This is a genomic window from Xanthomonas sp. (genome assembly GCF_017163755.1).
GTDB lineage: Bacteria > Pseudomonadota > Gammaproteobacteria > Xanthomonadales > Xanthomonadaceae > Xanthomonas_A.
This window is the reverse complement of record NZ_JAFIWC010000008.1, coordinates 114,551-171,462: the sequence shown is the minus strand read 5'-3', so window position 1 is coordinate 171,462 and position 56,912 is coordinate 114,551. Positions and strand designations below refer to the sequence as shown.

At 64.5% G+C, this 56,912-nt stretch carries 50 protein-coding genes (2 of these 50 running past the window's edge); 30 read left to right on the top strand and 20 right to left on the bottom strand.

Annotated elements, in window-relative coordinates:
* The 3 genes in view from JR065_RS07620 to JR065_RS07610 are tightly spaced (at most 1 nt apart) and all read left to right on the top strand, a layout consistent with a single transcriptional unit that may run on beyond the window.
* Positions 1 to 839, top strand: partial view of an FAD binding domain-containing protein gene (locus tag JR065_RS07620; protein WP_206233427.1) — the 3' portion only. Its footprint begins 112 nt before the window's first position; only the last 839 of its 951 coding nucleotides appear in the window; its start codon lies beyond the left edge, outside the window; its stop codon occupies positions 837 to 839.
* A 1-nt stretch (position 840) separates the two neighbouring features.
* Positions 841 to 3,045: an aldehyde oxidoreductase molybdenum-binding subunit PaoC gene (paoC, locus tag JR065_RS07615; protein ID WP_206233426.1), complete on the top strand. Its 2,205-nt coding sequence runs from the start codon at positions 841 to 843 to the stop codon at positions 3,043 to 3,045.
* Complete coding sequence (locus tag JR065_RS07610) at positions 3,042 to 4,064, top strand: XdhC family protein (RefSeq protein ID WP_206233425.1); 1,023 nt, start codon at positions 3,042 to 3,044, stop codon at positions 4,062 to 4,064. The genes paoC and JR065_RS07610 overlap by 4 nt, the downstream gene beginning before the upstream one ends.
* Before the next feature lie 411 nt (positions 4,065 to 4,475).
* On the opposite strand, the gene JR065_RS07605 is transcribed toward JR065_RS07610, so the two are convergent.
* Together JR065_RS07605 and JR065_RS07600 are read right to left on the bottom strand one after the other, a co-directional pair.
* Entirely contained in the window at positions 4,476 to 5,048 is a 573-nt protein-coding gene (locus JR065_RS07605; RefSeq protein WP_206233424.1) for an isochorismatase family cysteine hydrolase, read from the bottom strand.
* Positions 5,038 to 5,481 carry a low affinity iron permease family protein gene (locus tag JR065_RS07600; protein WP_206233423.1) on the bottom strand — a complete coding sequence of 148 codons (444 nt, stop codon included), beginning with the start codon at positions 5,479 to 5,481 and terminating at the stop codon, positions 5,038 to 5,040. Before JR065_RS07600 ends, JR065_RS07605 begins: the two co-directional genes overlap by 11 nt.
* Positions 5,482 to 5,700: 219 nt before the next feature.
* Here JR065_RS07600 and JR065_RS07595 point away from each other — a divergent pair, with 219 nt between their 5' ends.
* The 4 genes from JR065_RS07595 to JR065_RS07580 all read left to right on the top strand — a co-directional run bounded on the left by JR065_RS07595 (position 5,701) and on the right by JR065_RS07580 (position 8,083).
* Positions 5,701 to 6,210 (top strand): ferritin-like domain-containing protein, encoded by a 510-nt coding sequence (locus JR065_RS07595; RefSeq protein ID WP_206233422.1) that lies wholly within the window; start codon positions 5,701 to 5,703, stop codon positions 6,208 to 6,210.
* Positions 6,211 to 6,346: 136 nt separating this feature from the next.
* Positions 6,347 to 6,985, top strand: coding sequence for a DUF6766 family protein (locus JR065_RS07590; protein WP_206233421.1), 639 nt, complete (start codon positions 6,347 to 6,349; stop codon positions 6,983 to 6,985).
* Between the two features lie 7 nt (positions 6,986 to 6,992).
* On the top strand, positions 6,993 to 7,394 hold the full coding sequence (locus JR065_RS07585) for a hypothetical protein (RefSeq protein ID WP_241093453.1): 402 nt from the start codon (positions 6,993 to 6,995) through the stop codon (positions 7,392 to 7,394).
* Between the two features lie 179 nt (positions 7,395 to 7,573).
* Positions 7,574 to 8,083, top strand: coding sequence for a ferritin-like domain-containing protein (locus tag JR065_RS07580; protein WP_206233420.1), 510 nt, complete (start codon positions 7,574 to 7,576; stop codon positions 8,081 to 8,083).
* Between the two features lie 105 nt (positions 8,084 to 8,188).
* On the opposite strand, the gene JR065_RS07575 is transcribed toward JR065_RS07580, so the two are convergent.
* The 3 genes from JR065_RS07575 to JR065_RS07565 form a co-directional block, all read right to left on the bottom strand.
* Positions 8,189 to 9,088 carry a manganese catalase family protein gene (locus JR065_RS07575; RefSeq protein ID WP_206233419.1) on the bottom strand — a complete coding sequence of 300 codons (900 nt, stop codon included), beginning with the start codon at positions 9,086 to 9,088 and terminating at the stop codon, positions 8,189 to 8,191.
* Positions 9,089 to 9,643: 555 nt separating this feature from the next.
* Entirely contained in the window at positions 9,644 to 10,210 is a 567-nt protein-coding gene (locus JR065_RS07570; RefSeq protein WP_206233418.1) for a mechanosensitive ion channel family protein, read from the bottom strand.
* Positions 10,211 to 10,422: 212 nt separating this feature from the next.
* Entirely contained in the window at positions 10,423 to 10,797 is a 375-nt protein-coding gene (locus JR065_RS07565; protein WP_206233417.1) for a sensory rhodopsin transducer, read from the bottom strand.
* 55 nt (positions 10,798 to 10,852) lie between these two features.
* Here JR065_RS07565 and JR065_RS07560 point away from each other — a divergent pair, with 55 nt between their 5' ends.
* Positions 10,853 to 11,818 carry a TIGR03885 family FMN-dependent LLM class oxidoreductase gene (locus JR065_RS07560; RefSeq protein ID WP_206233416.1) on the top strand — a complete coding sequence of 322 codons (966 nt, stop codon included), beginning with the start codon at positions 10,853 to 10,855 and terminating at the stop codon, positions 11,816 to 11,818.
* Here JR065_RS07560 and JR065_RS07555 read toward each other — a convergent pair.
* Together JR065_RS07555 and JR065_RS07550 are read right to left on the bottom strand one after the other, a co-directional pair.
* The gene (locus JR065_RS07555) at positions 11,815 to 13,395 is read right to left on the bottom strand and encodes an alpha-amylase family glycosyl hydrolase (protein WP_206233415.1); all 1,581 of its coding nucleotides are present in this window, start codon (positions 13,393 to 13,395) and stop codon (positions 11,815 to 11,817) included. The genes JR065_RS07560 and JR065_RS07555 overlap by 4 nt on opposite strands.
* A gap of 368 nt (positions 13,396 to 13,763) precedes the next feature.
* Entirely contained in the window at positions 13,764 to 13,982 is a 219-nt protein-coding gene (locus tag JR065_RS07550; protein ID WP_206233414.1) for a hypothetical protein, read from the bottom strand.
* Between the two features lie 67 nt (positions 13,983 to 14,049).
* Between JR065_RS07550 and JR065_RS07545 the strand changes: the two genes are divergently transcribed.
* The 3 genes from JR065_RS07545 to JR065_RS07535 all read left to right on the top strand — a co-directional run bounded on the left by JR065_RS07545 (position 14,050) and on the right by JR065_RS07535 (position 16,896).
* On the top strand, positions 14,050 to 15,267 hold the full coding sequence (locus JR065_RS07545) for a magnesium transporter CorA family protein (protein WP_206233413.1): 1,218 nt from the start codon (positions 14,050 to 14,052) through the stop codon (positions 15,265 to 15,267).
* Positions 15,268 to 15,356: 89 nt separating this feature from the next.
* Positions 15,357 to 16,526 (top strand): ATP-binding protein, encoded by a 1,170-nt coding sequence (locus tag JR065_RS07540; RefSeq protein WP_206233412.1) that lies wholly within the window; start codon positions 15,357 to 15,359, stop codon positions 16,524 to 16,526.
* Entirely contained in the window at positions 16,519 to 16,896 is a 378-nt protein-coding gene (locus JR065_RS07535) for a response regulator (protein WP_206233411.1), read from the top strand. Before JR065_RS07540 ends, JR065_RS07535 begins: the two co-directional genes overlap by 8 nt.
* A 135-nt stretch (positions 16,897 to 17,031) precedes the next feature.
* Here JR065_RS07535 and JR065_RS07530 read toward each other — a convergent pair whose 3' ends face one another.
* Complete coding sequence (locus tag JR065_RS07530) at positions 17,032 to 17,256, bottom strand: hypothetical protein (protein ID WP_206233410.1); 225 nt, start codon at positions 17,254 to 17,256, stop codon at positions 17,032 to 17,034.
* Positions 17,257 to 17,562: 306 nt separating this feature from the next.
* Here JR065_RS07530 and JR065_RS07525 point away from each other — a divergent pair, with 306 nt between their 5' ends.
* Positions 17,563 to 19,098: a serine hydrolase domain-containing protein gene (locus JR065_RS07525; RefSeq protein WP_206233409.1), complete on the top strand. Its 1,536-nt coding sequence runs from the start codon at positions 17,563 to 17,565 to the stop codon at positions 19,096 to 19,098.
* 212 nt (positions 19,099 to 19,310) lie between these two features.
* Here the strand turns inward: JR065_RS07525 and JR065_RS07520 are convergent, their stop codons facing one another.
* From JR065_RS07520 to JR065_RS07510, 3 genes are all read right to left on the bottom strand, one after another.
* On the bottom strand, positions 19,311 to 20,075 hold the full coding sequence (locus JR065_RS07520) for an isocitrate lyase/PEP mutase family protein (protein ID WP_206233408.1): 765 nt from the start codon (positions 20,073 to 20,075) through the stop codon (positions 19,311 to 19,313).
* Between the two features lie 232 nt (positions 20,076 to 20,307).
* Positions 20,308 to 21,132 carry a helix-turn-helix domain-containing protein gene (locus JR065_RS07515; RefSeq protein WP_206233407.1) on the bottom strand — a complete coding sequence of 275 codons (825 nt, stop codon included), beginning with the start codon at positions 21,130 to 21,132 and terminating at the stop codon, positions 20,308 to 20,310.
* A gap of 206 nt (positions 21,133 to 21,338) precedes the next feature.
* Positions 21,339 to 22,871, bottom strand: coding sequence for an FAD-dependent oxidoreductase (locus tag JR065_RS07510; RefSeq protein ID WP_206233406.1), 1,533 nt, complete (start codon positions 22,869 to 22,871; stop codon positions 21,339 to 21,341).
* A gap of 314 nt (positions 22,872 to 23,185) precedes the next feature.
* Between JR065_RS07510 and JR065_RS07505 the strand changes: the two genes are divergently transcribed.
* A complete protein-coding gene (locus JR065_RS07505; protein ID WP_206233405.1) occupies positions 23,186 to 23,728 on the top strand; it encodes a hypothetical protein in 543 nt (180 codons plus the stop codon).
* 341 nt (positions 23,729 to 24,069) lie between these two features.
* Here JR065_RS07505 and JR065_RS07500 read toward each other — a convergent pair whose 3' ends face one another.
* The 6 genes from JR065_RS07500 to JR065_RS07475 form a co-directional block, all read right to left on the bottom strand.
* Positions 24,070 to 26,016 carry a beta-N-acetylhexosaminidase family protein gene (locus JR065_RS07500; RefSeq protein WP_206233435.1) on the bottom strand — a complete coding sequence of 649 codons (1,947 nt, stop codon included), beginning with the start codon at positions 26,014 to 26,016 and terminating at the stop codon, positions 24,070 to 24,072.
* A gap of 410 nt (positions 26,017 to 26,426) precedes the next feature.
* A complete protein-coding gene (locus tag JR065_RS07495) occupies positions 26,427 to 26,678 on the bottom strand; it encodes a hypothetical protein (protein ID WP_206233404.1) in 252 nt (83 codons plus the stop codon).
* Positions 26,675 to 28,000 (bottom strand): TFIIB-type zinc ribbon-containing protein, encoded by a 1,326-nt coding sequence (locus tag JR065_RS07490; protein WP_206233403.1) that lies wholly within the window; start codon positions 27,998 to 28,000, stop codon positions 26,675 to 26,677. Before JR065_RS07490 ends, JR065_RS07495 begins: the two co-directional genes overlap by 4 nt.
* A 17-nt stretch (positions 28,001 to 28,017) precedes the next feature.
* On the bottom strand, positions 28,018 to 29,169 hold the full coding sequence (locus JR065_RS07485) for an SPFH domain-containing protein (RefSeq protein ID WP_206233402.1): 1,152 nt from the start codon (positions 29,167 to 29,169) through the stop codon (positions 28,018 to 28,020).
* Positions 29,170 to 29,403: 234 nt separating this feature from the next.
* Entirely contained in the window at positions 29,404 to 29,679 is a 276-nt protein-coding gene (locus JR065_RS07480) for a hypothetical protein (RefSeq protein ID WP_206233401.1), read from the bottom strand.
* A gap of 202 nt (positions 29,680 to 29,881) precedes the next feature.
* Positions 29,882 to 31,003, bottom strand: a complete 1,122-nt coding sequence (locus JR065_RS07475; RefSeq protein WP_206233400.1) for an alpha/beta fold hydrolase — start codon at positions 31,001 to 31,003, stop codon at positions 29,882 to 29,884.
* A gap of 159 nt (positions 31,004 to 31,162) precedes the next feature.
* Between JR065_RS07475 and JR065_RS07470 the strand changes: the two genes are divergently transcribed.
* The 5 genes from JR065_RS07470 (at position 31,163) to JR065_RS07450 (ending at position 36,717) form a co-directional block, all read left to right on the top strand.
* A complete protein-coding gene (locus JR065_RS07470) occupies positions 31,163 to 31,810 on the top strand; it encodes a glutathione S-transferase family protein (protein WP_206233399.1) in 648 nt (215 codons plus the stop codon).
* A gap of 299 nt (positions 31,811 to 32,109) precedes the next feature.
* Entirely contained in the window at positions 32,110 to 32,448 is a 339-nt protein-coding gene (locus JR065_RS07465; protein ID WP_206233398.1) for a YciI family protein, read from the top strand.
* A 663-nt stretch (positions 32,449 to 33,111) separates the two neighbouring features.
* The gene (locus JR065_RS07460; RefSeq protein ID WP_206233397.1) at positions 33,112 to 33,774 is read left to right on the top strand and encodes a hypothetical protein; all 663 of its coding nucleotides are present in this window, start codon (positions 33,112 to 33,114) and stop codon (positions 33,772 to 33,774) included.
* Positions 33,758 to 35,695 carry a Mu transposase C-terminal domain-containing protein gene (locus JR065_RS07455; protein ID WP_206233396.1) on the top strand — a complete coding sequence of 646 codons (1,938 nt, stop codon included), beginning with the start codon at positions 33,758 to 33,760 and terminating at the stop codon, positions 35,693 to 35,695. Before JR065_RS07460 ends, JR065_RS07455 begins: the two co-directional genes overlap by 17 nt.
* Entirely contained in the window at positions 35,692 to 36,717 is a 1,026-nt protein-coding gene (locus JR065_RS07450; protein ID WP_343237253.1) for an ATP-binding protein, read from the top strand. The genes JR065_RS07455 and JR065_RS07450 overlap by 4 nt, the downstream gene beginning before the upstream one ends.
* Positions 36,718 to 38,293: 1,576 nt before the next feature.
* On the opposite strand, the gene JR065_RS07445 is transcribed toward JR065_RS07450, so the two are convergent.
* Positions 38,294 to 39,187: a WYL domain-containing protein gene (locus JR065_RS07445; RefSeq protein WP_206233393.1), complete on the bottom strand. Its 894-nt coding sequence runs from the start codon at positions 39,185 to 39,187 to the stop codon at positions 38,294 to 38,296.
* A 179-nt stretch (positions 39,188 to 39,366) separates the two neighbouring features.
* Between JR065_RS07445 and JR065_RS07440 the strand changes: the two genes are divergently transcribed.
* The 6 genes from JR065_RS07440 (at position 39,367) to JR065_RS07415 (ending at position 47,127) form a co-directional block, all read left to right on the top strand.
* A complete protein-coding gene (locus JR065_RS07440) occupies positions 39,367 to 40,452 on the top strand; it encodes a patatin-like phospholipase family protein (protein ID WP_206233392.1) in 1,086 nt (361 codons plus the stop codon).
* Positions 40,449 to 41,492, top strand: a complete 1,044-nt coding sequence (locus tag JR065_RS07435) for a cyclic GMP-AMP synthase DncV-like nucleotidyltransferase (RefSeq protein WP_206233391.1) — start codon at positions 40,449 to 40,451, stop codon at positions 41,490 to 41,492. Before JR065_RS07440 ends, JR065_RS07435 begins: the two co-directional genes overlap by 4 nt.
* Before the next feature lie 10 nt (positions 41,493 to 41,502).
* Entirely contained in the window at positions 41,503 to 43,203 is a 1,701-nt protein-coding gene (locus JR065_RS07430; RefSeq protein WP_206233390.1) for a ThiF family adenylyltransferase, read from the top strand.
* A 3-nt stretch (positions 43,204 to 43,206) separates the two neighbouring features.
* Complete coding sequence (locus JR065_RS07425) at positions 43,207 to 43,740, top strand: Mov34/MPN/PAD-1 family protein (RefSeq protein ID WP_206233389.1); 534 nt, start codon at positions 43,207 to 43,209, stop codon at positions 43,738 to 43,740.
* Between the two features lie 1,164 nt (positions 43,741 to 44,904).
* On the top strand, positions 44,905 to 45,939 hold the full coding sequence (locus tag JR065_RS07420; protein WP_206233388.1) for a hypothetical protein: 1,035 nt from the start codon (positions 44,905 to 44,907) through the stop codon (positions 45,937 to 45,939).
* Between the two features lie 228 nt (positions 45,940 to 46,167).
* Entirely contained in the window at positions 46,168 to 47,127 is a 960-nt protein-coding gene (locus JR065_RS07415) for a phage exclusion protein Lit family protein (protein ID WP_206233387.1), read from the top strand.
* 218 nt (positions 47,128 to 47,345) lie between these two features.
* Here the strand turns inward: JR065_RS07415 and JR065_RS07410 are convergent, their stop codons facing one another.
* Positions 47,346 to 47,963 carry a hypothetical protein gene (locus JR065_RS07410; protein WP_343237254.1) on the bottom strand — a complete coding sequence of 206 codons (618 nt, stop codon included), beginning with the start codon at positions 47,961 to 47,963 and terminating at the stop codon, positions 47,346 to 47,348.
* 236 nt (positions 47,964 to 48,199) lie between these two features.
* On the opposite strand from JR065_RS07410, the gene JR065_RS07405 reads away from it, so the two are divergent.
* From JR065_RS07405 to JR065_RS07395, 3 genes are all read left to right on the top strand, one after another.
* Positions 48,200 to 48,550 (top strand): helix-turn-helix domain-containing protein, encoded by a 351-nt coding sequence (locus JR065_RS07405; RefSeq protein ID WP_206233384.1) that lies wholly within the window; start codon positions 48,200 to 48,202, stop codon positions 48,548 to 48,550.
* A gap of 380 nt (positions 48,551 to 48,930) precedes the next feature.
* The gene (locus JR065_RS21450; protein WP_241093450.1) at positions 48,931 to 49,263 is read left to right on the top strand and encodes a hypothetical protein; all 333 of its coding nucleotides are present in this window, start codon (positions 48,931 to 48,933) and stop codon (positions 49,261 to 49,263) included.
* Between the two features lie 219 nt (positions 49,264 to 49,482).
* Positions 49,483 to 49,725 (top strand): hypothetical protein, encoded by a 243-nt coding sequence (locus tag JR065_RS07395; protein WP_206233383.1) that lies wholly within the window; start codon positions 49,483 to 49,485, stop codon positions 49,723 to 49,725.
* A gap of 154 nt (positions 49,726 to 49,879) precedes the next feature.
* On the opposite strand, the gene JR065_RS07390 is transcribed toward JR065_RS07395, so the two are convergent.
* A complete protein-coding gene (locus JR065_RS07390; RefSeq protein ID WP_206233382.1) occupies positions 49,880 to 51,580 on the bottom strand; it encodes a hypothetical protein in 1,701 nt (566 codons plus the stop codon).
* Positions 51,581 to 52,090: 510 nt separating this feature from the next.
* Here JR065_RS07390 and JR065_RS07385 point away from each other — a divergent pair.
* The 3 genes from JR065_RS07385 to JR065_RS07375 form a co-directional block, all read left to right on the top strand.
* A protein-coding gene (locus JR065_RS07385; protein WP_206233381.1) for an IS3 family transposase occupies positions 52,091 to 53,235 on the top strand; the annotation gives its coding sequence in 2 pieces (ribosomal slippage) (positions 52,091 to 52,361 and positions 52,361 to 53,235; 1,146 coding nt in all).
* Positions 53,236 to 53,593: 358 nt separating this feature from the next.
* Positions 53,594 to 54,511 carry a hypothetical protein gene (locus JR065_RS07380; protein WP_206233380.1) on the top strand — a complete coding sequence of 306 codons (918 nt, stop codon included), beginning with the start codon at positions 53,594 to 53,596 and terminating at the stop codon, positions 54,509 to 54,511.
* Positions 54,512 to 55,006: 495 nt separating this feature from the next.
* Positions 55,007 to 56,912, top strand: partial view of an AAA family ATPase gene (locus JR065_RS07375; protein WP_206233379.1) — the 5' portion only. The gene runs 56 nt beyond the window's last position; the window shows 1,906 of its 1,962 coding nt (coding positions 1-1,906); its start codon is at positions 55,007 to 55,009; the stop codon falls past the right edge of the window.

Genomic DNA, 56,912 nt, shown 5'->3' with positions numbered 1-56,912 from the left:
TGAAGCTGCAGATCGAGACGCCCGCGCACCTGATCGACGTCAACGGGCTGAGCCTGGACACGATCGAGGAGACGTCCGAAGGCGGGCTGCGCATCGGCGCGCTGGTGCGCAACACCGCGCTGGCCGCGCATCCGCGGGTGCGGCGCGACTACGCGCTGCTGTCGCGCGCCTTGCTGGCCGGCGCCTCCGGACAGCTGCGCAACCGCGCGACCACCGCCGGCAACCTGTTGCAACGCACTCGCTGCCCGTACTTCTACGACACCTACCAGCCGTGCAACAAGCGCCTGCCGGGCAGCGGCTGCGCGGCGATCGGCGGCGTCAACCGGCAGCTGGCGGTGATCGGCGCCAGCGAGACCTGCATCGCCACCCATCCCAGCGACATGGCGGTGGCCATGCGCGCGCTCGACGCCAGGATCGAGACCGTGCGCGCCGACGGCCAGACCCGCAGCATCCCGATCGCCGATTTCTACCGCGCGCCGGGCAGCACCCCGCACCTGGAAACAGCGCTGGAACGCGGCGAGCTGATCACCGCGGTGACGCTGCCCGAGCCGCTTGGCGGTACCCACGTCTACCACAAGGTCCGCGACCGCGCCTCGTACGCGTTCGCGCTGGTGTCGGTCGCGGCGGTCGTGCAGCGCGACGGCCGCGCGCGCGTGGCGCTGGGCGGCGTGGCGCACAAGCCGTGGCGCGTGGAGGCGGCCGAGGCGCAGTCGGCGCAGGGCGCCAAGGCGATCGCCGCGCGCCTGCTCGACGGCGCGCAACCCACCGAACACAACGCATTCAAGCTGCCGCTGGTGGAACGCACCCTGGCCGCGGTCCTGGACGAAGCGAGGGCATGAGATGAAATTCGATACGCCCGCAGGCACCAATCCGATCGACCAGTTGAAGATCGTCGGCAAGCCCGTCGACCGCATCGACGGCCCGCTCAAGACCACCGGCCGCGCACCCTACGCCTACGAGCGGCACGACGTCGCGCCCGGCCAGGCATACGGCTACGTGGTCGGCGCCGGCATCGCCAAGGGCCGCATCCGCGGCATCGACCTGGGCGCGGCACGCAACGCGCCGGGCGTGCTCGGCATCGTCACCGCGCAGAGCGCCGGCAAGCTGGGCAAGGGCAAGTTCAACACCGCCCGGCTGCTCGCCGGGCCCGACGTCCAGCACTACCACCAGGCGGTGGCGCTGGTGGTGGCCGAGAGCTTCGAACAGGCGCGCGCGGCCGCGCAGCTGGTCAAGGTCGACTATGCGCGCGAGCAGGGCGCCTACGACCTGGCCGCGGCCAAGCCCTCCGCCCAGCCGACGAAAAGCAACCCGGACAGCGGCGCGGGCGATTTCGCCGGCGCCTTCGCCGGCGCGCCTGTGCAGTTCGACGCCACCTACCGCACGCCGGACCATTCCCACGCGATGATGGAGCCGCACGCCTCCATCGCCGCATGGGACGGCGACCAGCTCACCGTGTGGACCTCCAACCAGATGATCGACTGGGGCAAGGGCGACGTCGCCCTGACCCTGGGCATCCCCAAGGAGAACGTGCGGCTGATTTCCCCGTACATCGGCGGCGGCTTCGGCGGCAAGCTGTTCGTGCGTGCCGATGCGGTGCTGGCGGCGCTGGGCGCGCGCCAGGTCGGGCGGCCGGTGAAGGTGGCGCTGCAACGCCCGCTGATGTTCAACAACACAACCCATCGTCCGGCCACGATCCAGCGCATCCGCATCGGCGCGACCCCCGATGGCCAGATCACCGCCTTCGCCCACGAGACCTGGTCCGGCGACCTGCCGGGCGGAGAGCCGGAAGTGGCTGCGGCGCAGAGCAAGCTGCTGTACGCCGGCGCCAACCGCATGACCGCCACGCGCCTGGCGGTGCTGGACCTGCCCGAGGGCAACGCGATGCGCGCGCCGGGCGAGGCGCCGGGCCTGATGGCGCTGGAGATCGCAATGGACGAGATGGCCGAGAAGCTCGGCCTGGATCCGATCGAGTTCCGCGTGCGCAACGACACCCAGGTCGACCCGGAACATCCGCAGCGGCCGTTCTCGCAGCGGCAACTGGTCAAGTGCCTGCGCGACGGCGCGCAGCGCTTCGGCTGGTCCCGGCGCAAACCGGAGCCGGCGAGCGTGCGCGACGGGCACTGGCTGGTCGGCATGGGCGTGGCGGCCGCGTTCCGCAACAACCTGGTGATGCGCTCCGGCGCGCGGGTGGCGCTGGAGCCGGACGGGCAGGTGACGGTCGAGACCGACATGACCGACATCGGCACCGGCTCCTACACGATCATCGCCCAGACCGCGGCGGAGATGCTCGGCGTGCCGCTGCAGCAAGTGTCGGTGAAGCTGGGCGATTCGAGCTTCCCGGTCTCGGCGGGCTCGGGCGGGCAATGGGGCGCCAACAGCGCCACCGCCGGCGTCTACGCGGCCTGCGTGAAGCTGCGCGAGGCGATCGCGCAACGCCTCGGCCTGGCCGCCGCGCAGGCCAGCTTCGCCGACGGCAAGGTCGGCGCCGATGGCCGCAGCGTGCCGCTGGCGCAGGCGGCTGCGCAGGGCCGGCTGGTGGCCGAGGACTACATGGAATACGGCGACCTGGACAAGAAGTACCAGCAGTCGACCTTCGGCGCGCATTTCGTCGAGGTCGGCGTGCACGCCGCGACCGCCGAGATCCGTATCCGCCGCATGCTGGCGGTGTGCGCGGCCGGACGCATCCTCAATCCGAAGTCGGCGCGCAGCCAGGTCATCGGCGCGATGACCATGGGCGCCGGCGCGGCGCTGATGGAGGAACTGGCGATCGACCCGCGGCTGGGCTTCTTCGTCAACCACGACCTGGCCGGCTACGAGGTGCCGGTGCACGCCGACATCCCGCACCAGGAGGTGATGTTCCTCGACGAGACCGATCCGATGTCCTCGCCGATGAAGGCTAAGGGCGTCGGCGAGCTCGGCATCTGCGGGGTCGGCGCGGCGGTGGCCAACGCGGTGTACAACGCCACTGGCATCCGTGTGCGCGAGTACCCGATCACCCTAGACAAGCTGCTGCCGAGCATGCCCGAGTGGCGGGTGCGCGCTTGAGCGCAGCCGTCGCCGCGCAAACCCTGCCGGACGCGCCGGACGTGCCGGCGTGGCCGGCATGGCCGGCGTACGCGCTGGATGAGGACCTGCTGCCGACGCTGACGTGCTGGCAGCGCGAAGGCCAGCGCGTCGCGCTGGCGACGCTGGTCGAGGTGCGCGGCTCCTCGCCGCGACCGCTTGGCAGCGAAATGGCCATCTGCGGCGACGGGCGCGTGGCCGGCTACGTGTCCGGCGGCTGCGTCGAGGCGGCGGTGGCGCACGAGGGGCGGGCGGCGCTGCGCGACGGGCGCGTGCGCTGGCTGGATTACGGCGAAGGCAGCGACATCGTCGACATCCAGCTCAGCTGCGGCGGCCGCATCGGGATCCTGCTGCGGCCGCTGACCGACCTGGGCGAATACCTGACCCGCTGGCGCAACGCCAGGCAGCAGCGGCGCGCGTTCCATGTGGCGATCGACCGCGGCAGCGGCGCGGTGCGCTACCTGCCGTCGCCCGACGCGGCGCAGGCCTCCGAGTTCCTGCAGGTGCATCGTCCGCCGCCGCGGCTGGTGCTGGTGGGCGCCGACCCGGCGGTGCTGGTACTGGTCGCGCTCGCGGCACGCCTGGGGTTCGAGGTCCGCGTGATCCGGCCGCACGGACCCGCCGAGCCGCCGCCCGGGCTGGCGCCGGAGCACTACGACCGCCGCGCGTTGGCCGAGGCGCTGGACGATCTCGCGCTGGATCCGTACTGCGCGCTGTACAGCCTCACCCACGACCTGCATGCGGACCTGCAGGTAGCGCGTCGCGGGCTCGCGTCGCGCGCGGCCTGCATCGGCGTGCTCGGCAGCCGCCGCAAGCGCGAAGACTGCCTGCAGCGGTTGCGCGAACTGGGCCACGGCGAGGAGGACCTGGCACGGCTGCGGCTTCCGGCCGGCTGGCGGCTCGGCCCGTCGTCGCCGCACACGATCGCCCTGGGCATCGTCGCCGAGGCCATGCAGGCCATCTGCGGCGAACGCCTCCACGACGCCGCCGCATGCGGATGAGGCGCGTATTCGCGCGCCTGCCAGCGGGGCGGAGACAGCCCGCGAGCACGGCAAAGGCATGAAGTCGGTTCGAACCCCGCACGGGACGCCGGCTGGCGAGGCGGCCAGCCAATGAGCCAGCACCGGCAACACCTGTCCGATACAGGCAGCAAGGGCGGCCACCACTGAACCGGGGACAGGCCCGGCCGGTCCGGACCGGCCGGCCCCGGCTGGCTCGAGCCCCCGCCCATCGCTTGGCGAGATGAGCTAGCCACTTCGCGGCAAGCCCGCGGCAGGCAGACGGCCCTACTCAGGATCTACTGTCGAGCGGGCGGCTCCACCGGCACGCAACCGCGTTGTCCGAGGTCCGCCTCAACATCCACGCCAGCGCCGGCTTGCGACCGTCTGGATCCGATCGTGTCGATCAGCGCATTAGCGCGACCGGCTCAGCGCAGCGATCGCCGCGCGTGCGCTCAGCACTTCCCCCGCCTTGGAGGCGGTGATGGCCTGCAGCGCGCTGCGCATGCCGCCTTCGCTGCCGGCGACGGCGTCGCGCACCACCCGCACCCGGTACTCGCGCGCCTTCGCATCGATCACCGTGGCGAGCACGCACGACTCGGCGCTCATGCCGGTCACGTACAGGGTGCCGACCTCCAGCTTGGCCAGCAGTATCGCCAGCGGCGTGGCCAGGAACGCGGAGTGCTTCGGCTTGAGCACGAAGTAGTCCTGGTTGCCGGGCTTCACCAGTTCGGCCACCGTCTGCGCAGGGCCGCCGGCGCCGCAGCACATCGCCACCAGTTCGCTGAAATCCGATTGCCAATGGGCGAAATTGTCGTTGGCGTAGATCACTGGCGCCCGGCGCGACTGGAACGCCTGGCGCAGGCGTGCGATCTGCCGCGCGGCGGCCACGGCCGCGGGCGCCAATGCGGGCGCCTCGGGAAAATCGAACATGTTGATCATGTCCACGATCAGCAGCGCGGACTTGCCCGGACGCTCACTCGTCATCGCGCAACTGCTCCTGCGCCTTGCGCGCTTCCTCGGCCCCGGCGCTGGACCCGCTTCGGGCCCGGCGCTCCAGCGCCGCCTTGGACGCCAGCGCCTCGTACTTCTTCCTGATCTTCTCCAGTTCCGCCTCGTCCATCTCCTCCAGGTTCAGGAGGATGTTGTCCGCATCCCGGACCACGCGGATCAGCTCGTCCAGCTTGATCTGCATCGCGGCGGTGTCGGCGTTCTGGGTGTGCTGGATCAGGAACACCATCAGGAAGGTGATGATGGTGGTGCCGGTGTTGATCACCAACTGCCAGGTGTCGTTGAAGCCGAATACGGGCCCGCACAACGCCCAGACGATCACGATCGTCACCGCGCCGCAGAACACCCACGGAGTGCCGGCCGCGTACGCGGCTTTCTTGGCGATCGTATTGAAGATGCCCGATCTCATGCGCGTTCTCCTGGTTGGCTGCGGCCATGCCCGGCTATCCTGGAAACCGGGTTGTGCAAGCTCCGTGTAGACACCGGAAATCGCGCCATCCGCGCGGCCCTTTTGCCGGGCCGTTGCGCCTTGACGGCCCGATCACGCCGCATTGTGCCCTCCCTAACATTTGCTGGGGTAGGGTCGGCTTCGGCTGGTTCTTCAACTTCCTCAACACGGAGCCCCGTCATGGCGATCAAGACCATCGAAGACCTGTTCATCCACGAGCTCTCCGACATCTACAGCGCGGAGAAGCAGCTCACCAAGGCGTTGCCGCGCCTGGCGCGCGCGGCCACCAATCCGGCGCTGGCCGCGGCCTTCGAAGCGCACCTGGAAGAGACCAACGGCCAGATCGAGCGCATCGACCGGGTCGTGGAAGTGCTCGGCATCCGGCTCAAGCGCATCAAGTGCGCGGCCATGGAGGGGTTGGTGGAAGAGGGCAAGGAGATCATCGACTCCATCGAGGCCGGTCCGCTGCGCGACGCGGCGCTGATCGGCGGCGCGCAGAAGGTGGAACACTACGAGATCGCCGCCTACGGCACCCTCGCGGCCATCGCCAAGCAGCTCGGCTACCGCGACGCGCTGCCGCTGTTGCTGAGCACGCTGGAAGAGGAAAAGGCCACCGACGAGAAGCTGACCCTGCTGGCCGAATCCGGCGGCAACGTGCAGGCGGCGCAATCGTCGAAGAAGGCCGCTTGACGGCCGCAACGCGCGCCAGCCGCGGCTGGCGGCGCATGTTCCCTTTTGGAGCGGAGAGCCCTGCGCATGCAGGGCTTTTCTGTAGGACTTGAACCCGGCGCCGGCATGCGCCACTACCTGAAGGAAGAAGAACGGAATGTGGAAACGTAACGGTCTGTCGATCGTGTTGCTGGCCCTGATGCTGGCGTTCGTCGCCGGCCAGGCGGTCGCGGGCCTTGATGTGCTGAATCAGGAGCGTGCCGAGCATGGCTGGGCGCTGCTCAGCATGTGGGAGTACCTGCGTTCGGGCCATTTCGTGTCGGCCACGTTCGAGAACTGGGAAAGCGAGTTCCTGCAGATGGGCATGTACGTACTGCTGACCGTCAAGCTGCGCCAGAAAGGGTCGGCCGAATCCCGTCCGATCGACCTTGCGGAAGAACAGGAGAACATCCAGCCGGGACCGCGGCCATGGCCGGTCAGGGTCGGCGGGTGGTGGCTGCGCGTGTACAACAACTCGCTGTCGATCGCGTTCGGGTTGCTGTTCGCGATGAGCTTCTGCCTGCATCTGGCCGGCAGCTGGCGCAGCGAGGTCGACGAGCGCGCCATGCGCGGCGAGGGCCCGATCTCGATCTGGCAGCACCTGAGCAGCGCGGAGTTCTGGTTCGAGTCGTTCCAGAACTGGCAAAGCGAGTTCCTTGCCGTGCTCGCCCTGGTGCTGCTCACCATCTGGCTGCGGCAGAAGGACTCGCCGCAATCCAAGGCGGTACAGGCGCCGCATTCCCAGACCGGCGACTGACTGCTGCATGTCGTTCCTCGATGGTACGGACCATCCAGGCCTAGCAACGCTGAACTGTTCGGGAGCAACACCGATGCAAGGGTCCTCAACCGGCCTGCTGTCCGATGTGCGGGTCGATGACGAAATACGCTACTGGCGCGAGCAACACCGCCATGGCGAGCTGGGCTACTGCGACTTCGATGCGGTGCCTGTGGCCACGGTGCGCCAGGTCTGCGAGATATTCGCGGCCGAACCGGGACTGTCCGAGAGCGAGGCCACTCGCAGCGTACTGCAGCAGCTGCAGCTGCCGGCCGGTTCCATGGATGCGGCGCTGGCGGCGTGGCTGGCCGCCCGCTGCTGGCGCCGCCTGCACGGAAGGACCTCGCGAAGCGGCCGTTATCGCAGCCATGAAACGGCGTTCCGTGGCTGAGGCGGCCGGAGCAAAACCCATTCGGATCGCGCCAGGCCTTGGCCTGCGCGTTCTTCATCAGGCGACTGCGGCGTGCGCTGCGCGATCCGGGTTGCGCCGCAGACGGCGCTTTCACGCCGGGTTGCCGATTCTTCGATGACGCCCGCGTATCGCTTCCCTGACCAACCAGAGGATCCGTCATGACCGAACCGAAAGAGAACCTGCTGAACTGGCTGCGCGACGCGCACGCGATGGAGCAGCAGGCCGAACAGATGCTCAAGGCCCAGGCGGCGCGCATCGAACACTATCCCGCGCTCAAGGCGCGGATCGAGGAGCACCTGCAGGAGACGCTCGGGCAGCAGCGACTGCTCGAAGCGTGCATCGAGCGGCTGGGCAGCTCGCCGTCGCTGATCAAGGACACGATGGGCAAGGTCGCCGCGTTCGGCCAGGCGGTGGGGGGCATGGCCAATTCCGACGAGATCGTCAAGGGCGCGATGGCCAGCTACGTGTTCGAGAACCTGGAGATCGCCTCGTATACCTCGCTCATCGCCGCGGCGAGGACGGCCGGCGATATCGAGACGCAGCGCGCCTGCGAGCAGATCCTGCCGCAGGAGCAGGCGATGGCGAAGTGGATACTCGACCATCTGCCGCAGTTGACCGAGGAGTTCCTGGTCCGCGATGCGACGCCCGGCGTCACCGCCAAGAAATAGCCGGCGAGGCGGATCCTGTCCGCGCCGGCATGGAACGAAACGAAATGGCCCGCCGATCGGCGGGCCATTGTTCTACAGCCAGGCGCTCTTTGCCGCGCTGCCCGCCTACAGCTTGCCCTTGCCGGGAGCCGCAGGGCTCGGGACCGCGCCAAGTTCGGCTCCGGTCATCGGATTGGAGGTGACGTCCGATGCGGTGCGCGTGGCCAGCGCTTCCAGCGCCACGGACTGGCGGTCGCTCAGGCCGGCGACGCTGGCGCTGCCGTCGCTGCCGTCCAGTGCCGCCTGCTCGTCGCGCGCGGACACCACGTTCCATTGCTCGCCGCTGTTCCACGGGCCCTCCATGTCGCCTTCGCCCTGCGACATGTCCATGTACAGATCGGTGAACGCGGGGTCGCCCGGAAGCTTGCCCGGCGGGAAGTTCGGTTCGATCGAGTACAGCGCCTTCTCGAACGACTTCTGGTGCGCGACCTCGCGCGTCATCAGGAACTTCAGCGCATCCTTGATGCCCGGATCGTCGGTCACGTTGATCAGGCGCTCGTAGACCAGCTTGGCGCGGGCCTCGGCGGCGATGTTGGAGCGGAAGTCCGCAGTGGGGTCGCCGATGGTGTCGATGTACGCCGCCGTCCACGGCACGCCGCTGGAGTTGACCAGCGCCGGCCCGCCGCCGTAAAGGATCGCCTGGGTCTGGCTGGTGCTGTTCTGGGTCAGTCCACGCATCTCCATCGCCTCGATCATGCCCTCGGACAGCTCGCCTTTGACGCCCTTGTTGAGCATCGCGATGATCGAGCCGATGATCTCCAGATGGCTCAGTTCCTCGGTGGCGATGTCGAGCAGCAGGTCCTTGCGGCCCGGATCCTCTTCGCCCAGGCCCTGGGTGAAATAGCGCATGGCCGCAGCCAGTTCGCCCTGCGGGCCGCCGAACTGCTCGAGCATCAGCGAGGCCAATACCGGATCTGGCCGCTCGACGCGTACCGTGTACATGAGGCGTTTGTTGTGCATGAACATTCAGGTGTCTCCTTCTGCGCCGCAGCTCAGCTGCGGCCGGTGGGTGTATGGCATCAGCGTGCCTTTGCCTTGGAAGTGGAACGGTCGGGATCGCTGCGGCGCGGTCGTCGCTGCCGAGCGTGGAAGCGTTGTCTGGCATCTCAAGGTCGTCCCCTCGACCGTTGGGATTCGCCTGCTTGTGGTCCTGGGTCTTGTTTCTCTCCAGCGCGGGTGTGTACGGCGAATCTATTCGCGCGATCGTTATTGAAGCCTCAGCAGGCGGTGAGCGCGGCGCGACGAAATGCGGCTGCGCATCCGGGGTTTCGGCCTTCGTGTGGACCGCAGCACATTAATCGACACGCTCAGGGCACCCGCAGTGCAGGTTCGATAGGAATTTCCGAACGACTTCCAGCAGCGATAGCTGACGCAAATGGCGCAATCCGACTTAACGTTGCAAGGTGCGCGCCTGCCGCGGCCGCGAGGTTCGACGACTGCGTGACTGGACCATGGAGCTCGATTCCTGCCGCTCGGCGTTTCCCTTGCGCCTGCGGGCGAGGGCGGATGTCGGCGGACCGGCTATTGGTCGGCGTTGTCGTGCCAGCGGCGGGTCATGCGCTGGAAGAACAGCGAGTTGGGCACCTGCAGGATCGATCCGCGCGTGGCCTCGCGCTGGTCCTGCAGCGTGGTGTAGATGAAGTTGATGTCTATCACGCGTCCGCAGATGCCTGGTTTATCGGCATTGTCGATCACCTCGATCTTGTCGTGCAGGCGAAAGGGCTTCGTGGCGAAGATGAGGAAGGAGCAGAAGATGTTCGACAGGACGCTCCATCCGGCGAAGAACGCGACGGCGCCCACTGCGGTGAACCCGGTCAACGCGGTCCACAACACCCTCGCAGACATGCCGAGCCGCTCCAGGACAAGAAGCGTCGCGGCCGCGTATATCACGCTCGCCGCCAGGCGCCGTACCCCGGTAGCCAGTTCGGGCGGAATCCCGTACCGGCGGCATACGCGATGCATGGTCGCCTCGACCAGCCGCACCAGCAGCCAAGCGCAGCCGAGGATGGCAAGGATCTCCGCGACGGGGATCACGATGCCTAACCAGTCTTCCAGCCAAGGTGGCCGGGTTGTATGCCGCTGGCCCATCTGCGCTACTCCTGGATGGCACGCGCCGCGCGCTCGGGATGAGCGTTCGCAAGCGCGACTCGGGTGCCGCCTTGCCATGAGCCCCTGCGTATCCGCTCTGGCGCAGCGGGGGAATTTGTCGCCTGTTCTGTCCGTTGGCTGGTCGCGGAAACGGTGGGACACAGGCGATGCATCTCGGCGCTGCCGCACCATGCGGCGCCGATGTGCAGCGCCTAGAGAGGGTAGGCGATGGTGGTCATCAGCGCATTGGCCGCCTGGCGCGAATCCAGTCGCGTGTGCTGCACCACGATTTCCACGTCGGATCGGATCAGCGACGCGAACGGAACCCCTCGCGGGATGGGTTCGGGGTCCTCCAGGTCGTTGAACCGCACATGGCGTGTACGTCTGGCGGGAACGGCAATGCGGTAGGGCCCCACCGGATCGCGATCCTCGAAGAAGATCGTCAACTCCACCGCCGCGTCGCTGTCGCCGGCGTTCAACAGGCAACAGGTTTCGTGGCTCTCCAGCTGCGGCTCCGGGCCATTGCTCCAGCCGGGGATATAGCCTTCGGCGATGGCCCAGGTCGTTTTTCCGATCGGCGGCTTCATGACGCGGTTTTAGCTCCCTGCGTGTTGCGATTCCGTCAAGCCTTGGTCAACGGGAATGCATGTGATCGGTTATCACGCTTCGCACGAACAGTTCGATCCCGCAGCGCTGCTCGGTCATGTGCGCAGGGCCGAACAGAGCGGCTTCGACGCGGCGATGTGCTCGGACCATTTCCATCCTTGGAGCCGGGCGCAAGGACAGTCCGGCCACGCCTGGGTATGGACCGGCGCGGCGATGGCGCAAAGCCGGCTGTCGTTCGGCCTGGTGAACTGCCCGTTCCAGCGCTATCACCCGGCCATCGTCGCGCAGGCCGCCGCCACGCTGGACCAGCTGCATCCCGGCCGGTTCTGGATGGCGGTCGGCAGCGGCGAGGCGCTGAACGAGCGCATCACCGGCGCTGCGTGGCCGGCCAAGCCCGAGCGGCATGCGCGCCTGCGCGAGGCGGCGGAAGCGATGCGTGCGCTGTGGGCGGGCGAGACCGTCACCCGGCACGGCGCGGTCCGGATCGAGGGCGCGCGCCTGTACACGCGTCCCAGCCGCGCGATCCCGGTTTTCGGCGCGGCGCTTACGCCGGAAACCGCACGCTGGCTGGGAAGCTGGTGCGACGGGCTGATCACGGTGAGCATGCCGATGCAGGAGCTGCGCGGCGTGGTCGAGGCGTTCAAGGACGGCGGCGGCGCCGACAAGCCGCTGTATCTGCAGGTGAAGCTGTCCTACGCCGATTCGCACGACGCGGCGCTGGAAGGCGCGATGCAGCAATGGCGGACCAACGTGCTTGCGCCGGCGGTGGTCGAATCGTTGAGCCAGCCGGCGCAGTTCGAAGCCGCGGCGGCAGCGGTCGATGCGGCGTACTTCTGTACCCGGGTCAACGTCTCCGCGGACCTGGGCCGGCATGTCGCGTGGCTGCAGGCCTATACCGAACTCGGGTTCTCGCGGCTCTACCTGCACAACGTGAACCGCGAGCAGGCGCGCTTCATCGACGACTTCGGCAGCCGCGTACTGCCGCATCTTCGGGCGCGCTAAGCCGGTACACACAGCCAGGCATAGCCGTATCCCCGCATGCGCAGCTGGCTGCCATCGAGCTCGATGCGATCGGCCATCGGCACCTCGATCGCCGCCGCCGGTGCGCCGATATCCACGGACGTCGGCGATGCGGACAGGTTCACCAGCGCGAGCAGATGCCGCTCGTTGCCGGCAAAGCGCAGCGCCAGCACATGCGAAGGCCCCAGCTCCAGCGCCTCGGGCTCGCCGCAGAACTGAGGGAGTGAACGCCGGGCATGCAGCATCTGCCGCACGCGGTTCAACAATGAGCGGCCTCTTTCCTGCATCGCCACGTTGATGCGCGCATAGCCGAAAGGGCCATCGCGCAGCGGCTGCCGCCATGCGCGCTCGGGGCAGTCGGTGAAGCCAGCGCCCGCTCCGCCGTGCCATTGCATGGGCACGCGTACCGCGTTGCGCTCGGGGAGCGCCAGGTCTTCGCCCAACCCGATTTCATCGCCGTAGCGCAGCACCGGCACCTGCCCGAGCGAGAGCAGGACCGCGTGCGCCATCGCCAGTGCGTCGGGATCGGCATCCAGCATCGGCGCCAGCCTTCGCCGGATTCCTCGACCATACAGGCGCATGTCGGCCCGCGGCGCGAAGCGTTCCATCACCTCTTCGCGCTCGTGCGGTTCCAGTTGCTCCAAGTCGAGTTCGTCGTGGTTTCGCAGCCATGCGATGCGGGTCCCGCTCGGCGCTCCGCTGCCGTACTCGGCCAACGTGCGGGTGATCTCGCCTGCGTCGGCACGCGCCAGGGCCAGGAAGAAGTGATTGTTTAGGTGGAAGTCCAGCAGATGGGAAAGGCGCGTTCCCGCGCCGAGGTAGGTGCCGTAGTCGCTGGCCTTGACGTCCGCTTCGCCGATGAGCACCGGTTTGCTGCGGTACGCGCTCGCCGTGCGGCGCATTTCCTCAAACAGCCACAGCCCGTCGTCCTGCGGATTGGCGCAGCGGGCGCGTTCGACCATGTACGGCGCGGCGTCCACGCGAAAGCCGCACACGCCGCGTTCCAGCCAGAAGCGCATGACCCGCGCCATCTCGCTGCGCACCGGCGCGTGCCCGAGGTCCAGATCCGGCTCGTGCGCGTAGAACATGTGGCGGTAGTAGCGCCGCACGTCGCCCTCCCAGGTCCAGATGGTGGGTTCCATGGGCGGGAACATGGGACCGGGCGACCGTGCCGGCGGCGCCTCGGCCCAGACGTAGTGCCGGGCCAGCGCGGCGTCGCCGCGCCGCGCGCCCTGGAACCAGGGGTGCAGGTCCGACGTGTGCTGCATCACCAGCTCGACGATCAGTTCGATGCCGCGCTCGCGCGCGGCGCGCACCAGCCGGTCGAACGCCGCTTCATCGCCCAGGCGCGGATCTATCCGGCAATGGTCGATCACGTCGTAGCCGCCGTCGCGCCCGCCACTGCGGAAGAACGGCAGCAGCCAGATGTGGCTGATGCCCAGGGACTCCAGGTAGTCCAGCTTGCTGGCGATCCCGTCCAGCGTGCCCCAGCCGTGGCCGTCGGAGTCGCGGAACAGGTAGGGGTCGATCTGATAGATCGCAGTGATGTTCGGCTGCATGCTAGAAGACCGTCTGAAGGGGGCGGAACGCGGCCCGCGGTCGTATGAACGATGGACGACCCGCCTCGGTGGAGGCACGGACCGGCGGCGGTGGTCGAGGAGGCGGCTGGTCCGCGCCGCTCCAGCAACGTGGGCGAACCGGGACCCATGCGGCGCCGATGCAGTACACGCCTCGACGACTGGCACTATGCGGCGCGGACGGATACGCACGCTACGATCAGCAGAAACCGGCCCAAGCACCAGACGCTCGCGGCATCGGTCCGCACCGCGAAGGCTGCGCCAGTCTCTGCGACTGCGCTCATCGTTGCATGCGCGGCGTCCAGAGGACGTAAAGGCGTGGCGAACCGTCGATCGGGACGGTCAAAAACTCACCACACCGGCACGCCCGCCGCCGAAATCCTCGCTTCGGCCAGCCGCTGGGCGACGAAGTAGGTCGCCGCCGCGCGGTCCGCGAAATACACGCCTTCGAAGCGGTGGCGATAGAGCACCGCGCCGCCCGATGTCGCTACCTCGATCTCCGTCACCACCTGTCGATCGACGTCCACCAGATGACCTGTCAGCACGTACTCGCCTAGGTTCCTTACCATCCAACCCCACTCTGGGCATGTCGCCCATGCGTGTCAGTGGTCAGTCTTAGAATGTAAACAGGTTAAGTTGCGTGAAGTCGATGAACCGCGGTTCAGGCTTGCAGCGAAAATCGCCGACGCCAGGCAGTATCCGCTAAGGCTCGGGCAGGTAATTTGTGTCGCGTCCGTCGACGCTCAGGACCGCGGCCTGGATCGTGGCAGCGCAACACGGAGCAGGCGGCGACGGCGCCCCCGATCACCCTCGCATCGAGGGAACTCCGATCCTTTTGCCGAGGAGACAGCGATGGCCGACGGCAGCGAATCACCGAACGCGCAGACGCGGATCAGCATCGCCCTGTACGGACGCGAGGATGCCGCTGGCCTGCAACTGGACGACCTGAAGCGGTTGCGTCTGGCCAGCAACGAACTGCTCTGGGTCGACCTGCAGAATGCGCAGGAGCGGGATATCGCCACCGTCTGGTCGGCGTTGAACCTGGCGCGGGACGCCCTCCCGGCGCGGCCGTCGAAGACCCATCCGGCGATCGGCAAGCACGATGGCCACTTCAGCGTGCGCGTGGTCGCGGTGAAGGACGCGGTGGGCCACCGCTACGACGGCGCGGTGCTGACGATCGTGGCCGGGCCGGATTTCGTGGTCACCGTGCACGAAGAGGCCATCGCCTTCATCGACGAGCTATTGGCCAGGGAGCAGGGCACCGCGCAGATCGGCTGCCTCGGCGAAGCCAGCTTCGTCGCCTCGCTGCTGGATGGGCACCTGTCGACCTATTTCGCGGCGTGCGCGGCGTTCGAGATGGAGATCGAGCGGCTGGAGGTGCAGCTGTTGGCCGACAGCGCCCCTGGGCGTGCCTGCCTGCCGCAACTCGGGCGGCTGCGGCGGTCCGCGTCGCGCCTCCGGCGCATGCTGGCGCCGCACCGCCGCGTGTTCGACGGCCTCTCGCGGCCGGACTTCCTGCCCGACGACAAGGCCCCGGCGCTGCGCCATCTCCAGGAACTGGACGAACGGTTCGAGCGTGCGATGGACGTGGTGGAGAACGCACGGGACCTGGTGGTCGGCAGCTTCCAGCTGTTCATTACGCAGACCGAGCTGCAGACCAACGAACGGATGAAGCTGCTGACCTTCGTCACCGTCGTGACCGGCATGCTTGCGGTCATCGCCGGCATCCTCGGCATGAATTTCGACACCGGCCTCTTCGCCAGCAATTCCTTCGGCTTCTGGGCCGCCGTGGCGCTGATGATCGTGCTCGGGCTGGTCGCGGTGGCCGTCGGCCGCCACCGCAAGTGGATCTAGCGGCGGGTGGGCCAGACGCGGGCTTTACATCTCCTTCACGCCACCGTCACTAGGCTTTCGCCGTTACAGGGGTCCTATTTGATAATTCGGTGACAACGGCCGGTACATCTTTGGCATTGCCGCTCGCTGACGAAAGCCGGCAGTTCAAGCTGCTTGTGCAGAGCGTCTCCGACTACGCGATCTACATGCTCGACCCGGTCGGACACATCCGCAGCTGGAATGCGGGTGGCGAGCGGATCAAGGGCTATCGCGCCGACGAGGTGATCGGCACCCACTTCTCGCGTTTCTACACCCCCGAGGACGCCGCGCGCGGCGAACCTGCGCGCTCGTTGGCGACCGCACGGGCCGAGGGACGGTTCTCGGCCGAAGGCTGGCGCCAGCGCAAGGACGGCAGCCGGTTCTGGGCGTCGGTGGTGGTCGAGGCGATCTGGCAGCGCGGCGAGCTGATCGGCTTCGCCAAGGTCACCCGCGACGTCACCGAGCGCTACGAGGCGCAGAAGATCCTGCAGCAGGCGCAGCGTGCGCTGATGCAATCGCAGAAGATCGAAGCCGTGGGCCGGCTCACCCTGGGCCTGGCGCACGATTTCAACAATCTGCTCACGGTGATCGTCAACAGCCTGGACCTGATCGGCATGCGCCCGGACGCCGACGCGCGCACCCACGCCTTGATCGAGGTGGCGCAGGGCGCCGCCGACCGCGGCACGCTGCTGACCCGGCAGTTGCTGGCGTTCGCGCGCGGGCAGGATCTGGCGCCCGAACGCCATGCCGTCAACGAAGTGGTCGGCCGTTCGCTCGAGCTGTTCCGGCGCGCCTGTTCCGGGACGATACGGTTTGAAGTGGAGATGGACGACGGGCTGCCGGACATCTGGGTGGACGCCGGGCAGCTGGAAGCGGCGCTGCTCAACCTGGTGGTCAACGGCCGCGACGCGATGCCCCAGGGCGGACGCATCGTGCTCAGCACGTCGGCGAAGCGCCAGCTGGTGCCGGACGACCCGCAGGGTTCGCACAAGACCTACGTGAGCATCTCGGTGCAGGACGAGGGGCACGGCATGCCGCCGGAGGTGGCCGAACGCGTCTTCGAGCCGTTCTTCACCACCAAGGAAGTGGGCAAGGGCAGCGGCCTGGGCCTGAGCCAGGTGTTCGGCTTCGCCTCCCAATCCGGTGGATTCGTCGACCTGGACACCGCGCCGGGGCGGGGCACGCGGGTCAGCCTGCTGCTTCCGGCGTTCGAAGACATCGAGGACATCGAGCATGAGTGATGCGCTGCGCGTGTTGTTCGTCGAGGACCAGCGCGAACTGCGCGAACTGATCGGCGCGGCGTTGCGCGACCTGGGCATCGAGACCCATATCGCCGACGACGGCCAGGCTGCGCTGCGCATGCTGCGGGAGCAGGGCGCCTACGATGTGGTCTTCAGCGACGTCAGCATGCCCAACGGGATGTCCGGCATCGAATTGAGCCTGCACGTGGCCGAATCGTTCCCGCAGGCCAGGGTGATCCTGGCATCCGGCTACGCCAAGTCCCAGTTGCCGCCGTTGCCGCCGCACGTGGAGTTCCTGCCCAAGCCGTACCGGCTGACGCAACTGCTGGGCCTGCTGCGCGCCGGCGCGGCGCCTTCGGCGTCCGCCTAGCGCCGGTAGCGCTACCGGCCGGCCGAGTCGAGCGGCCGTTGCCGCGGCGCGGCATCGCGGCTGGGTTGCTGCCGCTGCACGGACCTCAGCCCAGTGCGGGCGCGCCTGCGCAGTTTCCGGATGCCTGGACGCGGCCTACCGTTGTCGCCGGCGGCGCCCGCTGTCGAGCCGGCGACGAAGCTGCTTGCGTTGCGCATCGCTGAAGAACCGGGCGTGGTCGCTGAGGATCGCCACGATCTGCGCGTGCGCCTGCTGCGCCCTGCGCGCCAGTTCCGCGGCGGCGGCCTGCTCGATCGCCTTCCATTCGGCCGGTCCGGCGTCGCGAGGGAGCGTGGGTAGGGGTGGAGGAGGTGACGCCATGGCTGGCAACTGCTCGGGTGGATGCAACGGCGATGCGAGAGGGCGGCGACGGCCTCGACTGTTGGCCGGACGCCGCGCCGAGGGACTGAGCGCTATTGGACACCAGGAACCGGGGCGTTGGCTATCGCGGCGCTGCCGGCGCGCGGCTTGCCTGCCCGCGGCCGGTGAGGCGGGCGCCGTAGGCCGGCGACCCGCGGCGGCACGCGCCGCATTACCAAAAGCACATGGTCAAGGCGAGGAGCCGCGACGACACTGGCGCGACCCTCTTCGCAAGGAACCGCGGTGGCCGCCATCTTCGTTCGGTACATGCCCGATCCCGCTGCGGTCCGCGTTCGCATGCAGGGCCTGCGCTGGCTGGCGCTGTGCGCCTTCGCGTGCGCCGCGGCCGCGAACGCGCAAACGCAGGCCACCCCGGATCCGCTCGCCGCGCTCGACCATGGCCTGCGGCCCAGCGTGAGCGCGGCGGCCGAGCCGGTGCCGCGGTGGTCGTTGGCCGAGCGCATGCGCCACCACAAGGTGCCCGGGGTCGCGATCGCGGTGCTGAGGAATGGCGACGTGGTGCAGGCGGTCGGCTACGGCGTGCGCGAGGCCGGCACCGACGACAAGGTCGACGGCGACACGCTGTTCTCGGTCGGATCGATCAGCAAGGTGGCGACCGCGGCGACCACGCTGCGGCTGGTCGCGCAGGAAAGGCTGGATCTGGACCACGACGTCGGCGACTACCTCAAGCGCTGGAAGCTGCCGGCATCGGCCGAGCTGGCGCAGCCGCAGGTGACGTTGCGGATGCTGATGTCGCACACCTCCGGGCTGGGCGTGCACGGGTTCGCCGACTACCAGCCAGGCGAGCCGCTGCCGACGCTGGCGCAGGTGCTCGACGGACAGCCCCCGGCCAAGAGCGAGGCGGTGCGCTTCAAGCACGCGCCCGGACGGGTCAACGACTACTCCGGCGGCGGCGTGACGGTAGAGCAGATGGTCCTGGAGGACGCGACCGGTACGTCGCTGCAACGGTTGGCCGCCGAGCAGGTGTTCGCGCCGCTGCGCATGCGCCGCAGCACCTTCGACAATCCGTTGCCCGCCGCGCGCGGCAACATCGCCAAGGCCCACGACAGCGACGGCGCGACCACCGCATTGCCGCGCGGCTGGGAGAGCTTTGCCGAGGCCGGGGCGTCGGGACTGTGGACCAGCGCCAACGACCTGGGCCGCTTCGTCGGCGCGCTGATCGAGAGCTACCAGCGACCCGGCGGGTTCCTGCCGCAGCCGCTGGCCACGGCGATGCTGACCGAGGTGTCGCCGAGCATGTTCGGTCTCGGGCCGCGCCTGGGCGGCGCCGGCATCGGCCGGCATTTCTTCCACATGGGCGCCAACGAAAGCTACCTGGCCTTCATGGAGGGCTACCCGGAAAGCGGCGACGGCTTCGTGATCCTGACCAATGGCAGCAACGGCGGCGAGCTGTGCTTGGAGATCCGCAATGCGCTGGCCGACGCGATCGGCCTCGGCGCGCATCCGCTGCTGCGCACCGTGGCGCCGCGGCTGCCGCCGTCGCCGGACTATGCCGGGCGCTACCGCCTGGACGCCGCCGTGCCGATGGAACTGCGCCGCGCACTGGCCGACAGTTTCGAGCATGCGGCGTTCCAGGTGAGCGTGTCCGGCGATACGGTCGAACTCGCGCTGCCCGGCAGGGCCGAGCCACAGCGGCTGCTTGCGCTGGGGCCGGCGCAGTTCGTGCATGCCGGCCTGTACACGTACCGGTTCGATTTCCGCCGCGACGCCTGGGGCGAGGTACGCGGGGTGACGGTGTCGATCCCCGAGGCGGATTCGATGGCGTACTACCTGCGCGAATGACATGCCGCGGCCGTGCCGGCGGCTCGAACCGGCGCATATGCCCGGCTCCGTCGCGGCCGCGCCTGGCCACGATCCGCCGCAGGATGCGCGCAGCGCAACGGGTGGCGCGCGGCAGAGGGTCGAGATCATGCGGTTGATCGCGTACGTTGCGTCTGCGTCTGCGTTGCGCTCGGGCGGCGCTGCGCTCCCGGGCAGCGCAGCGTCCGTCGTGATCAGCCGCCGGTGGTGCCGTACACGCCCCTGGCCGCCTGGCCGAGCGCGGCCATCGCCAGCAGGTACGGCGCCGGGCCGTGGCTGATGCGGGCGACGCCGGCCTTGGCCAGGTCGGCGATGGCCGGGGTATCGCCGGTACGCATGACGTTCACCGGCAGCGGCGAGGCGGCGACGATGCGCGCGATCAGCGCCAGGTCGCTCAGGCCGGGGACGAACAGGCCGTCGGCGCCGGCCTCGGCATAGGCGTGCGCGCGCGCGATCGCGGCATCGGCCATGCCGGCGTCGTGCCGGTCCGCCGGATGCTGGAAGAACACGTCGGTCCGCGCATTGATGAAGAAGCCGCTGTCGGCGGCGGCCATGCGCGCCGCGCCGATCCGTTCGGCCTGCGCCGCGGTGTCGCGCAGCGCGCCCGTCCCGGGAACGCTGTCCTCCAGGTTGCAGCCGATCGCACCGGCCGCGATGGCGCGTGCGACCGTCGACCCGACCGCGGCGGGTTCGCTGCCGTAGCCGCTTTCCAGATCGACCGTCAGCGGCAGCTCGGTGGCCAGGGCGATACGCGCGATCGTCGTGAGCATCAGCTCGGCGTCGATCTTCTCGCCGTCGGCGAAGCCATTGGCGGCGGCGATCGACCAGCTGCCCGTGGCCAGCGCCTTCGCTCCGGCCTTGGCCACCGCGACGGCGCTGCCGGCGTCCCAGATGTTGTAGAGGATCAGCGGGTCGGCAGAGGCATGCAGTGCGCGGAACGTGGCGGCCTTCGGGTTCATGGCGATTCCTTCGGTGGCAGGGAGTGATGAGGGATTCGGCGGCGCGCTGAGCGCCCGCAGAACGTTCGGATCCGACGCCATGCACGGCATCGGATCGTGGATCTAGACGGCTAGGGACCGGGCGGCACGCCGCTACCGCGGCCGATGCCGCGCGGGACGCGCGCTGCGCGCCGGGCGAAGACGCGGTACGACAGCGCGTCGGCCTTGCGCGACGCCGCTTGGCGCGGGACGGTCACGGCGCCGCCTGCGCCAGCGCACGGCAATGCGCGCGGGTCTGCTCGTCGAGCGGATGCATGCACTCGATCCGGGTTTCCTCGGCGGTCACGTCCCAGCTGGTGCCGAACGTGGTCAGGGTCGAGAAGAAACCCAACGGGCCGTGCGGTCCGGCAAACACGGTGGTGATGACCGGAAGCGGTGTCGCGCCCACCTCGCGCCGGCGCCAGGACGTGGGCGTATCGGGATAGCGCAGCACCTCGTCGAGCAGCGTGCGTGCGGTCCGGTCGGACGGCGCGCGCGCGATCGTGTCGTGCAGGTGGCGGATCAGGTCGGCGGCCACCGTGTCCCAGTTCGCGATGCAGGGCCGCAGGTCGTCCGGATCGAACACCTGGTGCAGGAGGTTGGCATGCTTGGGCCCGCCGGGCTTGAGCGAGTGCAGCAGGCGCGCCATCGCGCCGTTGGCCATCAACACGTTCCAGTGGCGATCGACGACGAAGGCGGGGAAGGGTTCCTGTTGCGCGAGGATCATCTCGATCGCGCGCGCGACCACCGCCATCTCCGGCGCGGTGAGCGCGCTCTCGCGGAACGACGGCGCGTAGCCGCCGGCGAGCAGCAGCGCGTTGCGCTCGCGCAGCGGCATGTCCAGCGCGTCGGCGATCTGGCCGAGCAGCTCGCGGCTGGGATGGGCCTTGCCGGTCTCGACATAGCTCAGGTGCCGCGCCGAGATGCGGCTGTCCAGCGCAAGGTCGAACTGGCTGATGCGCCGCGCCGCGCGCCACTCGCGCAGCATCTGCCCCAGCGGGTTGGCGGCGTGCGGCGGGACGGGATCGGGGCGCTTCATGGCGCGCATCATAGCCAGCGCCGGCGGCGACGCCATAACCTCCCAGGTCATCGCGTCGCGTCCGGCTCGCCCTGGCTGTCCGCTGGCGCCGATCGCGCGCCACATGGCCGCGGCCGCGGTTCGAAGTGCAGCCAGGGATGGACGGCCGCGCGCCGTAGAGAGGCGCCGCTATCGCCCGCGTTTGAACCGGAACCCGGCGCGACGGATCAGTCGTCCTCGCGCGGCCAGGCGTACGGCGCCAGCGGCGCGCTCGCCGGGCCGTTGAGCACGGCCCCGCTGTCGGCGACGAAGCGCGAGCCATGGCACGGGCAATCCCAGGACTTCTCCTGCGGGCTCCAGCGTACCGCGCAGCCCAGATGCGGACAGCGTGCGTTGAAGGCGTGCAGCGCGCCGTCGCCGCTGCGGTAGACCGCGACCCGGTGCACGCCGCGACGCACCACCGCGCCTTCGCCGCGCGCCAGCTCGTCGATGCCGCCGGCCTGGCCGCGCGCGATCCAGTCGCGGTACTGAACCGCGACGTTGGCGTTCTCGCGGACCCATTCGCTGCCCGCGCGCAACGGCTTGCGCCGCGGATCGTAGAGCGAGGTCCACGGATTGGCGCGGCCGTCGATCAGGTCGGACAGCAGCAGGCCGGCAATGACGCCGTGGGTGACGCCGTTGCCGGAATCGCCGGTGGCGATGAAGACGTTGTCCTCGCCGCCGGGATCGGCGCCGATGTAGGCCAGCCCGTCGGCGGGCTCGATGATCTGCCCGGACCAGTCGTGCGTGTAGCGGCGTACGCCCGGCAGTTTCTCGTCGGCCCAGGCCTGCAGCCGCACGTAGGCCTGCGGATCCTCGCTCTGGCCGGTCTTGTGGTCCTCGCCGCCGATCAGCGCGATCATGCCGCCGTGGTCGTGGTCCTCGGTCAGGCGCACGTAGTGGTAAGGGTCGCCGTCGTCCCAGATCAGCGCGTCCGGCAGCGCGTCGTCGGCGATCGGGCCGGCGACCACATAGCTGCGGTACGGCGCCTGCTTGGTGTGGATGGCGACGCGCTCGTGGAACGGCACGTTGCTGGCGACCACCACCGCGTTGGCGCGCAACGGTCCCGACCCGGCCAGCTCCACGGTGGCCGGCGCGCCGCCACGCACGTCGACGGCCTCGCCCAGGCAGAAGCGCACGCCATGCCCGGTGGCGGCGGCGGCCAGCGCGGACAGCAAGCGGCCCATGTCGATGCGCGCCTGGTCGTCGAACCGCACCGCCGCGCCGAGCTGGGGCAGGCCGGGAATGCCGGCGTCGAGGAATTGCGCGGCCAGGCCGGCCGCGACCGCGGCCTCGGTTTCCTTGCGCAGCCGGTCGGCATCGCCGTCGTGCGCGAACAGGTAGCCCGGCAGGCGACGGAAACCGCAACGCAGGGGATCGGCGGCCACGAAGTCCTCGATCCAGTCGATCGCCTCGGCATGGCTGGCGGCCGCCAGGCGCGCGCCGTGTTCGCCATGCAGTTGCGCCAGCGCGTAGTAGCGATCGTCCAGCGCCGAGGCCAGGTGCGCAGTGCTGCGCATCGACTCGCCTTCGCCGATGCCGGCGCGGTCCACCACCAGCACCCGGCGCCCGCGCTGCGCGCACAGCAGCGCCGTGGCCAGCCCGGCCACGCCGGCGCCGATGACGACGACGTCCTGCGCATCGGTGGGTGGGGTCTGCGCGAAGTGCGCGGCGGGATCGGCGCCCAGGGACCAAAGGGGCAGGGTGCGTGCGCTGGGCATTGAAGACTCCGTTGCCTGACTGCCGATCCACGATACGCAGCGCTCGTGATCGCCGCGTCAGCGCCGCGTCGCGGACTCGATCACGTCACGTACTCCTCGGCGGTCGACGATGGCCTGCGCTTGGACAAGCGCGCCAGACCCGCAGCGCAGGCGCGATGTCGCTTGCGCGATATGGCATGATCGGATCGCGGATGGGGATCCGCGCAACTCGATGGCAGCGGCGATGCCTGCCGATATGGCGCAACACGGCGTAAGGCTACGCAGGGTATGAGGAGATGCGCGGCCCGACGGGAAGGCTCGCCAACGGATGAACGATGACCATTGCACTGCTTGCCCTGCTACTGATCGAAGCCGTTCTGCTGGTCTCGTGGAACCGCGCGTATTTCGCCTGGGGGTTGCCGCTGTTCAGCCGGCGCATCGCGGTGCCGACCTCGGCACTCGTGCATTTTCCCTTCGAGCGGCTGCAGGCGGAGGTGGCGTCGGAAAAATGGCCGGAGCTCTTGTTCCAGCCGCTGTCCAAGCGCAGCTGCGCATTCCGCGAAAGCCTCGGCATCCACTTCGGCTGGCGCTATCCGCCGATCATGCGCGGGCTGATCGTGATCGACCGGCAACGCCGCGAGATCCGCGTGGTCGGCTGGTGCAACTGGACGGTGCTGTATGCGCTCGGCACCCTCATCGCGGCACTGGCCGCCAAGCCCGCGGCGGTGCCGATCGTGGCGTTGCTGCTCGGGGTGAGCTATCTCATGCAGCGGCACCGGTTCGCCGCGGTCGATGCTGCGGTCCGCAGGTTGCTGACGACCTGCGAGCCGCAGCAGCCGATCGTCGACGGTCCGTCCCCGGTGGGGCAACGCCTTTAGGCCTGGCTCGGTGCGAGCGCGTGGGCACTTGGTTCGCGATCACCTTGGTTACAGAGACATCGGTGTCTTCCAACTGGCCGATTCGGCTTGTGTGCCGACACCGATTCGCGCCGACGCCAGACGCCGCGTCACCCGTCCGGGACCAGCACACCTGGATTGCAGTGGCGGACGCACAGTCCTTGCCTGTGCAGGGTGACTTCATTCGGACGCGTAAGGCCGGACAGGCCACAGGCGTCGGACACGGTCGGGGCTGAAGCCCCTCCTACAATGTTCGGCAGCAATTCGCGGGCGCTGCAGGAGGGGCTTCAGCCGAATCGCCGCGAGTTCGGCCGAAGCTGCGCCTATTGCTGCGGCTGCGGACGGTAGATGAGGCGAGGGGCGTCCATCACGAAGGTGTCGAGCACGCCGTCGGCCACCTTGACCGGACCCGCAAAGCGGGTCGCGCCCGGAATGGACTGGATCGCGGCCGCCTGGTCGGCAAGCCGCCTGGCCTCTTCGAAGGCGCGCGACGCGGCCGGGTCGCCCTCCAGCGCGCCCGCAAGCCCGTCCACGCTCAGCCGCAGGGAACGTCCCCACAGCTGCGCCGCGTCGAGCCAGGGACCGGCTTCGCTCGCGAAGCGCTGGGTGGCCACGCCGGCACGGATCCGGTCCGGCGCCGCCGCAAGTGCGTCGGCGGCGCGGCCTAGCGCATCCAGCGCGGCAGCGATGGTCGCCGGATCGCCATCGGCGAGCGCATCGCGCGCATCGTCGACCAGCGCCTTGAGCCGCGGCGCTTGCGGCTGCCACGGAAGGTGGCCGAAGGTGGGGGCGAGGTGCTGGGTGTCGAAGAAGGTCAGCAGCGCCTCGGCCACGCGCGGGTCGTCCCCGGCGAGATCGCGCGCGGCGGCGCGCCAGGTTCGCTGCGCGTCGTAGCCCGCATCGTTCCACGCGAACGCCAGCAGCCCGGCGACCGCAGGCCGGCTCGCCACCTCCTGGTTCATCGGGTTGGAGACGATGCCGCTCAGCTCGGCGGAAAGACCCGCCTGCCGGCGGTCGTACGGCGCCATCAGCAGACGCCCGGTCGATTCGGCGAAGTCGTTGACCGGGTAGTTGTCCCATAGCAGCGTCCTGCGGCCGAAGGCCTTGGTCGCGGTGCGCGCATCCAGGACCGAGATCGAGGCCGGCACCACGTCGGTGCCGGTCCATTGAATCACCACGCGCGGATCGAGCTTCTCGCGCAGCGTCGCCTTGTACGGCGATTCGGTCACGTTGAAGTACTCGGTCGGCACCATGATCAGCGAGCCGTGGCCTGCCGCGGCGATATCCGCCTGCACCGCATTGAGCAGCGTGGCCTGGGCGGTGGCGGCCGCCTTCTCCGCGGAGGGACCGAACGCCGCCTCGTCGCCCTTGCAGTTCCACTTGGTGTATTCGATATCGTCGAACGCGACGTAGAAGCTGCGCACGCCACGCGCGCGCAGCGCGGCGAACTTGCGCCGGATCGCGTCCAGGTCGGCCGGATCGCTGTAGCAGACCGACGGCCCGGGCGAGATCGCGTAGACGAAGTTGACGTGTTCGCGGTTGGCCACCTCCACGACCTTGCCCAGGGCGCGGAGCGTGTCGGACGGATAGGGCTCGCGCCACCGTTCGCGCGCGAACACGTCGTCCTTCGGGCTGTAGATATAGGTGTTGGCCTTGAAGCGCGCCAGGAACGCGATATGGTCCGCGCGTTCGGCCATGGTCCATGGCTTGCCGTAGAAACCCTCGATCGTGCCGCGCACCGGCATCGCCGGATAATCGGCGATGGCGACGGAGGCCACGCGTCCGCGCGCGACGATCTGGCGCAAGGTCTGCGCCGCGTGATACAGCCCGTCGCCGTCCCGGCCGGCAAGGACGATCAACGCGCCGGTGCCATTGGCGACGCTGCCCAATGCATAGCCTTCCTTGCGCTCCGGCACCGACGCGCCGGTCCGTTCGAGCGCCTCGCGCACCGGCGCCGCGTCGGCGACACCGAGCACGACATGCACGGTGTCCAGCTGCGCCGGCAGCGTCGACGCGACCCGGATCCGTTCCACGCCGGCGGCGGCGAGGACCTCGCGTACCCGCTTCTCGGCGGCCGCATCGGTGCCTTTCGGCCGCACGATCACCACCGACCGGCCGAGCGCGAAATCCGGTCCGATCAATGTTGCCGAGGCCGGGGCAGGGAAGATGGCCGGCGCGGTGGCGGCCGCCGCGCTGCCTGGGAGCCACGCGAGCGCGAGCGCCAATGCGGCCAGCACGTTATCGACGCGAGCGGATCGGGTGAGTCGCATCGAAATCTCCAGTTCGGATTGGTATTTGATTGATCTCGGATGGTATCTACCAATGGCGAGCAAGTCGAGGCATCGCGGTGGGCGTTGGGAACCGGGATATGAATCGGCGGGTCGGCACCCGATATCGGTGGGCAACGTAGGCCAGCCGGATGCCGACGCTCGCGTTCGCCTGCCTGAGCCGCGTCGACTCGTCCGCAGACTTCGCGGGGTATGTTTCGCGGGCAGCGATTGACGCGGGACTGTCCGCCCATGGATTCGAAGTGCGGGCGCACTGCCTACGCATCGGCCGCACGCGCGTCGGTTTGCCGTAGCCAAGCGCCGCGGTTATCAGTGGCGCATCGGCAGACCGGACCATCGCGCCCGCCGCTCCGTATCCATGCGGGCGTCGCCCGCCAGGCGCCGGCCGGGCTTCAGCCCGTGTCCCGCTGCACGCGCGCCCGATACGCGGACACATTGTCGCCGCGGATGCGCCGCTCCTGCGTGCCGGTCACCGTGTCGACCTTGGCGTCCGAGCCGGTCACCGGCTTGGCCTCGACTATCGTTTCCCGCTCGAAGGCGTGCGACTTGTCGGTGTTGCGGTAGTACCGGTACAGGGTCCAGTACAGCGCGGTTGCGCCGGCCGGGCCGGCCAGCAGCAACCAGAGTCCACTGTCGTCGCTCATGAGGTGGCTACCACGATCCAGAGTGCGATGGCTTCGATGAAGGTGCCGGCGGTGAGCGCGGCCAGCAGCAGCTTCCACTGCTGCACCGGCACGCTGCCCATGGTCTCGCCGGTGCGCCCGTTCACCGCGATGTAGTGCAGCATGCCGCCGTTGCGGCCGGGCTGGTGGTACGAGTACAGCCACACCGGCAGGTACATCGACACCCAGCGCGTGCCGTGGACGTCGAGCCGTTCGCGCTCCCAGCGCACGCCGCGGTCGTAGCGGCGCACGGACCCTTCGACCTGGGCGCGGGCGATCGACAGCAGCTGGTCCTCCAGCCGCGGCAGCAGGTGCTCGACGTCGCGGTTGCGCTTTTCCGAGGTGAAACCCGCCAGGTACGATGCGTTCCATTTCACCGCGTTCTTGGTGTCGAACGGCAGGATCGTGTTGATGATGTTGTTGGTGTTGACCCGGGTATCGAGGTTGCCGCGATCGGAGGACGATTCCAGCGGCAGGTCGTCCACGGTGAAGTCCACGTGCCGTTCCACCCGGTAGACGTCGGCGTCGTAATAGGTCTGCTTGTTCTTCTCGGTGCCGCGCGTGTACTCGCGCGTCTTGATCTCGCCGTGGCCGGCCACGCTGGCGCTCGCATTGCCGTCGACGATCATGTAGGGCAGGTAGACGCCGAGGACGTTCTCGGGCGTGAACTGCTCCTTGAAGGCCTTCAGCGCGAACAGGCGCCGCTTGTCCACGAACTGGCGGATGCGCGCGACCGCATCGTCCTTCTTGACGTGGAACGGCAGCACCGCGTCGGGCACCGCGCCGTTGGCCACCTGCTCGTTGACGCCGAACACATGGCGGCACCAGTGGCACCGCGCGGTCATCGCGCTTTCGGTGTTGATGGTGACCTCGGCGCCGCAGCCGGTGCACTTGAAGCTCATCAGGCTGGCGGCGTCCGCTTCGATGTCGCGCGCGCCCGAGGCGATGACCGTGCCGCGCAGTTCGCCGACGCCTTCTCCGAATCCGAATTGCTCCTCGACCCGCACGCCGTGCCACTCGTTGCGGCAGTACTGGCACACCAGCAGGTCGGTGCCCAGCTTGGGCCGGATGTCGGTGGCGCCGCACTTCGGGCAGCGGTTGAGGCCGTCGCGGAGTTCGGCGGCGGCGGTGTCGATGGCGAGCGGGTCGGGGGCCTGCAGTTCGTCGCGGATCGGATCGGGCAGGGTCGCCGGATCGAGCGGCAGGCTGCCCGGCAGCGGCGGCACGTCCTGCGGCGAGCCGGGGCCGGTCACAGGCGCCGCCGGCCGCGGCGGCAACGGCGGCGGGGTGTTGGGGCTGGACATGATCGGCGCGCCTGCGGTTACAGGCCCAGCGCCTTGGCCTTGGCCGCGTCGTAGTCGCCCTGGGTGATCAGGCCCAGGTCCAGCATCTCCTTGGCCTTCTTCAGCTTGGCGACCGCGTCGTCGGCGGCCGGCGCGGCAGGCGCGACCGGCTGCTGCAGGCCACCGACGCCGCCGACCATGCCCGTCGCCATGCCCAGGCCGACCAGGCCTGCGGCGCCGCCGTTCTCGCCCGCCGACTGGATGCCCTGGGCGACGCTGGCCTGCAGGTTGGAATTGCCGCGCGCGCCGGACAGCGCATCGGCGCGCTGCACGGTCTTGAGCAGTTCGCGCGTGTTCGCGTCGTACTCGATCGACACGATGGCGGTCTTGACGATGGCCAGGCCGCGGTCGGAGTTCCACTGGTAGGCCTGCTCGACCGCATCGGACAGGCTCTTGGCGAAGCCGAGCGAATCCTGCTGCAGCTTGGTGATGCGGTTGCCCTTGCCCGGGTCGTTCGTGTACAGGCTGAAGGCCGGCGCGAGCGAACCCACCACCTCGTTGAACAGCTGGTTGGCGGCGGCGTTGTCGAGGTCGGTGAAGTCGAACACCTGCCCCGGCTGCAGGTAGCGGGCCGGCACGAAATTCTTCACGAACAGGATGGGATCGACGATCTTCAAGGTGTACGAGCCGCGCGTCACCGCGCCGACCTGCGTGCCCAGGAAGCCGTCGTCCCAGTAGATCTCGGACTGCGTGCCGAACCGGTTGTCGGGGAGTTCCTTCAGCGACACGAAGAACGCGGCCTGTTGCGAGCCCGGCTGGCCGCCGAACTTGAAACGCTCCCAGCTCTGGCGGATGAGCGGCGTGACCAGGCCGTCGCCGGCGAAGATCGACTGCGAGTTCGGGTCGTCCGACCGCCATTCGTAGCCGCCCGGCTCGGCGGCGAACCCGGTGATCGCGCCGTCCTGGACCAGCAGCAGCCCATAGCCTTCGGGCACGACGATCTTCGACCCGTTGCTGATGATGTTGGAGGAGGCGCTGGTGTTGGAGCCACGCCCGGCGTTGGTCCCGCGCGGAACCGCCGCGAACAGCGCCGCCGTCGACGGCAGGCCGTCCGGCACGGTGTAGAAGTCCTTCCACTGGTCGGCCAGAACGCCGCCGACCGCACCCGCCACCGCCTGTACCAGACCCATGACAAACTCCCTGCGATTCGTGGACGGGCAACCATGCCCATCATCTCGCCGGACTATATCAGCAGCGGGCAGGGCGTGAAGGAGGGGGACGTCCGGCTGCGTGCCGCGGCTTCGTGGACCCGCGACGCGCACCGATCGCGCGCCGCCCGGCCGGAAAAGCGAGGCCCCGCGTCAGCGGGGCCTCGTTCCGGGTCCTACCGGTGCAGGCGCAAAGCGGCGCCGGTCAGCGACAACTCATGGCAGCTCGCACTTGAGCTTGGCGTCCACGTAGTAGGGCTTGGGGACATCCGGGTTCTGGCTGGTCTTCTCGAACACCACCTCGAACGAGTCCAGGTTCGCCGTGCCTTTGCGTTCCTTGCAGGCGTCCTGCAGCTTCTGCTTCACCGCGGCGATGCCGGCGTCGCGATTCGCGCCGTCCGCGCTGTTGGCCAGGTTGACGGTCTCGGCGAATGCCGGCGTGCCCATGCCCAGCAGGCATCCGGCGAACATGAGGGCGTGCAGCTTCTTCATGGAATCTCCTTTGCAGTGTCCGTGATCGTCAGGCAGCGTGATCTGCGCCGTAAGGATCGTCGTAGGGCGCGGCAGACGTCGTCCAGCGCGCCGCCAGGATAGGGAGACGTGGTTAAGACTTCGTGCGGACGGCAAGGCGCCGAGATCGGCCCCTGGTGGAGCGCGCGCCTGCATGCGCTCCGGTCCAACCGCGACGGCGCCGTCAAGGCGCGATATCGCCATGGCGTTCGGCGATGGGACGGACCTCCTGCACCAGCGTGACCAAGGTCTTGCCCGGCTCCTCGTTCATGACCTCGTGCGCGGAGTGCTCGAACCAGACCAACTGTTTCCGCGGAGCCTTCACCGATTCGAACCATGCCGCCGCCACTTCGGAGGATACGTTGTGGTCATGGCGCCCGAGGAACAGGAACACGGGGGTCCTGAACTCGCGGACCGCGGTCATGTCCAGCGTCAGCACCTCGGCGAGAAGGTGTTCCATCGAGAAATCGTTGCCTTTCCACACACCGGCCAGTTCGGCATCGGAGTACTCCGGCGCCAGTCCGATGGCCGCGGCTTCCGCATCGCCGCCCTTGCGGTTATGGACCATGCCGCCGTAGTGGTTCAGCCATCTGCGTTGCTTGAACAGGCTGGCGAGCGCAATGGGGGCGTTGTCGTGAGCGTAGGGAGCGATCGATTGCAGCTCTTCGATCGCTTGCGCGTTTCCATCCTGCTGCGCTTGCCGCAGGGTCCATGCCCAGCCACGGCGCTCGCTTTCGGGCGAGTTCGATATCTGTCCGACACCCACGTACGCGTGCAGCCACTCCGGCCGCCGCCGTGCCAGCTCGAGTCCCAGGTAGCTGCCCCAGGAGTGTCCAAGCACGAAGATCTTCTCCTTCCCGAACTCGTTGCGCAGCCAGCCCACCATCTCCACGGCGTCGGCGATCATGCGATCGCGCGTCATCGTGGCGGCGACCTGCGCCGGATCATTGGCGGAATAGGTCTTCCCAGCGCCACGCTGGTCCCATTGCACCACGGTGAAATACTCCTCCCATCCGCGTTGGAAATACCAGCTGGTCGGCATCGACACCCATCCCGGCCCCCCGTGCAGCATCAACAGCACGGGGTTGCGGCGGTCATTGCCGCGGATCGATATCCACTGATCGATTCCCCCGATGCGGACCTTCTCCAGGCGCTCGACTCCGTTGTCGGCCACGATCCGTCGCATGTTCGCCACGATCTCGACCGCCTCCTTGCGGTCGTGCGGGGCGGGCGCCGCCGCTGCGGATGCAGCCAGGGGCAGGCAAACGCTTGCAACGGACAGAAGACCGGAAAGCACCGATTTCATTGGCGTCCTTGGGCCGAAGGGTCGGGCGGGGATTGTGCCATGCGACAGCGGCGCCCTGGGCTGCGGCGATGGGTTTCAAAGCGCATGTCGATGTCCGGCCGCCTCGTTCGTCGCCACCTTGTGGCACCCATCAGTGGATCGAACGAGGGGACAGACACGATGACCTGCACCATTACCGCCTTTGAACGCTCGCCCGATGGCGGCAAGGGGCTGGCGCGCGATACGCGTGTGCGCTGGGCGCTCGAGGAAGCCGGCCAGCCCTACGACGTCCGCCGGGTCTCCTTCGCCGAAATGAAGCGGCCGGCGCATCTGGCCCTGCATCCTTTCGGCCAGATTCCCACCTATGAGGAGGGCGACCTTGCGCTGTTCGAGACGGGCGCGATCGTGTTCCATATCGCGCAGCGGCATGCGGGCCTGCTGCCCGAAGACGCCAATGCCCGGGCGCGCGCCATCGCGTGGATGTTCGCCGCGCTCAATACGGTAGAGCCGCCGATCCTCGATCTCGTCACTGCCAGGATAATCGAGGGCGACGAGCCCTGGAGCCAGGCGCGCAGGCCGCTGGTCGCCGATCGCATCCGCGCCCGGCTGAAGCCACTGTCCGCCCGGCTGGGCGACGCCGACTGGCTCGATGGCGCGTTCAGCGCGGGCGACCTGTTGATGGTGTCGGTGCTGCTCCGGCTGAGGATGTCGGGCATCCTGGACGAATATCCGAACCTGGCCGCCTATGTCGCCCGAGGCGAGGCCCGCCCGGCCTATCGCCGCGCTTTCGCCGCGCAACTGGCGATCAACGCCCCGGCAACTGGTTGAAAGGCCTCGACTAGGTGATCCTGTGCCAAGCGAGCCTTCTTCATGGGAATGCTCCGCCCGGACGGCGTGCGCGTGCGCGCTTGCGAGTGATGCCCACGGTCTCGGCCCGGCCAGGCTCAGCCACGGATATCTTCCTCGCGACGCTGTCCGGGTTGCGAAAGCCGTGGCGACCCACGCTGCGGTGCCCGAAGGGCGCAGTACCATTCCAGAGAATGTCGCATGTGCCTATGGCGCTCACGCCGCCCAGATCGGCGGTTCGATCGGCGGTGGCGGGCATGGTCAGTCAGGAGGAAACAGAGATGGCGCGATACCTGATCTCGTTCGATGATGGATCCATGGTGTTTCCCGAAGAGGATCTTCCCGCTATTGCCGAGGCGGCGCGCTCAGTGGTGCGCGAGGCCAAGGCGGCTGGCGCGTGGATCTTCGGTGGTGGCCTGCTGACCCAGCAGGCGAGCGTCGTCGCCATCGACGGCTCGGTCTCCGACGGGCCCTACCCGGAGACCAAGGCGGTCATCGGCGGCTTCTCGATCCTCGAGGTGCGGTCCCGCGACGAAGCGCTCATGTGGGCGGCAAAGCTGGCCTCGGCCTGCCGTTGCGCCCAGGAAGTGCGCGAGATCATGTACGACCCGGAGTCCTGATTCTCGCGTCGGCGGAACCGGCGGTCGATCCGGCCGATGCCGGCGATCGCAGCGGATCCTGAAAGGCGTATCTGGCTCGCCGGGCGCTTCCGTCCGCGCCAGCAACGCCGCCAAGCATTCGCGGGGTCGCGCGCAAACGGCAGCTTCCGACCCAACGCGGATCCAGTACCGATGGCCGCGTTCGCCCCTCAGATAGGGCACCCTCGGTTAGGCGCGACGTCATCGCCAAGATCGCGCTCGAGCAGGCAGTCGATGAAGGCGCGCAGCGCCGGAAGGAGATAGCGCCTGCTGGAATAGTAGAGATACAGGTGACGGAGCAGGTATTTGTGCTACTTCGGACACCTTGTACCTCAAGAGTCTAGGGAGTCGAGACATCCTTCCCTAACAAGCTGAATAGGATGATGCGAACAGGTATATGTGCTACATGTTCGAATATGGCTTGTATATCTGCTACTAGTTCGGATTCCATTGCTGGTGGGGGACAAGAAACGGTTGCGCCCCTGCCATTGCGGGAGTAGCGTTCCTGAGCGTGCCAGTGGCATTCCTGACGCCGCTTTCAGGCAACTGCCTAGGCCTATATTGACCAGGAACGATGACCAAGCCCGAAGGCATCCCGTGGAGGCCTAGATCCTCGCTCTAGCGGGGTCTATCAGGAGCAAGGGAATGAGTGTTACTACGAAGGCCAGGCAACGCCGGCTGGGCGTGCGTCAAGCGCGGACAAGTAACTCGGCAAACCTCTGGACGTTGCAATCGCCGACAGCTGAGCTTCCGGTGACGCTGAGTGGTGACCTGCGGATGAAGCTATTCTTCCATTGTGAGGGCGACCCGACCGTCCGAGATGCAGAGTACCGAGAGCAGGAGCTAGAGGTACCCTTGAGTGGCGGTCCAGTCTGCGTTGACGCCTTGGTTACTTTGATTGATGGATCGATTCAGGCGCGAATGATCGATGATGGATCAGATCGGGCTAGGCGTGACATCGAAGCGGTGAGCGCTGGGTGCGGCTACTCCATGTACGTACTCAGCATACGTGACTTCGGCCGGTCCGAAATGAGAATCCGCAACTGGCAAGCAGCAATCTCCGCTTTCCATCGCAGCCGCGATGCGGACCTGACCTCGGTAGCAGAAGACGTTGAACTGATCGTCCGGCGGCGCGGCAGGGCCACTTTGGGCGAAGTGATGCAATGTCACCGCCAAAATCATCCGGCGGTTGTGATAGGGGCTACCGTGCTTGTGTTGCGTGCTCGCGCGATCGCCTCGGACATGGATGCTAATCCATGGTGCACGCATACAAGGCTTCTCAGGTGTCAACATGACTTCAAACCTTAATTTCAATCGGAGAACGCTCCCGCAGGAGCTCGCCAATTGTGATGAGTGGCCGCCTTGTGACACCAGTCAGTTGGACCCAGCGGACCTGGCTCTGTTTGAGAGAAGAAGGAAAGGGCTCGTTGCATATCTGAGCGGACGTCCGACTGCCGAGATCGCCTCGCTGTTCGGGATAGAAACCAGCGAGCTACTGCGATACCTCAATCGATGTATTGCTGTTATGAATGATGGCCGCATTGCCGGCTGGGCGGGCCTTCTGAAAGGATTCCGGAAGCAGAAGCCCACTCGATCCAAACCTGTGTGTGCAATGCCGCGCCAGTCATTTGGTGGCTATACAGGGGCCCTCTCAGCTTTGTTCGTCTCGCACCCGAATGTTCAAATTGCGCTGGACATGTATCTGGCCACTGGCATCGGTCCTGATGGAGCGAAAGAGGGGCGCGTTAGCAAGAAAAAAGCCCATGAAATCTTCCTTGAACTCTGCCGCCGCGCAGGGCTTGGCTCGAACGCCTGGCCATTCTGTGTCAGCAGACGCGGCAGAGAAGCCATTGCCGAATACGTAAAGCACTTCCTTACCCTTCACCACGAGAAGGTTTCATTCTTGCAGTACGGAGAAGAATGCAAGCAACGTTCAAGGCGGCCGGGCAGTCGACCCGAGAGTCCCACAGCCGTCGCACCCTTTGAAATCGTGGAGGCTGATGAGCATACAGCGGACATCATCTTTACCGTTGGCGTCAGGACTCCCAAGGGAACCAAATACGTACCAAGCCATCGCATGACGCTCATCTTGGTCGTTGATAGGTTCACCAACTACATTCTTGGCTGGGATATCGTTGTGCGCCGGCAAATTGCCAAGTACGACTTCCTCAGATGCATTGATCATGCGGCCGCAGGGCAGTGCCTCTCGGAGGAGATCCGGCATGCATTAGAAGGCACGCTTGCGACGGCAGTGGAGATGTCGGAGCTGCGACTCGGGTTTGGCAGCCTCTTCGTTGACAATGCGCTTGCGCATCTATCTGACTGCGTCGGCGACAGGGTCAGGGCGGAGACGGGCGCTGCAATTTCCTTCGGAGCGATCAAACAACCGCAGCGTCGATCAGTGGTTGAGCGAGTGTTTGGCTGGATGGCGGCGAATGTTTTCCACCGGTCGCCGTCTACCACAGGTAATAGCCCGGTGGACACTCGGCGAAACCACCCGGAGCTTCAGGCAGTCAGGAACAAAGTAACCCTTGAGCAGGTAATGGAGGCGACTTCGATCGCTGTTGCGCGGTGGAACTCGAAACCCACGGAAGCAAACTACGGGAGCAGTCCTGCCGCCCAGATGCTTGAGTACTACGCTCCCGGCTCGGGGTGCCTGGCTCCATTAGGGCCGCCAAGATCTACGCTGGTACCCCGACTAAGAGTCGAGGTGACCGCAGCCACAGTTCGTGGCTCTCAAAAGAAAGGTAGGTTGCCGCGCGTTTGCTACTCCAGTGTAGAGTACGGCTCTCCCATCCTGGCTGCTCGATGGGATCTCATCGGACAGGCGATCACGATCCACGCGGATCCCTACGACATTTCCCACATCCATGTGTATACGCGCGATGGTAGGGAGTTAGGCAATCTCGTGCCATTGGATTCGCGATGGCGGCACCCGCACTCCATAGAGATTCGACGCCTTCTCAAATCCAAGATCATGAACGCACGTGATGAGCCCGACACCAACGTCGCCAGTGAGGAGCTTGGAAAATTGGCTCAGAAGGCCTTGGATGCCTGCGTGAACTCGCCCCGATCTACGCAAGCTGCGACCTTTCTGGCGGAAGAGGGTAGGAAAGGGTATGCACCAGAGGCCTCGTCAGAGCCCTCCGGAAAGCGACCCAATACAAAGACCCTGGCCTCCCGCGTTCGCACGTCTAGAAACATCGACTTTACCGTAATCGGGAAATGATGAGGTCGACAATGGAAATCCAGGAAAGCATAGCCACGATCCGAGCGACTTATGCATCATTGCGGGACAAGCACCCATTGCTCATGGCAGCGGCCGTACTCCCTACCGCGCCAGTCAAAGAAGTGGCTCGCTTGGTGTTTGACCGGGCACAGCGCTTTCGGTCCTCAATTGCATTCTGGGCCCATCCATTGTGTGGGAAGTCTTCTTGCATTTACGCACTCCAGAAGCTGGCCCCTATTCAGTACCCTGGTTCTGCATTCGTGATCTACGAGCCGTCCTCCAAGGAAGTGGCAGCTGAAGGCGCCTTGATTGAAGACCTACTTTCGATCATCGACTTTGAGCCGCGCGTGCTCCGTTCCCTTGCAGGAAAGCGCGACCAGTTGCTGCGAGCTCTCTATGCAATGTCGATCTCTGGCAGGCATCTCTTTTTGGTGATTGACGAAGCGCAGAACCTTCACGTCAAAGACCTGGGATGGTTGAAGCGTGTCGTCAACTGGCTGAACACCCGCGAGATCAAGGTTACGGTGGTGCTGTTTGGGCAAAGTCAGCTGTGCACAATGCACCAGCGGTTCATGGCCGAAATGCCAGATCTGACCATCAGGTTCATGGCAGAGCTAATTGAGTTTAGAAGTCTGCAGGATGCCGCTGATCTTCGCATGGTTCTCAAGTCGTGTGACGATGAGACTGAGTACCCCCGCGGATCCGGTTGGTCGTATACGCAGTACCTGTGGCCTACCGCCCATGCCAATGGATTTCGCCTAGCCAACTGTGCAACGGATATGTACAACGCATTTCGGGCTCAGTCCGCGGGTACGGTCGATCACGAGGGAATCAGCATGCAATGGGTTGCCGAGGCACTTATGTTGGTGGGTCAGGACGGCGAAAGCTGTGATGTCGAAGGGTTGAAGATTCCGCGTGAAACGTGGGAGCGCGCCATCGTTGATTCAGGCTATCGGAGCAGGACACCTTCCGCGCTGGCTGCCACGGCGATGGGGAGGGGGCGCGCACGGAGGTCGTCGTGATCTCATGGAGCCGAAGCCTGATCGACTCCTATTCCTCCTCGTGGACCATCATCCAGACACTGGAGTGGCTCAACAACGTCGAAACTAGGTGGATGACGGTAGGCAGCTACTGGAGGCTTCCGCTCGTGCGTGCAGCGTTACATCTGTCGGAGAAAAGGCTTTCCGACGATAGGCCGCCCGATGAGTCGGAGCAAGTTTTCGACGTTCATTCCGCGTTGAGCGAGAGGTGCAGGTGGTTGCGAGACGAAGCGCTTCGTTACTGCCCAGCCTGTATCCAAGTCGGGCGACACTATCAGTATCAGCAGGATGATCGGTTCGTTCGCTGCATCCTGCATCGGGCGCGATTGAGGAAGGGCTGTCCCAGCTGCGGTGTTGCGCTGGATACGAAAGGTTCCCAGATGCAAAGCTTTACATGTAAGTCATGTGGAGGGATCCTTCTGAAGGACGCAGTCCCTGGAGTATTGAGTAGCCGAAAGAAAGCGTCGCATGCGCGCTCTCTCGAACAAGTGCACCGTTGGCTGCAAGCTGCCAATGACTCACTCGTTGGATACCAAAGAGCCTGCAGTGGAAGTTCGGCGATCTGCTGGGACGGCCATCGAGCTGATGACCACGCGGGTGCTTACTGGTTCGCGCTCATTCACATGCCAGATTCGATTGTCCAGCATGCGCTATCGCCGATCCCTGCCTCCTTCAGGCAGTTTCCAGCGACCCCACTGGTGTTGCCACTCCCGACTGACAACCATCAAGATGCTATCGCGCCTTACCAAGAACTTCTCAGGTGCGTCGCGCGTCAAATAAGAAGAACATACCTCAGGGGCCACTCCGGGTGCAGAATCCATGCGATGAGATCAGTGGGTACTGCTGCCGTTCGGAAAAATGGTTGGGCTCCCATTACGCTCAAGCCACATCTTTGCTGCGTCGCCCAAGCGTACGCAGTTTGGCTGCTACAGCGGCGCGTAGAGCTTCACGACATCACCCAAAACATGATAATAGACGGATTTTCACGTTGCGCGGTTCCAGTGCGATTGCCAAGCCTGAGCGCGGCTGCTCTTAGCTATATCAGTTCTTTTGAGGCGTGGATCGCCAATCTTGCACGGCTGCAATCGCTGGTTCCACGCACCAACAGGCAGCCCATGCTGTGTGACCCATCCAACTATTCTACGCATTGGGCGTTGCACCAGCCCGGTACGACTTGGAGCTGCCCTACGCACCTGCGTTTCGGTGAAAACGGTCTTGGCCTCTGCGACAAGGGGCGCGTTCGCAAGGAGGATTTCGAATTGGTCATAGCTATGGGACTGCGTAGGGGCCGCACTCTGGCTAGGCTCGATAGGCCGCGACGTAGCCACTGGCCAGGGCCGCTGGATATTCCGCTGTGAACCCATCGCGGTCTCCCGCATCAACAGCGCCCATCAACGCGTGCTGCATGCAGGCTGACATCCAATTCATACCCGCAAGCCCCGGTTGGGAGCTCCAACCCCAACTTCAAGGATCTTTTCGGGCGCACCCTCCCTGCGCCCCTCAGGAGTGGCCGGTCGCATGCCGGACGCGATGCGCCGGCGAACTCAGTCCATTGCTCTCAATCGTCAGAGGTAGCGCAGGAAAGCCGAAGCGCCTCCAGCTCAGCTCGATTTCGAATGACAATCTGCCGACGAGCCGCTGGAAGGGACTCTACGGGGATATCCAACCCATAGTGCCGCTCGAAGTACCAAGTCATGCACAGTCGCATGCGAATACCGACCACTCCTTCCTCCATCCCATAGTCCATCTCAATTGCCTGACGTTGCCATTCCGAAAGGCTTGGATGAGGTGCTAGTTCGACGGTGAAAAACTCTTCCCACTCTCGGTCCAGCGCGGGGTTCATTGGTGACACGCGGCTATCGCCGATCTGGAGGATTCGGGCCAGGACGAAATCGGTAAAGCGAGACCTATTGAAGCACCAGCCTCGGATATGCCATCGGGCCCCGTCGTAGACCAAGGCATGCGGTGCAATCCATCGCAGGACCGGATCTGGTGTCGACATCGATTGATAGCGAATCTCAATAGCTCGACGGTGTCTGATTGCGGACACGACCGGCCTCAGCGTCTCCGTATCCAGTCGCCTGCGCACTCTAGGCATGACGGCGTGCATTGGTACATCGCCTAACCAAGAGTCACCGGACGCAATTGCGTCATCAGCTGATAGCAGCAACTGCGTCAGGTACTGGCGCGCATCAGGCTTGGCTACGCGTGGCTGGAAGTGCCGGGTGGGGACAAACGCCTTTCTGACCCGATCGTACTCGATGCTCTGGGGGGCCAGCTCCAGATACCTCGCGACGTCGTCTGAAGCCTGTGGCGCTGATATGCCGAAGCGCTCCATGAGCGATGAGCGGGTTAGCTCCCCCTCCCAGTACAGCCGATTCTCGATGAAGGCGTAGCGCTGGCGTTGACTCCATGTCTTGGAGCTGAATGGGGGCGGAAAATGTTCAGACATATGGGCAATTCGGATCAAAGGACTAGTATCTCTCAATCTATTAGAAAAGTTTCTTGATTCTGGTTCATGTCGATGTTAGCTTGCCATCCGGAGGGGCGTCCCTTCGGTAGCCACTACTCCTTGGGGTGTAGGGGTCAAGAAATCCCATATCTAGTGTCCTAGGGGCATTGGAGGACACGATGAAGCCATTTCGAGTTCTTTGCCTGGATGGCGGAGGTATGCGAGGGGTCTACCAGGCGACGTACCTGCGGACGTTTGCTGCGCGCGTCTGCCACGATCGCGGTGTGGACTTGGATGTAGGGCGTTGCTTCGACCTAATCATCGGAACTAGCACTGGGGGGATCGTGGCGTCCGCATTGGCGGCAGGAGAGTCTCTGTCCAAGGTCGACCAGCTCTACCAGGAACACGGCGGCCAGATATTTCCGTTCCAGACGTTGAGACGTATCCCACTCCTTGGGCAGTCTGTCCCACTTCTTGGACTTGGCATCCGTCGGGGAGAGGCCGCGCTCAGGGCCGCACTTGAGCACACCTTCGGCCAGAGAACCTTTCGGGATGTGCATGACGGTCGAGGCATTCGGCTGGCGCTGACGTCGATTGACATGGCGCGCCATGCTGCTGTCGTGTTCAAGACACGGCACTTGGCCCGACTGAATGGACGCGATGACAACCGAACGCTCGTTGATGCGTGCATGGCGACCACGGCAGCCCCCATTCTGCGTGCGCTAGCGCGCTTGGTGGAGCCTGATGGGCAAGCAAGAGTTGTGTACACGGACGGCGGGCTGTGGGCCAACAACCCGGGGGCACTTGGCGCGATAGAAGCCGTGGAGATATTGGATGACCTGGGCGAGAACCGACCAGTTCACCTCTTCATGCTCGGGGCACTGCCTGCGCAAGGTGGGGAAGAAATCTCTGAACGCCAGCGATATCGCGGCGCCTGGGGCTGGCGCGGTGGCGTCAGTGCGATCACGACGAGTCTCAACTCGCAGGCCGTTGGTTACGACTACCTCAGCAAGAAGATCCTGCAGTTGCGCAAAGACGGCAGCATGGCATTCCGCATGCCTGCGCAGTGCCCATCAGAGAAGTTGCTGAAATACATCCAAAACATGGATGACGCTAGGCCCAAGGTGCTGAACGCACTTAGGCGCCAGGCGACCTCCGACGTTGACTACGCGTGGGCTCAATCAGTCAAGCCCGACAGCGAAATGGCGCTATTCCGCGCCGCCCTGACCGATGGCCTACGTGAGCAGCAAGGAGAACAAAAGTGAGCGTTTTTGACTGCGGTAGCGACATGCGGAAGTTTCATGGGGATGAAGTTACGCTCAGCAGCGGGGAGCGCACTGCGATGCGCGAGCGCCGGGATACGGGGCGCCGCCGTCTTGAGATCGGTCTGGACGACGAGGAGCACACCCAGCCGAAGATGATGTGCACGCAGGGCTCATACGCGATGCACACAATGGTCCAGGATCCCGACCTCGACTACGACATCGATGACGGCGTCTACTTTGATGAAGCAGCGCTTGTCGATCAGTATGGCTTTCCCCTGACGCCCTTGGAGTCTAAGGAGCGCGTCTGCGCGGCCCTGTCACGCGATAAACGATTTGCCAATCCGGCAGAGGTTTTTCCCAAGTGCGTCAGGCAGGCTTACCACCAGGGGTATCACATTGACATGCCTGTCTATCGCATCCGCAAGGAAGACGATGGCCACGGCGGGACGTGTGAGATCTTCGAGCTCGCAGGTGATGGCACGTGGGACCTCTCCGATGCACGCGCAACGACCCGCTGGTTCAAGCAGCAGGTCTCGGATCGAAATGGTGAGAGCGCCGGGGAGGGCGATCAGATGCGCAGGATCATCCGGCTCACCAAAGCGTATGCGCGCAGTCGCTCAGACTGGAAGGATGAGACCACCAGTGGCATTGTGATCACCAAACTCGTTGCTGATCACTTTGTTGCTTCGACTGGTCGCGATGACGAGGCACTTCTTGAGACGTGGAAGGCGATCAAGGCCCAGCTGGACTGGTCGACAGAAGTAGCGCACCCAGTAAATACCTCCAAGCTTGCCGAAGCCGGCAACTCAAAGGTTCGGTTTTTCCGGGACAAGCTGGGCTGGGCTATTCAGCAGCTCGCGGTGCTTGAAGATAATTGCACGCGTGGCGAGGCGCGCAAGGCATGGGACGAGGTGTTTGACATTAACTACTTCCAGAAGCTTCCCGAGCCTGTGCAGAAGGCTGAGGCCAGCCGAGCGTTCTTCATTGCGCCCGAGACACGGTCTGACGTGAGAAATGACGGCAATGGACGGTTCGGTTAAGGCTTGCGACTTGGATTTTTCGACCAGCCAAGTTGAGGAAATCGAGCACGCCCTTGTTGGTGCAAGGGCGGGCGGATGGCGTCGGGTCAAGGTCAATGAAGAAGCTGCCCTTTCACACTTTGGCCTTATTGCCGCGTGGAGAGTGGATGTGCCAAAGGAATGGCACTGTCATCCGCTGATCGATCACCTGATCATTGGAATTACCGCGCGCTTCCCTTTCGCCGATCCTGTGGCTGTGGCATTGCAGGGGATTTCCCCCGGGGCGCCGTATTGGCCCCATATTGATCCATGCGGCGGCTTTTGTCTGGGCAGGCTTCGCTATTCTTCCAGTGCTTCAACGCGGATCTTAACCACCCTCCAGGATGCCTTGTTCGTTCTCGACATGAAGCAGGAAGAGCGCGCTGCCGAGCACAGGCGGGAGTTCATCGCCTACTGGTCTCAACTCGGCAAGGAGTCTTCGATGCCTTACCGATCGGTACTGGAAGACGTGCGCGCCTCCCGAGACATTGTCTACAGCGGCGATACGAAACGCGGGCTGGTTTTCGCTGAGTCGGCCGACCAGCTCCGGATGTGGCTGTCGCGTACAGGCTCGTCAGCGCCAGATGCCGCGAGCACCACACGCCTGATCTGGCTGGACCGACCCCTGTTACCCGTCGAGTTCCCGGCTGCGGGAAGGGATGTCATTGCCCTGGATGACGCGGGTGCCCTGGTTTCTCACATGCGAGCAGGCAGCGTCCTTCCTGTGGTGTTGGGTTGCGAGATCGAAGGCGCGCCGGTCTACGTATGCGCGGAAATCGAAGGCATGAGCGAGGCGGCGGCCAGGAAGGGCTTCCGTCCATCCCAGCCTCGGCCTGCAGCTTGGGTAGCAATGAGCTTCAACGCCAAGCCTGCTGTCCGTAGGAATGTCCAGCGTGCCGACTATCGAGCGGTACATGGGCGCGGGATGAGCACAGATGTTGAGACCCTGCGCGGCAAGAGCGTGGCCGTTGTCGGCTGTGGGGCGCTTGGTGGCTATCTCGCACGAGCGTTGGCCCAGGCCGGCATAGGTTCCTTGTATCTAGTAGATATGGATCGCCTGAGCTCCAGCAATACCGGGCGCCACGTCTTGGGCATGCAATCGGTGGGTTTGGCCAAGTCAGTTGCACTGGCCAAGCAGTTGCTAGGGGACTTCCCCAGCGTGGTGGCAATTGACGCGTGGATTGGCTCAATTGAGCACGCCAATGCGGAGCAGCAGGAAGTGCTGTCCCGCTGTGACCTTGTCATCGCGGCCGGCATTAGCATCGCTGGCGAATTGGCATTGAACCGCTGGCGTTTAGGGCTGCAATGCCCCCCAGCGCTGTTGTGGACATGGCTTGAAGAAATGGCAGTGACCGGGCATGCGGTCGGCATCGTAGATGCGACCGACATCGCTGCCTCACTTGACGCTGATGCACAATTTGCAATGCGGCTGACATCTAATTGGCCCCCTAGAGAAGGGCAGGCCGTTGAAGCTGGGTGCGGCGTTGCGTACCAGCCTTACAGCACATCAGACATGATGGGCACCATCAACGTGGCGCATCGCTTGGCTCTGGATATCCTTCTCGGTAAGGTGAGAGACAATGTTATCCGGTCGTGGCTAGGCAATCGCGAGGTTGCAGTCAATGGCCGCTGCACGATTGATCCTGCCTTTGACAAATCCTACTGCGAGATCTCACGTAAGTGGGCTGAGTAACTGATGTATCGCGCGACATTTGCGGAGTACGCCGAACGAGTTGTCATCGCGCAAGAGGTGCTCGATCATACGGCCCGATTTCGTCAGCTCAACTGGAGCGCGCGCGAGGCGGGCGGGCAACTATTCGGCAGCATCGTAGACGGAGAGGTGGTGATAGCCACGGCGTCCGGCCCGTATGCTGGTGATACGCGTCGTCGCTATACCTACCGCTCGAATTCTGACGCAGCCCAACGCTGCATCGATGAACACGCGCGTTTGGGCTTTCTTTACCTAGGCGAGTGGCATACCCACCCCGAAACCGCTCCGAGCGCGTCTACGACCGATCTATATGCGATGGGGCTTCTGCGCGCGGCCTCCCTGACAAGGGTGAACACGCTGCTCTTGATGATCCAAGGAACGGCTCAAGGTGTAGAGGGCGTGGTGCTGTACTCGTTCGCCGATGATTGCGTGGCTCGTTGGCGCGTTGCACGTGACGTGGACGAGAAATCTGGGATTAGCGCTGATACACCCGCAGCTTCGCCGGCCCAACGGCGCTGATCTTCTTTAGTGGGTCTTTCCTCCGTCCAATAGTCGCGATGCAGGATTGTCTTTTGCGCGGCCTCCTTGTTAATACGTGGCCACGCTGGCGATCGAGCGGTGGTCGTTCATGGCGGATCTGGATCAAGCGCCCCGCCGCGATCTGACCGGCTTCGGCGATAACGTGACGGTGCTCAACTTAGAGCAACATCCAGGTCAATCGCCGCTTTCAGGGCAAGGCTGTTCATCGGCTTTCTGGATCTGTGCGATCCTTGATCCCTTGGCAGGCGCTGTATATCGAGCGCGTGCAGATCCCCGGCTCCCGGCCGTCTTGCGGCGCCCAGGCTTCATCGTGCTGCAGTACCAAAACCTCTATCGTCCCTTTCAAGGCTGGCTTCCACCCATGGCTGGAAGCCCGACTAGGTCAGTGCAGCCCAGCACAGCGCCGATCATGCGCACGTGCGTGGGCTGCTCGATGCCTCGGCAGCGGTTGCTGGACTCGCCGCAATACAGCGCGAGATGAATGAATTAGGCGAGGGTGGGGCGCCGGTGAAGCATGGTTCTGCTCACACCCTTTGCGATCCTGCTCCTCGCCATGAGCACATTGCGACCACATATGTCCGTGCGGCGTATCAGCTGCTGACCGGTGGGGCTGGGCGGGAGCGGCGCCCTCAATCATGCCCTGCTCACGATTGCCACCAGCGCTGGCGTCGGCACGGTCAGCCTGAATCGAACGCAAGCTCTCACTGAGGGTGCTGCTCACGGCACTGATATAGCCGGCGTTGGCCACCGTAAGCGGGATGATCTGGTGGATCGGCGCGCATGGCCCGCCCTGGGCGTGCCCTGCGCGTTGGGCACGATGATCAGCGGGCAAGCCTAAGGGGCGTGCTAACGCCGCGCTTGCGTGCGAGCGCGACTGCGCCGATCACTCCTTGTCTGACCGGAACAGATAACACGCAACCGGTTGATGGCCGCGCGCCCACGGAATCGCGATGCAGCCGATGCGCTTGACTTCCACAACACGCTGGATCAGAGTTGAGATAGGGCAATAGCCCGAGGTGGAGCAATTCACCTGAGCTGCTACGGACTCCAAGATCCACTTCTGCATCCTCCCGTTGTATTCGGAGTGTCCACGAAGAAACCGTAGCCGGGACAGTACTTCGAATTACAACTTAGGAGAGCATCATGCTTACTGCAGACAGCACGGGCGTGTACGACTTTGCGGATCATCTCCGCAGCGGCGCGGCCCCATACTTCCAAGTCAACCTTCGTCAGCTTCGCCAGGCTGTTGTACGCGGTTTGGGGCTGGGGACCGTTGCCGGTTGGGAACAGAAACTCCGGCAGAACCCCCAGTGGCGGGCAGAACGCTTCGACTATGTGGCATTTGCCGAGCGCATGGCCACGCTGACCGGCTCATGGGATACCGCGCAAGCGCTCTGGTCGATTGCGCTGGGGGTGCGACTGGATCTGACCATCGCCCAGTACCCGAGCCAGCGACAACGACCCGAGAAGTATCTGGATGTGCCGTATGACGTGACGGCCCAACTGATGGGCGTCGAACCCCAGACCGCGGCGTCTGATCTTTTCATCACCCTCCCCGAGTTCTTCTCCGGTAAGGGCGTGGAAAATTTCCGCGTCGACTCGGCCTACTGGCATCGCGCGTCACTTGAAAAAGCCGGCCTTCGGCCGCGTGCCAAGGCACCGGGTCGCAACACGCTGGTGGCCAAACTCAAAGATGGTACTTGGACAGGCGGGCTGTTCGTCTACTCGTTGCAGGACCAAAAGGACGATGCGCAGTGTCGCCGCAATGTCACCGCAGCGCTGTCGCGCGGCCTGCTGGCCGCCGTCGCTCCGGGTGTGCACTGCCAGATCTACTGGCCGGAGGGGTATGACGTTGGGGCCTACCGGATCGTGATCCGGTTGAGTCCGCAGATCCTCAAGCGTCTTGCGGCCGGGTCGTTTTCGTTCCGGTTGCCGCGCCAACAAGGCTGGTACTTTGTGGTCGAACCGGGCTACGGCTTCCAAAGCCCGGACTTCGGGGAAGGAGAGATGGGCGGCACCTTCGTCGATGGGCTGTGGCTGTGCGACCTGTACCCACACGGACAGGAGGGTTGCCACAGGGCCGACCTCAACACCGTGAAGACGGCCCTGCTGCGAACGATCTACAAGCGGCTGGATAAGTTCGGCGTGCGATTTGTACAGCCCATGCCCACGCCCTAGGCGGCTGACCAGATCCGTGGCGCGTCGGCAGGGACGCCGGCGCGCTGAAGGCGGTGATGCGACGGCAATCGAGCGCGCGGCTAGCGAGAAATACGGCCCTCTAGATCACGCGCACTGGTGAACTTCAGTATCCCATCGGTCGCACCGTTAACAACCTAATTCCATCCATGCACCCGTGCATATGCCATCAACGGGGCTGCGAGAATTACAAGAGAAGGACATTCGCTAGTGATATCCCCGATTGATAGCCTCAGGCACAACATCGTCTATGCATTCGAGAATCCCAATGGCAGCGCAGTGGATCTGCTGAAGGAGGCAATTGAGCAGAAGTACGTCTCGAGTGAAATCGATTTGGTTGTCGACGCGAGCGGCCCAAGAGGGCCTCGCGTTGTAAAGCGGGATGGTGAGCCCGCGTTCATTCAGCTTCATCTCCCTCACCTGGAGCTTCTCTGGGCTTTCACCTACGGCTGGCTCGTCCAGCATGAGGAGGTCCAGCGGCGAATGATTGATAAATCCTTTGACGGCGTGTTGGAGTTCAATACGGCGTTTCTTCAGAGATCCCAGCATCTTCTGAATTGGGCCTCGTCGCTCAGAGGCGGCTATACCCGCTGGCCTGATGGTTTGCCGTCACCTGTGACAAGCACATCGGATGCCGAAAAGAACATGTGCGATAAGGTGAATGGGATCTTTCAGTACGCCGTGGCGTTCCTCATGTATCACGAGTTCGCGCATGCACGCCAAGGGCATATTGGAGTGGTCGCGCCGCACGATATGACTGCGGAAGCGTTGGCGACGTCCATTGAGATGGAGCGGGAGGCGGATGACTTTGCCTATCGAGTAATGGTCGCCCTACATGAGGATGATAGTGTCAAGCGACTGAAGGGCTGGGCCGTGTTGGTGCCGGCACTTTCCTCGCTGTATCTGGTGGCGGATCCGGGCGGCCTTCGGCAGATGCGCCACCCACACCTTCACCATAGAATTAGCAACCTGCTGGGCAAGCTCTCTTACAAGGATGAGGAGAGCAAGTTCTACTACGAGTACCTCTGCACGTTCATCCTCGGGCAGTTCTTACAATCATTTCGCCAGGGTACTAAACGAGATCAGCAAGTTCATGAGACTGCCGAGGAACTTCTTGAGGCGCAGTTGGACGAGCTGGATGAGATACTCTCGCAACTTGAGTCCCGGTGACATCTGAGGGCCGGGTAGGGCATACGCCCATCGCACTGCCAGGCACCGCGCTCCCCAACTAGCCCTTTGGCGTGATGCTTGGATAGATCTTTCCTGCGAAAGCGACGACATAAGCGTCACCGATGACACAGTGGCATGGCCCCTCCGGGGCCGAAGAAAGATCTTCGTGCATGCGGGTGCGTAGTAGACGCCAAGTAGCTACCTCGCCTTATACCCTGCTAGCCCCGCGAAACCGAACGGTCTGCCGTCCAGTAGTCCCAGGCCATCGGCATGACATGTGATACAAACAGCTGTGCTAATGCCGAACTGGGCAGTGGCTGAAACGGTGTGAACATGCCCAACTGGTTGGCACCATGGGTCACGTAGCGAAGGCGCTTCTGTAGTTCTAGGAATATCGCTTCGCGGATCCCTGAAACGTCGGGGGCGCTCTGACGCAGCGCCACCGAGGCACCTTGACGGACAGCAGCCCAACAACAGTAGCGCCATCTTGCTATAGGGAGCCCTGGTGCAGCAGGACGAAAGATGAAACCAAGATCACGAGCCCAGGCTGGATCAAACTGGTGCTTGCGCAGTTGTTGCTCGAGAAATTGTTCGGCTTCCCACAGCGCCAACTCGCCCCACATTGCGCTACGTTGTTCGGCGAGGTCTTCCTCGGCGGACAGTTCGGCAAGTTGATCCTCCAAGGCAATTAACAAGCGCTCGCGCTCGTATGAAGCCCACGCGAATGCCCACTGGATGTCCTCAAGCGGCGTCACCTCTGCATCGGGGCGGATGGGCCAGCGGTCCGCCGGCCAAGGGACTTGGATCAGGGCTTGGCTCCTAAGCACGTCCAGCACCTTCAAGGTAGCCTGGCGGGTCGGGGCTACTTGGACGCGCAGGGCTTGGGCTCTCAGTAGGGCAGCCAAGAAGAGAGTCTCGCGCAGGCTCAATTCTTCAAGGGTGAGGACGCGTGCCGATGAGTCAGGGCCGGCTGGACAGCATGTTGCTCGGGTCATGGCACCAACCAAGGTAGCGGTTGCCCAAAAAACTAAGAATAACTTAGTATGCAACGGTAGGCACATACGCCATCCTTATGGGGTTCCCATGGGGTGTGTACGTGTCTGTATCCTTCGACTCAAACCCGACCTTTGCCCAACGCCTGAAGCAGGCCCGCTTGTACGCGGGCCTTTCCCAGAAGGAGCTAGGCATCCGGGCCGGACTGGATCCTCACGTGGCCAGCCCCCGCATCAACCAGTACGAGCGTGGCAAACACGAGCCCAAGCTGGAGACAGCCGAGCGCCTGGCCGAGGCGCTGGGCGTTCCGGCTGCGTTCCTGTATACCAACGACGAGTTGTTGGCCAAGTTGCTGCTTCGCTGGGGCTCATTGACCAAGCAGCAAAAGCGCGAACTGATCAAGCAGATTGAAGCCGTCTCCGATAAGTAGTGTTCGACTTGGGAAAGCGATTTCCGGCGTACGCTTGCGCGTAGGATTTTTCTGATGCTGCGATTGGCGCTCAACTGATCGCATGTCTACGTCATTGATGGCAATGTGGCCTCATCGTCCAGGCCACTTCACCCACCATGGCTGGGGGACGGAGGCTAGAACCTCCACCTAAGCGCCGACGATCAAAGGCCCCGCATGCGGGGCCTTTGCTTTTCGCCCAATCGAATTGTGGCCGTCGAGGTCAGCCAGAGAGCGCAGCCCGCGACTTGTCGGTCCGTTGTCCAATTCTGTAGACGATTTTTCGGCACCTATGAGCGGCGCTTGCGGCTCCTTCGGCCCAGCAGTAGCGTCTAACGGACTGCACCTTCAAGGAACGAACGATGAAATCCTTTTCCGCGATAGTGATTGGAGTGGCCATGATAGCCTCCGGGTTGCCCTCGCTCGCCAAGGCGGCGGAGCCGACATTGAACCCAGCCGACGTCATCGAGGGCATGGGGGCGCGTGTGCCGGCCGGCAAAGAAAACGTCAGCCTTTCGCCGCTGTTCAAGGCCTACGTGTTCGAGAAGGCGGGTCTGAAATTCGTTCAGATCAACTCGCTGCGGGACGATGTCATTACGGTCATCGTCGTCACTCCTGGCGCCGAATCCCGACTGCCTCTCGGCTCCGCCGCGGGGCAGCCGTTGCCCGTGCTGCAGAGCGACGCGGCCAGTTGAGCGGACGCTCCCGATGGAGCGGATTTCTCGTTAGAGCTCCCCTTGGGAACAAAAGAAAGCCCCGGGTGGTGAGTCTAGTGCAGGTCTCGCAAATAAGGTGATACTTCGGATTGTCGGCGAACTCAGGTTGTCTATGATCAAGCGTATTAATGGAATGGCGACTATACGGTGCGCTGTGGATTAGTCGTATAACCGGACTTGCTATTACAAGGAATCTCCATGCAGCTTTTTGACTTACTAAAGGCAGTCCAGGGCGGGGCGCTTGCCTTCGATGAGCACGATCACAGATTCTCGGACATTATTCGCATCTTGGACAATGAGGGGGCAGGGGTGCTAGAGGCCTCCATCCGGATCATCACCACCGAAAGAGATGGAGAGCTCGGTCGCTGCACTTCGGTCATCTGCAAGGGCCTCTCACAGTATGGCTATCAACTTCTGGATGATCTGGCCGGTAAGACCTAACAATGCATTCAAGCCGATTCCGCTTCGCGGCACCGCTTATTCAAGGGTTAGGAGGCTAAGGAATCACAGGATTTTTGAGTGTTTTGAATGCCTCCCACGTACAGACTGCTCAGGAGAAATCGACATGCCGGCACTTGCTCAACTTCTCCGGAGCCTACCCTAAACTGTGGCCGTCGTGATCCTGTGTCCTCGGGGTCGGTCTGAGGGTCAAGCTGACTCCTCGTTTTCTCTCTACCGCACGATAGCCACGGCGCTTAAGCGGCTCCATAATGTTCTCATGTCCCAAATCATCATCGCCCAGGGATACGACGATCATGTAGTCGGGCAATGAAGTTGCTCCCCCGACCGTCAGCACATCGAGAGGGGCGCCGCCGACTGGAACTTCCTTACCTATTCCGTTGGCTGGCGTGCACAGGCCAAACGCAACAAAACACGCAAACTCCCACCCTTCGTCCTGCGTGGCTACCCGGATGGTCGGATCCTTCATCGCTGTGCCGCTCAATTGGCCCGCATTCACGAAATGCTGGACTGATGTGACCGTTGGTAGAGGCGTGGGGGTGGTGCCGTTGCCTGCGTGGTAGAAGAGGAAAAAGTCCCTCTCTGCCTCATTCAACTTCTGCAGCTGCGTCCTTTTGTTCGGACCGGTAAGTCTGCTGCCAATATTGGCGCGGCCACCTTCACTAACCTTTGCCTGCAGCAACGCAACTTTGTGTACATGTAGATCACCGACGTTCAGTCGGACCACGAGGCCAACATCAGCTCCTGTGGTAGCCTCTGGCTTGAGCCCGGCCAGCTGAACAATGCCGAGGTTGACCCTGGCGCGCGGATATCCCAACTCAAGAAGTTGACTTTTTGCCTTACCAGAGAGCTTTCTATCCAAGCCGCCAAACAACACTCCGCTGAGGTAGTCCTCATGAGCCTTTGCCTGATGTTGCCTTTCGGCGAAAAGCTGGCACTCCTCTAGAAATGCCCAGTACAAGACCCATTGGACCGGCTCCACAAGTGCAGTGGTGGGTGCAACACATCCGGGAAGTGCATGCCACTGATCGGCTGGGGATTGACGGCCTTCCATTGCACTTATCCATGCCTGAGCGCGGCATCTGCTTCTGGCAAGATTCAGCGATGGTCCAACAAGTCCTGGATAGCGCGCAACAGCGTTAAAGCCATAGGACTTGACGTTGATAAGCTTGAAGAAGGCATTGCACTCCGTCTCCCATTCCTGAAGTCGAGCTCTGGAAGGAAGCGCTTGGAAGGAGACCTTTGCCATCGTTTCAGCGACGTCGTTCCACCGGCAGTTCTTCGCATCCACTGCGGCAACGGCCAGCAAGGATGCTGCGTCCTTGGCAAGCCACCCGCCGCGGTTGATGGCGTCACCCAGGGGGGCAAATTTCAGCTCCAGATCAGCATCAGCTTGACGATGTAGTGCCAGTAAATTTCGCGCGCTTTGGAGAGATTCTTTGCATGCTTCATGGGCAGCGTGCTGGTCGGCTCTTCGCCTGGACTCCGCTTCACGCCGCAGAACTTGGTCGGGTGCCTGCTGTTGCTGGGTCGCGGCCGCAAGATTACGGGTGGCTTCGCTGACCCTGCGCTTCGCCCCCCAAATCAAGGCAGAGCGCTTCCACCAAGATAACCCCCTAATAGCGTCACGCTCCCTAACCGCAGCCGCGAGAGTCTCGTGTTCGGCGTGGAGATCTGAACGCAACAGTTGTGCAACGCTCCTAGGCTTCTCGTCTGGTGTCGCGTCCAGATTGGCTTGGGCCTGATCAATACTCGCCTGAGCGGTAGCCTTTGCATTGAAGACTGCCTTTCGGATGAGCTCGAATTGAGCGGCGCACTGGGCTCGTAAACTGGTCATCCTTTCGTCCTTGTGGAGGGCGTGGCCGCAAGCAAACACATGGACATATCGGCAGGACCTGGGGATTCTGAAGTTGTAGATACGCCTCTTGCTCCGCACATCCATTCTTGTGCGGCTCGATTCTCGGCGGAAGATGAAGAGAGGTCTGCGGCCCCATCCCTACTTTAGGACATGGGTGCCACGCCCCCGGCTGGGCTCCGGGCGGTGGTGATGAAGTGGAGACGCAGGGCGTTATTACGCGCGCGTTCGCGAATTTCGACCCCTTGACAGGGGCTGGTAGCGCGGGATCGCGTCATGCCGTTGGTCACGGAGCAGCCGCGCAGGACAGCTACACGATGACACGGGCTCTGCAAGCAATCCTGACCCTCGATCAGCTCGCCTTCTATACATAGGCGCCCTTGCAAGGAAATCACGAGGTGCCGCATAGGACGGCATGTCAGGTTGTCCTGGTCTAATTCTCGTGAACACCTCGATAGGGGATGATCATCCCCAACGAGGAACGAGCCCGACATGACATCCCGCCCGCGTAGAAACTTCGATACCGCCTTCAAGCTGCAGGTGGTGCAAATGATCCGCGACCAAGGCCTGAGCGTGGGCCAGGTATGCCGCGACCTGGATTTGGTCGATAGCGCCGTACGTCGCTGGCTGGCCCAGTACCAGGCTGAGCAGGCCGGCCAGCCGGGACAAGGCCGGCCGTTGACCCCCGAGCAGCAACGCATCCGTGAATTGGAGCGGGAGAACCAGCGGCTGCGCGAGGACAACAGCCTGTTAAAAAAAGCATCGGCCTTCTTCGCCCGAGAACTGAAGTGATCCAGCAGGTGATCCAGCAGTGGCAGGAGAAGGCCCAGACCGCCCGGCTGTGCCGGTTGCTGGGCGTGAGTCGTTCGGGTCTGTATGCGGCCCACCGGCGGCGGTCAGCCCCACGGACTGGCGCGCTCGCGGCAGCGCTGCAGGCCGCCTTCCAGGCCAGCGGCGCCAATTACGGTAGCCGGCGGTTGAGCGCCAGCTTGAAGGCCCAAGGCCTGCCCGCTGGCCGCCACCGGGTCCGCCGGCTGATGAAGCACCATGGTTTGAAGGCGCGCTGGAAACGCAAGTTCGTCCATACCACCGACAGCCGGCACGACTTGCCCGTGGCCGCCAACGTCTTGGACCGGCGCTTCAAGCCCGCCGCTGCCGATCAAGCGTGGGTGGCCGACCTCACCTATATCCGCACCGAACGCGGCTGGCTGTATCTGGCCGCGGTGCTGGACCTGTACTCGCGCAAGGTCGTGGGTTGGGCGATGGCACCGACCATGACGGCCGAACTGGTGTGCACGGCGTTGCAGATGGCCATTGCCTTGCGCCAGCCCAAACCCGGGCTGATCGTGCACACCGACCGCGGCAGCCAGTACGCCAGTCAGGCCCATCGCGACCTGCTGGCCCGCCATCGCCTGATCGCCAGCATGAGCCGCAAGGGCAACTGCTGGGACAACGCGGTGATGGAGCGGTTCTTCCTGAACCTGAAAATGGAGCGCGTCTGGCAGCGCCGCTACGCCAACCCCGCCGAAGCCAGTGCCGACATCACGCACTACATCGTCGCCTTCTACAACACCCAACGGCTGCACTCCACCCTCGGCTATCGATCACCGGCCGACTACGAGAACGCGGCGACCTGAAATCCCCTATCGCGGTGTCCACTAAAACTTGACCAGGACAGGTTGGCTATGTTCAAGGCCGCCCAACGACCAAGTCCACCGATTGCGGTCGCCCGTGAAGGGCCTGTGCTGGCCGGTAGTGTGCGTTGAGTAGAGGATGGGGTTAGGAATGTCTATTGGGGGTAGAGCGGATGTCGGCTTCTGGCCGTAAGCGGACATCAGAAGGGGGCGATCATTAGCCGGCACCCACCTCGCTACCACGACGACGCGTGGACATTCGTCGCGCAGGTGACGCCAGCGATCAGTCCCCGCGCAAATGCTCAATGCTCTAGTTGACGAGTGCGCAAGGCGCTCTTAAAGTCGAATTAACGCGCCATTCATGGAAATCTACGATATGCCAGCTGATGACATCTACGTAACGCCAGTGATCCACAGCGTCCTTCAGGAAGATGCGGGCCTCACCCTCACCGTTTCCGGATTGACGTCTAGGAGCGAGAAGACGGATCTGAAAACGGCATTGGAGCTGGACCTTCAGAATCCAGTCGTCGTTGCTTTGGCGTCGATGGCGCAGGACTATCTCAAGAATAAGCAGCTGCGCGATACCCTCCAGCGTCATGAGCAACGGATCATTGCCGCTATCATGGCCATGGTGAATGAGCTAAAACAGTACATTCGGGAAGCGCTCGACGAGGTTGTGATTCGAGATGTCCAGGCCCGCGTGCAAAGTGCGTTTGACAATCTTCGTGCGTACGGAAACGCTACTGGCCCAAGCTCTGAGTACCGTCTTCAGTTTGCCGAGCAGGATTGTCGGTACGCCTTAAATCGTCTTCAACCGTTTGGACTGAAGGCATTTCCGCAGTTCTTTGCCGCGGCCAACGTGTACTTCCTTGTGCTCGTAGTCAGGACGAACGAGATCGATAGACGGGAAATCGAGAACGTCAGATCGCATGTCGAATTGGCGAATCGCATCCTGGGCGAGCAGGCCAGTGAGCTGATGGCGAAATGGGATCGAGTAATTGCCGGCGTGTCGCAGATCACCACTTCAAGTCGATGTGGTTGCCATCAGTGTGATTGTACATACTTCGAGGCAAGTTTCACCGATAACGGTATGCGTCATAGTCGGGGCAAGAACGAGGATTCTGAGGGGCCGCTCAAGAAGATCAGAGAACTTCGCGCGGAAGTGCTAGCCAAGCATAAGACCATGAAGGAGGGAGCTGAGCGTGAGGTGGTCGTGCCGATCGCCGGGGCGGTTCATCAGTGGCGATCTGTCTTGTTGCAGCTAGAGTCTCCCGCCTAAATTGCTTGCTCTAGTTCCATCGAGCTCCGATTTCGATGGGTGCCTCCATACGGTGGTCTTCTGACCACTGCGGGTGCTCCCACCTTTCGCCGGACGGGCCGACCAGGCAACGTCCGATTTCGACACAAAGCAGACGCTGCTACTGCGGTGCGCGTGTTGATAACGACGGTGTTTGTCCTGGACGCGCAGCGTCTGGACCGGTCTCGGCTCTAGCTGGATGTCGACAATAGGTCGCGTAACCGAGCGCTGCGTCCCCGCTTCGGCGGCGCGGTTCGATCGGCTTGTCGCGGCCCGGATGCTGCGTCAATACCGGTACCGGCAATGCGACCGAACCGCAGTTGCCCATTGCGGCGCGGGCCGTACGTTACAGCGACCGGTGGCCGGCGGCGGGTTGGGAACCCCACACCGGCATGGGGTGCGGATGTGACGGTCGTCACCCCCTTGAATCCGGCGCATCGTCCTCCAGATCAGTCCAAACCCTTTAGGCGCCGCGCAATGAAGCTGATTTCCGCCCATATCACCAACTTCCGGTCCGTCGACGACAGCGGAAGCTTCGAGATTCATGGCGTGACCTGCCTGGTCGGCAAGAACGAGGCGGGCAAGAGTGCCGTTCTGATGGCTCTTGCCGCCCTGAACCCGCACCCGGCGACGCCGGCGGTGCTCGATAAGGAGCGCGACTATCCCCGTCGGCATCTGACCGCTTACGACCAGCGTCATGGCGGCGAGGCCGCTACGGCGATCCAGACCACATGGGAACTCAGTGACGACGACATGTTGGCGATCGAAGGCGAGCTTTGCGAAGGCATCCTCAGCTCCAACCGCGTCCAGATCTCCCGCGCTTATGCGCATGACGTGTCGATTGATCCGCCGATGGACTTCAAGATTGGCCTCAACTGGCTCTACGACAGATTCCAACTCGATGAGGCCGATCGGGCGCGGGTGGTCAAAGCTGATACGAGCTCGAACCTGGGCACGCTTATCGATGGCCTGGACGACCGCAGCGATGCCCTGGTGCAGCTTCGGAAATACCTCACTTCGATCGGGTCGTTGACGGCCGTGGTGAAGGCGCGGATCAAAGCTTTGCTGCCTCGCTTCATGTATTTCTCGGCGTACGACACCATGTCCGGCGCGATCCAGATTGAGCAGACGTTGCAGCTCCGCAATAAAGGCCAGCTGCAGCAGGACGATTACCGCGGCGACCAGCTATTCGTTGAGTTCCTGGACTTCGCCGGGGTATCGCTGAACGAGATCACTGGCGTGCAGACGTATGAGACGTTCAACGCCAAGCTTCAGGGCGCGTCCAACAACATCACAGATCAGGTCATGGAGTACTGGACGCAGAACCCAGACCTCGTGGTCAATGTCGACATTTCTCAAGCCCGCCCTGGTGATCGCCCACCGTTTAATACGGGCACCGTGGCTCGGGCGCGTATCTACAACCAATTGCACCGCGTCGATACGCCGTTCTCCGAACGCAGCGCGGGTTTCGTCTGGTTCTTTTCGTTCTTGGTGAAGTTCGCGCAGGTCAAGAATGACGAGCACCCTGTCGTACTGCTGCTGGATGAGCCGGGCCTGACGCTACATGGTAAGGCACAGGCGGACCTGCTGCGCTTTTTCAAGGAGAAGCTCGCACCTCACCACCAGGTCGTCTATACGACCCATTCCCCGTTCATGGTCCCAGCTAACGACTTGGCGTCCGTGCTCGTCGTCGAGGACCAGGTCGCCGAACGTCCCCGGCGCACGCCATTGGGAACCAAGGTGCGCTCGGACGTGCTGAGCCGCGATGCCGATACGCTGTTTCCGTTGCAGGGCGCACTCGGTTACGAGATCACCCAGAGCCTATTCGTCGGAAAGAACACCCTGCTCGTCGAAGGCCCGGGCGACATCCTCTACATCCATGCCTTCAGCGAAGCACTGCGCAAGCGTGGACGACAGGGCCTGGATCCGCGCTGGATAATTTGCCCGGCCGGGGGCATCGACAAGATCCGCCCGTTCGCATCGCTCTTTGCCGGCAATAAGCTCAACATCGCGGCATTGTCCGATCAGGCGGCCGGTGACCGAAAGAAGATCGAGGATCTCAAGCGTGCCCAGATCCTCAAGTCAGGGCAGTTCTACACGGTGGCCGACCTACTAGATCGCCCGGAGGCCGACATCGAGGACCTGTTCGACCCCGAGGTGTTCGCGACCGTCCTCAACGATACGTACGGACTGGAAGGCGAGCTCCGGCTCGACCCGCCCAAGCTTGAGGCCGCCGCGCCCGACACTACGCGACTGGTCAAACGCGCCGAGAATGCCTTCAAGCTGATGCCCCCGGAGGTGGCAGAGTTCGACCATTTCGCGCCTGCTGCGTGGCTACTGCGCAACCCTAAGGTGCTCGACGGCAAGTCCGCTCCCGTGACAC

What these genes read in the sequence shown, in the direction of transcription:
- JR065_RS07425 (WP_206233389.1), top strand. Translation starts at nt 43,207, where the DNA reads ATGTATCGCGCGACATTTGCGGAGTACGCCGAACGAGTTGTCATCGCG.
- JR065_RS07530 (WP_206233410.1), bottom strand. Translation starts at nt 17,256, where the DNA reads ATGGCGTCACCTCCTCCACCCCTACCCACGCTCCCTCGCGACGCCGGA.
- JR065_RS07470 (WP_206233399.1), top strand. Translation starts at nt 31,163, where the DNA reads ATGACCTGCACCATTACCGCCTTTGAACGCTCGCCCGATGGCGGCAAG.
- JR065_RS07575 (WP_206233419.1), bottom strand. Translation starts at nt 9,088, where the DNA reads ATGTTCATGCACAACAAACGCCTCATGTACACGGTACGCGTCGAGCGG.
- JR065_RS07565 (WP_206233417.1), bottom strand. Translation starts at nt 10,797, where the DNA reads ATGAAGCCGCCGATCGGAAAAACGACCTGGGCCATCGCCGAAGGCTAT.
- JR065_RS07605 (WP_206233424.1), bottom strand. Translation starts at nt 5,048, where the DNA reads ATGACGAGTGAGCGTCCGGGCAAGTCCGCGCTGCTGATCGTGGACATG.
- JR065_RS07535 (WP_206233411.1), top strand. Translation starts at nt 16,519, where the DNA reads ATGAGTGATGCGCTGCGCGTGTTGTTCGTCGAGGACCAGCGCGAACTG.
- JR065_RS07450 (WP_343237253.1), top strand. Translation starts at nt 35,692, where the DNA reads ATGATGAGGTCGACAATGGAAATCCAGGAAAGCATAGCCACGATCCGA.
- JR065_RS07390 (WP_206233382.1), bottom strand. Translation starts at nt 51,580, where the DNA reads ATGACCAGTTTACGAGCCCAGTGCGCCGCTCAATTCGAGCTCATCCGA.
- JR065_RS21450 (WP_241093450.1), top strand. Translation starts at nt 48,931, where the DNA reads ATGAAATCCTTTTCCGCGATAGTGATTGGAGTGGCCATGATAGCCTCC.
- JR065_RS07585 (WP_241093453.1), top strand. Translation starts at nt 6,993, where the DNA reads ATGTCGTTCCTCGATGGTACGGACCATCCAGGCCTAGCAACGCTGAAC.
- JR065_RS07570 (WP_206233418.1), bottom strand. Translation starts at nt 10,210, where the DNA reads ATGGGCCAGCGGCATACAACCCGGCCACCTTGGCTGGAAGACTGGTTA.
- JR065_RS07460 (WP_206233397.1), top strand. Translation starts at nt 33,112, where the DNA reads ATGAGTGTTACTACGAAGGCCAGGCAACGCCGGCTGGGCGTGCGTCAA.
- JR065_RS07465 (WP_206233398.1), top strand. Translation starts at nt 32,110, where the DNA reads ATGGCGCGATACCTGATCTCGTTCGATGATGGATCCATGGTGTTTCCC.
- JR065_RS07595 (WP_206233422.1), top strand. Translation starts at nt 5,701, where the DNA reads ATGGCGATCAAGACCATCGAAGACCTGTTCATCCACGAGCTCTCCGAC.
- JR065_RS07480 (WP_206233401.1), bottom strand. Translation starts at nt 29,679, where the DNA reads ATGAAGAAGCTGCACGCCCTCATGTTCGCCGGATGCCTGCTGGGCATG.
- JR065_RS07555 (WP_206233415.1), bottom strand. Translation starts at nt 13,395, where the DNA reads ATGCAGCCGAACATCACTGCGATCTATCAGATCGACCCCTACCTGTTC.
- JR065_RS07445 (WP_206233393.1), bottom strand. Translation starts at nt 39,187, where the DNA reads ATGTCTGAACATTTTCCGCCCCCATTCAGCTCCAAGACATGGAGTCAA.
- JR065_RS07440 (WP_206233392.1), top strand. Translation starts at nt 39,367, where the DNA reads ATGAAGCCATTTCGAGTTCTTTGCCTGGATGGCGGAGGTATGCGAGGG.
- JR065_RS07560 (WP_206233416.1), top strand. Translation starts at nt 10,853, where the DNA reads ATGCATGTGATCGGTTATCACGCTTCGCACGAACAGTTCGATCCCGCA.
- JR065_RS07380 (WP_206233380.1), top strand. Translation starts at nt 53,594, where the DNA reads ATGGAAATCTACGATATGCCAGCTGATGACATCTACGTAACGCCAGTG.
- JR065_RS07580 (WP_206233420.1), top strand. Translation starts at nt 7,574, where the DNA reads ATGACCGAACCGAAAGAGAACCTGCTGAACTGGCTGCGCGACGCGCAC.
- JR065_RS07405 (WP_206233384.1), top strand. Translation starts at nt 48,200, where the DNA reads ATGGGGTTCCCATGGGGTGTGTACGTGTCTGTATCCTTCGACTCAAAC.
- JR065_RS07550 (WP_206233414.1), bottom strand. Translation starts at nt 13,982, where the DNA reads ATGGTAAGGAACCTAGGCGAGTACGTGCTGACAGGTCATCTGGTGGAC.
- JR065_RS07520 (WP_206233408.1), bottom strand. Translation starts at nt 20,075, where the DNA reads ATGAACCCGAAGGCCGCCACGTTCCGCGCACTGCATGCCTCTGCCGAC.
- JR065_RS07475 (WP_206233400.1), bottom strand. Translation starts at nt 31,003, where the DNA reads ATGAAATCGGTGCTTTCCGGTCTTCTGTCCGTTGCAAGCGTTTGCCTG.
- JR065_RS07600 (WP_206233423.1), bottom strand. Translation starts at nt 5,481, where the DNA reads ATGAGATCGGGCATCTTCAATACGATCGCCAAGAAAGCCGCGTACGCG.
- JR065_RS07510 (WP_206233406.1), bottom strand. Translation starts at nt 22,871, where the DNA reads ATGCCCAGCGCACGCACCCTGCCCCTTTGGTCCCTGGGCGCCGATCCC.
- JR065_RS07505 (WP_206233405.1), top strand. Translation starts at nt 23,186, where the DNA reads ATGACCATTGCACTGCTTGCCCTGCTACTGATCGAAGCCGTTCTGCTG.
- JR065_RS07420 (WP_206233388.1), top strand. Translation starts at nt 44,905, where the DNA reads ATGCTTACTGCAGACAGCACGGGCGTGTACGACTTTGCGGATCATCTC.
- paoC (WP_206233426.1), top strand. Translation starts at nt 841, where the DNA reads ATGAAATTCGATACGCCCGCAGGCACCAATCCGATCGACCAGTTGAAG.
- JR065_RS07590 (WP_206233421.1), top strand. Translation starts at nt 6,347, where the DNA reads ATGTGGAAACGTAACGGTCTGTCGATCGTGTTGCTGGCCCTGATGCTG.
- JR065_RS07500 (WP_206233435.1), bottom strand. Translation starts at nt 26,016, where the DNA reads ATGCGACTCACCCGATCCGCTCGCGTCGATAACGTGCTGGCCGCATTG.
- JR065_RS07515 (WP_206233407.1), bottom strand. Translation starts at nt 21,132, where the DNA reads ATGAAGCGCCCCGATCCCGTCCCGCCGCACGCCGCCAACCCGCTGGGG.
- JR065_RS07395 (WP_206233383.1), top strand. Translation starts at nt 49,483, where the DNA reads ATGCAGCTTTTTGACTTACTAAAGGCAGTCCAGGGCGGGGCGCTTGCC.
- JR065_RS07525 (WP_206233409.1), top strand. Translation starts at nt 17,563, where the DNA reads ATGCCCGATCCCGCTGCGGTCCGCGTTCGCATGCAGGGCCTGCGCTGG.
- JR065_RS07485 (WP_206233402.1), bottom strand. Translation starts at nt 29,169, where the DNA reads ATGGGTCTGGTACAGGCGGTGGCGGGTGCGGTCGGCGGCGTTCTGGCC.
- JR065_RS07495 (WP_206233404.1), bottom strand. Translation starts at nt 26,678, where the DNA reads ATGAGCGACGACAGTGGACTCTGGTTGCTGCTGGCCGGCCCGGCCGGC.
- JR065_RS07490 (WP_206233403.1), bottom strand. Translation starts at nt 28,000, where the DNA reads ATGTCCAGCCCCAACACCCCGCCGCCGTTGCCGCCGCGGCCGGCGGCG.
- JR065_RS07455 (WP_206233396.1), top strand. Translation starts at nt 33,758, where the DNA reads ATGACTTCAAACCTTAATTTCAATCGGAGAACGCTCCCGCAGGAGCTC.